The organism is Sphingomonas elodea ATCC 31461 (assembly GCF_000226955.1).
Taxonomy (GTDB): Bacteria; Pseudomonadota; Alphaproteobacteria; order Sphingomonadales; family Sphingomonadaceae; genus Sphingomonas; species Sphingomonas elodea.
Genome location: NZ_AGFU01000034.1, coordinates 1 through 57671, shown reverse-complemented (window position 1 = coordinate 57671; position 57671 = coordinate 1). Strand labels below are relative to the sequence as shown.

At 67.0% G+C, this 57671-nt stretch carries 45 protein-coding genes and 1 pseudogene (1 of these 46 running past the window's edge); 16 read left to right on the top strand and 30 right to left on the bottom strand.

The window, feature by feature from the left end; translation table 11 throughout:
- Positions 1 to 1421 carry the 3' portion of an alkaline phosphatase family protein gene (locus KK7_RS0110800; RefSeq protein ID WP_010544665.1) on the top strand. Its footprint begins 217 nt before the window's first position, so only the last 1421 of its 1638 coding nucleotides appear in the window; its start codon lies beyond the left edge, outside the window; its stop codon occupies positions 1419 to 1421.
- A 35-nt stretch (positions 1422 to 1456) separates the two neighbouring features.
- Here KK7_RS0110800 and KK7_RS0110795 read toward each other — a convergent pair whose 3' ends face one another.
- Positions 1457 to 2356, bottom strand: a complete 900-nt coding sequence (locus tag KK7_RS0110795) for a right-handed parallel beta-helix repeat-containing protein (RefSeq protein ID WP_010544664.1) — start codon at positions 2354 to 2356, stop codon at positions 1457 to 1459.
- A gap of 130 nt (positions 2357 to 2486) precedes the next feature.
- On the opposite strand from KK7_RS0110795, the gene KK7_RS0110790 reads away from it, so the two are divergent.
- The 3 genes from KK7_RS0110790 to KK7_RS0110780 are packed head-to-tail and all read left to right on the top strand — an operon-like array spanning position 2487 to position 5670.
- Positions 2487 to 3923, top strand: a complete 1437-nt coding sequence (locus tag KK7_RS0110790; protein WP_010544663.1) for a circularly permuted type 2 ATP-grasp protein — start codon at positions 2487 to 2489, stop codon at positions 3921 to 3923.
- 2 nt (positions 3924 to 3925) lie between these two features.
- Positions 3926 to 4861, top strand: coding sequence for an alpha-E domain-containing protein (locus KK7_RS0110785; RefSeq protein WP_029623179.1), 936 nt, complete (start codon positions 3926 to 3928; stop codon positions 4859 to 4861).
- Positions 4861 to 5670 (top strand): transglutaminase family protein, encoded by an 810-nt coding sequence (locus KK7_RS0110780; protein WP_010544661.1) that lies wholly within the window; start codon positions 4861 to 4863, stop codon positions 5668 to 5670. The genes KK7_RS0110785 and KK7_RS0110780 overlap by 1 nt, the downstream gene beginning before the upstream one ends.
- A gap of 141 nt (positions 5671 to 5811) precedes the next feature.
- Here KK7_RS0110780 and KK7_RS0110775 read toward each other — a convergent pair whose 3' ends face one another.
- The 9 genes from KK7_RS0110775 to nirB form a co-directional block, all read right to left on the bottom strand.
- On the bottom strand, positions 5812 to 6594 hold the full coding sequence (locus KK7_RS0110775) for an arginyltransferase (protein ID WP_010544660.1): 783 nt from the start codon (positions 6592 to 6594) through the stop codon (positions 5812 to 5814).
- 367 nt (positions 6595 to 6961) lie between these two features.
- Positions 6962 to 8494 (bottom strand): aminoacyl--tRNA ligase-related protein, encoded by a 1533-nt coding sequence (locus KK7_RS0110770; protein ID WP_010544659.1) that lies wholly within the window; start codon positions 8492 to 8494, stop codon positions 6962 to 6964.
- 179 nt (positions 8495 to 8673) lie between these two features.
- Entirely contained in the window at positions 8674 to 10236 is a 1563-nt protein-coding gene (locus KK7_RS0110765) for an O-antigen ligase family protein (protein WP_010544658.1), read from the bottom strand.
- A gap of 109 nt (positions 10237 to 10345) precedes the next feature.
- On the bottom strand, positions 10346 to 11626 hold the full coding sequence (locus KK7_RS0110760; RefSeq protein WP_237709186.1) for an oligosaccharide flippase family protein: 1281 nt from the start codon (positions 11624 to 11626) through the stop codon (positions 10346 to 10348).
- 76 nt (positions 11627 to 11702) lie between these two features.
- The gene (locus tag KK7_RS0110755) at positions 11703 to 13682 is read right to left on the bottom strand and encodes a LamG-like jellyroll fold domain-containing protein (RefSeq protein WP_100207565.1); all 1980 of its coding nucleotides are present in this window, start codon (positions 13680 to 13682) and stop codon (positions 11703 to 11705) included.
- Positions 13683 to 13932: 250 nt separating this feature from the next.
- Positions 13933 to 14706 carry a uroporphyrinogen-III C-methyltransferase gene (cobA, locus tag KK7_RS0110750; protein WP_010544655.1) on the bottom strand — a complete coding sequence of 258 codons (774 nt, stop codon included), beginning with the start codon at positions 14704 to 14706 and terminating at the stop codon, positions 13933 to 13935.
- A complete protein-coding gene (locus KK7_RS0110745) occupies positions 14699 to 17284 on the bottom strand; it encodes a nitrate reductase (protein WP_010544654.1) in 2586 nt (861 codons plus the stop codon). The genes cobA and KK7_RS0110745 overlap by 8 nt, the downstream gene beginning before the upstream one ends.
- Positions 17281 to 17607 carry a nitrite reductase small subunit NirD gene (gene nirD / locus KK7_RS0110740; RefSeq protein ID WP_010544653.1) on the bottom strand — a complete coding sequence of 109 codons (327 nt, stop codon included), beginning with the start codon at positions 17605 to 17607 and terminating at the stop codon, positions 17281 to 17283. The genes KK7_RS0110745 and nirD overlap by 4 nt, the downstream gene beginning before the upstream one ends.
- A 5-nt stretch (positions 17608 to 17612) precedes the next feature.
- Entirely contained in the window at positions 17613 to 20114 is a 2502-nt protein-coding gene (gene nirB / locus KK7_RS0110735; protein WP_010544652.1) for a nitrite reductase large subunit NirB, read from the bottom strand.
- 242 nt (positions 20115 to 20356) lie between these two features.
- On the opposite strand from nirB, the gene KK7_RS0110730 reads away from it, so the two are divergent.
- A complete protein-coding gene (locus KK7_RS0110730; protein WP_010544651.1) occupies positions 20357 to 20662 on the top strand; it encodes a hypothetical protein in 306 nt (101 codons plus the stop codon).
- An 18-nt stretch (positions 20663 to 20680) separates the two neighbouring features.
- Here the strand turns inward: KK7_RS0110730 and KK7_RS0110725 are convergent, their stop codons facing one another.
- From KK7_RS0110725 to KK7_RS0110675, 11 genes and pseudogenes are all read right to left on the bottom strand, one after another.
- On the bottom strand, positions 20681 to 21886 hold the full coding sequence (locus KK7_RS0110725) for an alginate export family protein (protein WP_010544650.1): 1206 nt from the start codon (positions 21884 to 21886) through the stop codon (positions 20681 to 20683).
- 68 nt (positions 21887 to 21954) lie between these two features.
- Positions 21955 to 23202, bottom strand: coding sequence for a nitrate/nitrite transporter (locus KK7_RS0110720; RefSeq protein WP_010544649.1), 1248 nt, complete (start codon positions 23200 to 23202; stop codon positions 21955 to 21957).
- 364 nt (positions 23203 to 23566) lie between these two features.
- Complete coding sequence (locus KK7_RS0110715; RefSeq protein ID WP_010544648.1) at positions 23567 to 24778, bottom strand: CmpA/NrtA family ABC transporter substrate-binding protein; 1212 nt, start codon at positions 24776 to 24778, stop codon at positions 23567 to 23569.
- A complete protein-coding gene (locus KK7_RS0110710; protein ID WP_010544647.1) occupies positions 24775 to 25359 on the bottom strand; it encodes an ANTAR domain-containing response regulator in 585 nt (194 codons plus the stop codon). Before KK7_RS0110710 ends, KK7_RS0110715 begins: the two co-directional genes overlap by 4 nt.
- A 68-nt stretch (positions 25360 to 25427) precedes the next feature.
- Entirely contained in the window at positions 25428 to 26516 is a 1089-nt protein-coding gene (locus KK7_RS0110705) for an arabinan endo-1,5-alpha-L-arabinosidase (RefSeq protein WP_010544646.1), read from the bottom strand.
- Between the two features lie 56 nt (positions 26517 to 26572).
- Positions 26573 to 29404 carry a TonB-dependent receptor gene (locus KK7_RS0110700; RefSeq protein ID WP_010544645.1) on the bottom strand — a complete coding sequence of 944 codons (2832 nt, stop codon included), beginning with the start codon at positions 29402 to 29404 and terminating at the stop codon, positions 26573 to 26575.
- Between the two features lie 293 nt (positions 29405 to 29697).
- Positions 29698 to 30720, bottom strand: a pseudogene (locus KK7_RS20515) (glycoside hydrolase family 43 protein); the annotation flags it as partial.
- Between the two features lie 162 nt (positions 30721 to 30882).
- Entirely contained in the window at positions 30883 to 31320 is a 438-nt protein-coding gene (locus KK7_RS0110690; RefSeq protein WP_010544643.1) for a molybdenum cofactor biosynthesis protein MoaE, read from the bottom strand.
- Positions 31317 to 31574 carry a molybdopterin converting factor subunit 1 gene (moaD, locus tag KK7_RS0110685; protein WP_010544642.1) on the bottom strand — a complete coding sequence of 86 codons (258 nt, stop codon included), beginning with the start codon at positions 31572 to 31574 and terminating at the stop codon, positions 31317 to 31319. The genes KK7_RS0110690 and moaD overlap by 4 nt, the downstream gene beginning before the upstream one ends.
- Positions 31574 to 32128 carry a CDP-diacylglycerol--glycerol-3-phosphate 3-phosphatidyltransferase gene (pgsA, locus tag KK7_RS0110680; protein ID WP_010544641.1) on the bottom strand — a complete coding sequence of 185 codons (555 nt, stop codon included), beginning with the start codon at positions 32126 to 32128 and terminating at the stop codon, positions 31574 to 31576. The genes moaD and pgsA overlap by 1 nt, the downstream gene beginning before the upstream one ends.
- A gap of 55 nt (positions 32129 to 32183) precedes the next feature.
- Positions 32184 to 32984, bottom strand: a complete 801-nt coding sequence (locus tag KK7_RS0110675; protein ID WP_086011762.1) for an APH(3') family aminoglycoside O-phosphotransferase — start codon at positions 32982 to 32984, stop codon at positions 32184 to 32186.
- Positions 32985 to 33094: 110 nt separating this feature from the next.
- Between KK7_RS0110675 and KK7_RS0110670 the strand changes: the two genes are divergently transcribed.
- The gene (locus KK7_RS0110670; protein WP_010544639.1) at positions 33095 to 34390 is read left to right on the top strand and encodes an MFS transporter; all 1296 of its coding nucleotides are present in this window, start codon (positions 33095 to 33097) and stop codon (positions 34388 to 34390) included.
- Positions 34391 to 34397: 7 nt separating this feature from the next.
- Here the strand turns inward: KK7_RS0110670 and KK7_RS23165 are convergent, their stop codons facing one another.
- The 6 genes from KK7_RS23165 to KK7_RS0110640 form a co-directional block, all read right to left on the bottom strand.
- On the bottom strand, positions 34398 to 34562 hold the full coding sequence (locus KK7_RS23165) for a hypothetical protein (RefSeq protein ID WP_193378014.1): 165 nt from the start codon (positions 34560 to 34562) through the stop codon (positions 34398 to 34400).
- A gap of 90 nt (positions 34563 to 34652) precedes the next feature.
- On the bottom strand, positions 34653 to 35663 hold the full coding sequence (locus KK7_RS0110660) for a LacI family DNA-binding transcriptional regulator (protein WP_010544638.1): 1011 nt from the start codon (positions 35661 to 35663) through the stop codon (positions 34653 to 34655).
- Positions 35664 to 35791: 128 nt separating this feature from the next.
- Entirely contained in the window at positions 35792 to 38134 is a 2343-nt protein-coding gene (locus tag KK7_RS0110655; protein WP_029623175.1) for a ribonuclease R family protein, read from the bottom strand.
- A 46-nt stretch (positions 38135 to 38180) separates the two neighbouring features.
- The gene (locus KK7_RS0110650) at positions 38181 to 38780 is read right to left on the bottom strand and encodes a TIGR02466 family protein (protein WP_029623174.1); all 600 of its coding nucleotides are present in this window, start codon (positions 38778 to 38780) and stop codon (positions 38181 to 38183) included.
- 127 nt (positions 38781 to 38907) lie between these two features.
- Entirely contained in the window at positions 38908 to 39564 is a 657-nt protein-coding gene (locus KK7_RS0110645; protein WP_010544635.1) for a PEPxxWA-CTERM sorting domain-containing protein, read from the bottom strand.
- A 383-nt stretch (positions 39565 to 39947) separates the two neighbouring features.
- Positions 39948 to 41192, bottom strand: coding sequence for a threonine ammonia-lyase (locus tag KK7_RS0110640; protein ID WP_010544634.1), 1245 nt, complete (start codon positions 41190 to 41192; stop codon positions 39948 to 39950).
- Positions 41193 to 41251: 59 nt separating this feature from the next.
- Here KK7_RS0110640 and KK7_RS0110635 point away from each other — a divergent pair, with 59 nt between their 5' ends.
- Positions 41252 to 42907, top strand: coding sequence for an amidohydrolase (locus tag KK7_RS0110635; RefSeq protein WP_010544633.1), 1656 nt, complete (start codon positions 41252 to 41254; stop codon positions 42905 to 42907).
- Between the two features lie 836 nt (positions 42908 to 43743).
- On the opposite strand, the gene ctrA is transcribed toward KK7_RS0110635, so the two are convergent.
- From ctrA to KK7_RS0110620, 3 genes are all read right to left on the bottom strand, one after another.
- Positions 43744 to 44451 (bottom strand): response regulator transcription factor CtrA, encoded by a 708-nt coding sequence (ctrA, locus tag KK7_RS0110630; RefSeq protein ID WP_010544632.1) that lies wholly within the window; start codon positions 44449 to 44451, stop codon positions 43744 to 43746.
- Between the two features lie 134 nt (positions 44452 to 44585).
- Positions 44586 to 45656, bottom strand: a complete 1071-nt coding sequence (locus tag KK7_RS0110625; protein ID WP_010544631.1) for an AI-2E family transporter — start codon at positions 45654 to 45656, stop codon at positions 44586 to 44588.
- Positions 45653 to 46564, bottom strand: coding sequence for a LysR family transcriptional regulator (locus tag KK7_RS0110620; RefSeq protein ID WP_010544630.1), 912 nt, complete (start codon positions 46562 to 46564; stop codon positions 45653 to 45655). Before KK7_RS0110620 ends, KK7_RS0110625 begins: the two co-directional genes overlap by 4 nt.
- Before the next feature lie 113 nt (positions 46565 to 46677).
- On the opposite strand from KK7_RS0110620, the gene KK7_RS0110615 reads away from it, so the two are divergent.
- From KK7_RS0110615 to KK7_RS0110575, 9 genes are all read left to right on the top strand, one after another.
- Complete coding sequence (locus tag KK7_RS0110615; RefSeq protein WP_010544629.1) at positions 46678 to 47376, top strand: pirin family protein; 699 nt, start codon at positions 46678 to 46680, stop codon at positions 47374 to 47376.
- Positions 47377 to 47433: 57 nt separating this feature from the next.
- The gene (gene wrbA, locus KK7_RS0110610; protein WP_010544628.1) at positions 47434 to 48036 is read left to right on the top strand and encodes an NAD(P)H:quinone oxidoreductase; all 603 of its coding nucleotides are present in this window, start codon (positions 47434 to 47436) and stop codon (positions 48034 to 48036) included.
- Positions 48037 to 48156: 120 nt separating this feature from the next.
- The gene (locus KK7_RS0110605; protein WP_029623173.1) at positions 48157 to 48816 is read left to right on the top strand and encodes an RluA family pseudouridine synthase; all 660 of its coding nucleotides are present in this window, start codon (positions 48157 to 48159) and stop codon (positions 48814 to 48816) included.
- Positions 48809 to 49210, top strand: a complete 402-nt coding sequence (gene arfB, locus KK7_RS0110600; RefSeq protein ID WP_010544626.1) for an alternative ribosome rescue aminoacyl-tRNA hydrolase ArfB — start codon at positions 48809 to 48811, stop codon at positions 49208 to 49210. Before KK7_RS0110605 ends, arfB begins: the two co-directional genes overlap by 8 nt.
- A gap of 83 nt (positions 49211 to 49293) precedes the next feature.
- The gene (locus tag KK7_RS0110595) at positions 49294 to 49779 is read left to right on the top strand and encodes a GAF domain-containing protein (RefSeq protein WP_010544625.1); all 486 of its coding nucleotides are present in this window, start codon (positions 49294 to 49296) and stop codon (positions 49777 to 49779) included.
- Between the two features lie 292 nt (positions 49780 to 50071).
- The gene (locus KK7_RS0110590; protein ID WP_010544624.1) at positions 50072 to 52783 is read left to right on the top strand and encodes a TonB-dependent receptor; all 2712 of its coding nucleotides are present in this window, start codon (positions 50072 to 50074) and stop codon (positions 52781 to 52783) included.
- A gap of 245 nt (positions 52784 to 53028) precedes the next feature.
- Positions 53029 to 55365 (top strand): alpha-N-acetylglucosaminidase, encoded by a 2337-nt coding sequence (locus tag KK7_RS0110585; protein WP_010544623.1) that lies wholly within the window; start codon positions 53029 to 53031, stop codon positions 55363 to 55365.
- Positions 55362 to 56510, top strand: a complete 1149-nt coding sequence (locus KK7_RS0110580) for an acyltransferase family protein (RefSeq protein ID WP_010544622.1) — start codon at positions 55362 to 55364, stop codon at positions 56508 to 56510. Before KK7_RS0110585 ends, KK7_RS0110580 begins: the two co-directional genes overlap by 4 nt.
- A 3-nt stretch (positions 56511 to 56513) precedes the next feature.
- On the top strand, positions 56514 to 57608 hold the full coding sequence (locus tag KK7_RS0110575) for an ATP-grasp domain-containing protein (protein ID WP_010544621.1): 1095 nt from the start codon (positions 56514 to 56516) through the stop codon (positions 57606 to 57608).
- Positions 57609 to 57671 lie beyond the last annotated feature (63 nt).

The window sequence follows — 57671 nt, the reverse complement described above, 5'->3', positions numbered from 1 at the left end:
ACCAGAGCCATGCCGCGACCGAGACCTGCCCGGGCCACTCGACGATCCTCACCGGCGACCACCCCGCCCGCACCGGCATCATCGCCAATGACTGGACCGATTTCGCCGTCCCGCGCGCCGACAAGACGGTCTATTGCGCCGAGGACGAGACCGTGCCGGGCACGGATTCGAACCACTACACCGTCTCCGACAAGCATCTGAAGGTGCCCACGCTGGGCGAGTGGATGAAGGCGGCCGATCCGCAGTCGCGCGTCGTCTCGGTCGCGGGCAAGGACCGCGCCGCGGTGATGATGGGCGGCCACAAGGTCGACGAGCTCTGGTGGTGGGACGGCAAGGCGTTCGTGTCCTACGCCGGCCGCACCGCGCCGGAGGCGGTGACCAGGATCAACGCCGCCACCACCGCGCGCATCGCCGAGGCGCAGACCCCGCTCGACCTGCCGGCCTTCTGCAAGGCCCGCAGCCGCGCGATCCCGGTGAGCGCGACGAAGACCGTCGGCGACGGCCGCTTCGCGCGCGCGGCGGGCGACGCCAGGGCGTTCCGTATCTCGCCCGAGTTCGACGATGCGGTGCTGGCGCTCGGCGCCAGGCTGGCGACCGACATGAAGCTCGGCCAGCAGGGCCATACCGATCTGCTGATCCTCGGCGCCTCGGTCACCGATTATGTCGGCCACACCTATGGCACCGAGGGCAGCGAGATGTGCCTGCAGCTCTTCTCGCTCGATCAGACGCTGGGCCGGCTGTTCGAGGCACTGGACCGCACGAACGTCGACTATCAGGTGGTGCTCACCGCCGATCATGGCGGCCACGACCTGCCCGAACGCCACCGCGAGCACGGCGCGCCGACCGAGCAGCGCATCACTGCCGACGTCACCACCACCGGCATCAGCCGCGCGCTGGCGGGCAAGCTGGCGCTGACCGGCCCGGTGCTGGTCGGCGGCCCGGGCGGCGACGTCTATGTCTCGCCGTCGGTCCCGCAGGCGAAGCGCGCCGCCGTGCTGGCCGAGGCCGCGAAGCTCTATGCCGCCAACAGCCAGGTCCAGGCGGTGTTCACCCGCGCGCAGATCGAGGCGACGCCGATCGTCCACACGCCCCCCGAAACCTGGAGCCTGCTGGAGCGCGCCCGCGCCTCCTATGATCCGCAGCGTTCGGGCGATCTGATCGTGGCGCTCAAGCCGCGCGTGACGCCGATCCTCGATCCCGCGATCGGCAATGTCGCCACGCATGGCAGCTTCTGGGACTATGACCGGCGCGTGCCGATCCTGTTCTGGCGCAAGGGCATGACCGGTTTCGAACAGCCGCTGTCGGTGGAGACGGTGGATATCGCGCCGACGCTGGCGGCGCTGATCAAGGTGCCGGTGCCGGTGGAGATCGACGGCCGCTGCCTCGATCTCGACGCGGGTGTTGGGGACAGCTGCAAGTAAGCAAAGATCCTCCCCGTTCCGGGGAGGATCTAAACTCATCGTTTCTCGAACGCGCGCATCCCCGTCAGCCGGTTGTTCGTGACCGTGATCCGCCCGCCGGACAGGTCCGCCACGAACGCCGGATCCGCCGGCGCACCGGGCGCGAGGGCGGCGATGTTGCCCTCCACCCGCAGCCCGTCGGTCGGATAGGTCCGCGCCTCGGCCGCCACTACGATCAGCCCCGAGCGGTTCTCCTTCGCGCGTCCCTGCACGAACATGTTCTGCGCGATCAGGCCCGTACCGCCCTCGGACAGGTCGATCATGTAGTTGGTCCTGGCCCCGGCGCTGTCGTCGAAGCTGTTGTCGGTGATCGCCACGCGGCGCGCGCGCAGCTTCACATAGTGGCCGCCGGTGCCGCGCTCGAAGCGGCTGCGGGTGATCGTCACCAGCCCGTCGACCGTCAGGTAGATCGAATGCGCGCAGCTCGGCGATTCGTCGCACTGGCCCAGCCCGGCGAAGCTCGATCGATCGATGGTGATGCTGCGCACGCTCGGATGCCCGCCGCCAAGGATGCCCTCCTGGCTGTCGAGGAAGGTCGAGCGCGTGACGGTCAGCTCGCCCATCTCGATGCGGATGCCCGCCCCGTTGCCGTCGCCCACGCGGAACCTGCGGAACACCACCCCGTCCACCGCCGATCCGCGCCCGCGCAGCACCAACGCCGCCTTGCCTTCGCACACGGTGCGCTCGAAGATCGCGGTGCCCGGCTGGGCCGCCTTGTAGGTGATGCGCCCGGCCGCCTGCACCACGCACTGGTGGTAGGTGCCGGGAGCGATCAGGATCGTCGCGGTGCCGTCGCGCACCGATTCCACCGCGGCGGCGAGGGTGGCAAAGCCCTGCCCGGTCTCGGCGATGGTGAACGGCTGGGCGGCGGCGACAAGCGCGAGCAGGATCGTCATGCGCGCACCCTGCACCAGCCGCCGTTAAAAATCCGGGTCGCCGCGAAGGCGCGCACAATCCCCGCTTGTGCGGCGCAACGAAGCATTGCAGCATGCACCCAATTGGCCACTCGGGCGTTTGGGAGCATCGATGGGATCACGGGGGGCGTTCGACGAAATCTGGGGGCATGGCGGGCCGGACGCACCGCGCGCCGAGTTCTCCACCCTGTCGCAATGGATCGCGGATACACCCGCCGATGAACTGCAACGGCGGCAGCAATCGGCAGAGGCGGCCTTCCGCCAGCTCGGCATCACTTTCGCCGTCTATGGCGACAGCGACGCCGCCGAACGGATCATTCCCTTCGACATCGTGCCGCGCATCTTCCTCCAGCGCGAATGGCAGAAGCTGAGCGAAGGCCTCGTCCAGCGGGTCGAGGCGATCAACGCCTTTCTCGAAGACATCTACGGCGCCCGCCGGATCCTGGACGAGGGCATCATCCCCCCCGAACTGATCCTTCGCAACGAACAGTTCCGCCCCGAAGTCGCCGGCATCCGGCCGCCGCACGGGGTCTGGGCGCATATCTGCGGGATCGATCTGGTCCGCACCGGGCCGGACGAATTCTACGTGCTGGAGGATAATGCCCGCACGCCCTCCGGGGTCTCCTACATGCTGGAAAATCGCGAGGCGATGATCCGCCTGTGCCCGGAGCTGTTCCGCGATTTCCGCGTGGCCCCGGTCGACAGCTATCCGGACATGCTGCTGGAGACGATGCGCTCGGTCGCCCCCTCCGGGCGGGCACGGCCGGTGTGCGTCGTGCTGACCCCGGGCCATTTCAACTCGGCCTATTACGAGCACAGCTTCCTCGCCGATTCGATGGGCGTCGAGCTGGTCGAGGCGGCCGACCTCGTGGTCGATGACGACATCGTCTATATGGAGACGATCGCCGGCCGCGTGCGGGTGGACGTGATCTATCGCCGCATCGACGATGATTTTCTCGATCCGCTGGTGTTCAAGCCGGATTCGCTGCTCGGCGTGCCCGGTCTGATCGCGGCGTACCGCGCGGGCAATGTCGCGCTGCTCAACGCGCCGGGCAACGGCATCGCCGACGACAAGGCGATCTACAGCTACATGCCGGAGATCGTCCGCTTCTATTCCGGCGGCGAGGCCAGGCTGCCCAATGTAGAGACCTGGCGCTGCCGCGAACCGCAGGCGCTGAAATATGTGCTCGATCACCTGCCCGAGCTGGTGGTGAAGCTGGTCGACGGATCCGGCGGCTATGGCATGCTGGTCGGCCCGACGGCGAGCAGCGAGCAGATCGAGACGTTCCGCGCCGCGCTGATCGCCGAGCCGCACCGCTATATCGCGCAGCCGACGCTGGCCCTCTCCACCGTGCCGACGCTGACCGAGAAGGGGCTGGCGCCGCGCCATGTCGATTTCCGCCCGTTCGTGCTGACCGGCAGCGACAAGGTGCGCGTGGTGCCCGGCGGGCTCACCCGCGTGGCGCTGCGCGAGGGATCGCTGGTGGTCAATTCCAGCCAGGGCGGCGGCACCAAGGACAGCTTCGTCCTGCTGGGAGACGCGGCATGATGATGCTCTCCCGCACCGCCGCCGCGCTCTACTGGCTCGGCCGCTATGTCGAACGCGCGGACTTCATCGCCCGGCTGGTCGAGGCGACGATCCGCCTCGATGCGCTCTCCGCCCGCCCCGCCGGCGAGGCGGCATGGCAGAGCGCGCTCGCCGTCAGCTATACCGACGAGGCCTTTGCCGCGACCGGCCACCCGGCCGTGCAGGCGCATGTCGCGCGCTTCCTCACGCTGGATGCCAGCCATCCCGGCTCGATCATCCGCTGCCTGGAAATGGCGCGCAACAACGCCCGCGCCGTGCGCACCGCGCTCACCCGCGAGGCCTGGACCGCGATCAACCGCGCCTGGTGGCTGTTCGCCAACCGCGCCTCCACCGGCGGCGCCACCGAAACGCTGAACCTGGTCGAGCAGATCAAGGGCGAGACGCGCGGCTTCGAGGGCGCGACGCACCGGATGATGCGCAACGAGGCGACGCTGCTGATCCAGCTCGGCGCCGCGGTGGAGCGGGCCGACAACACCGCGCGGCTGGTCGACGTGAAATATCATCTGCTGCTGCCGGCGGGCGAAAGCGTCGGCGGCGCGGTGGATCGCGACCAGTGGACGACGATCCTCCAGACCGTGTCCGCCGTCACCGCCTATCGCTGGCTCTATTCCGAAGGGCTGCGGCCGGACAATGTGATCGATCTGCTGGTCAGCCGTTCGGAACTGCCGCGCAGCCTGGCCGCCTGCGTCGAGGAAACGGTGACGCTGCTCAGCCAGCTCGCCAAGCGCACCGGGCTCCAGGGCGAGGCCGATCGCATGGCCCGCGCCCGCCTCGCCCGCTGCCAGAAGGCGCGCACCCCCGACATCATCGTCGGCGGGCTGCACGAATATCTGGAAACCTTCATCACCGAGAACGCGCTGCTCGACAGCGCGATCGCTCGCCAGTTCCGGTTCCTCTGATGCGCATCGCCGTCGAACACCGCTCGGTCTACCGCTTCACCCAGCCCCAGGCGCGGATCGTCCAGATGCTGCGCCTCACGCCGTGCGACACCCAGCACCAGACGGTGGTGAGCTGGATGGTCGGCGTCGATTGCGATGCGCGGCTGCGCGACGCGACGGACGGCTATGGCAACGCGGTGACGATGCTCTACGCCGAGGGTCCGATCGAGGCGATCGAGGTCGTCGTCACCGGCGAGGTGCTGACCACCGACAATGCCGGCGTACTGCGCGGCACGCCCGAGCCGCTGCCCCCCGCCCTGTTCCTGCGCTCGACCCCGCGCACCGCGCCCAGCGCCGCGCTGGCGGCGTTCGCGGCCGATGTGAGCGCCGGCACCACCGATCCGATCGAGCGGCTCCACCGGCTCAACCAGGCGCTGCACGCCCGCTTCCGCTGCGTGCCCGATGTGCCGGACAACGGCCTCACCGCGGCGCAGGCCTTTGCCGGCAAGGCAGAGGCCTCGCGCGACGTGGCGCAGATGTTCGTCTCCGCCGCGCGCACGCTGGAGGCACCCGCGCGCTACGTCTCGGGCTATCATCTCGACGGCACGCAGCAATGCGCGCCGCATGCCTGGTGCGAGGCGTGGATCGACGGGCTTGGCTGGGTGGCGTTCGATCCGGTTACCGGGCTGTCGCCCGCCGACGGCTATGTACGGGTAGCGGTCGGCCTCGATTCCGAAGGGGCCGCCGCCGTGGCGGGCCACCGCATCGGGCATGGCGAGGAGCAGCTGGCCGTCGACCTGCATGTCGACCGGCTGGGGAACGAGGAATAGCGGTCAGCCGCAGCTCTCCCAGGCGAGTCATCCCGGCCAAAGCCGGGATCCATTGGGGGCTCCGTCTGGACTCTCGCTATCACCGAGAGGCGACTACATCCCGGCTTTCGCCGGGATGACGGCGTTGCTCAAGCGGCGCCCTCAGGCCAGCGCCGCCGCCACCGCGCTCGGCATCGCGCCGACCATGTCCTCGTCCTCGAGCAACGCCCAGCCGGTCGGGCCCAGCACCTCGATCGGACGATAGCGGGTCTTGTACGCCATGCGCGCGCTGCCCTTCACCCAATAGCCGAGATACACATAAGGCAACCCCGCTGCCCGCGCGCGGAGGATATGATCCATGATGATGAAATTGCCCATGCCGGGCCGCGCCTCGTCGTCGGTGACGAAGTAGCTGTAGATCATCGACAGCCCGTCGCCCTGCTGATCGGTGATGCACGCACCGACCAGCCGGCCGCGCTCGCCGTTCACCGAGGGCTCGCGATATTCGATCACATAGGAACTGACCGGCGACTGCTCTACCATGTCGGCATAATCGCTCTCGTCCATTGCCGCCATGCCGCCGCCGGGGTGGCGCGAGTCGAGGTAGCGCTTCAGCAGCTCATATTGCTCGCCGGTCGCCCAGGGCTTGCAGGCGGTGACCTCCAGATCGCCATAGCGCTTGAGCAGCTTGCGCTGGGTGGCATTGGGCTGGAAGCCTTCGGTCACCACGCGGACCGACACACAGGCGGTGCAGCCCGCGCAGCTTGGCCGATACGCGACCGACTGGCTGCGGCGGAAGCCGATCCGGCTCAGCGCATCGTTGAGTTCGCCGGCTTGCTGGCCGGAGAGTTCCGTGAAGATCTTCCGTTCCTGGCGACCGGGAAGGTACGGGCACGGTGACGGACTGGTAACGAAGAAACGCGGAAAACGAGATAATGCGGTCACCGCTCAGTCGTCCTCTTCTCCATCGGGCCGTCCCGACCGGCCCCTCTTATGGGGACTATGGGGACGGAAAGGGATGATGAAAAGCGCGTTTACCATCAATCAGGACCATTCCTGGCGCCACAGCTTTCCCGACTGACGCGGAACGGGACGATTTGAAGCGCCGCTAACCATCCATTGCGCTAGGCGGGCGGAAATCGGGCGGTCCGTCACGGCCGTGGCCTGTCCGTGCCCGAATCGATTCGCCGGGCCGCATGCAATGCCGTGGCGATTGGCCGCACCGCTTCCGCCCCGACGAACGCATACAGATCGCAGGGGGCGGAAGGCAGGTCCGTCAGGATCCTCCCCGGCCAGAGGAAGATCTGAACCGTCAATAGGCGCGCGCGACCAGGATCCGTTCCACCGCCGGCTTGCCAGTGAACAGGCAGGTGCCTTCGGCCGGCGCGGCAGTGCCCGGCACGTTGCGGAAGGTGAGCTTGAGCGCCTTGAGCCGCTCGACCACCGCGTCCAGCTCGGCGCCGGTCGGCTTGGCCCAGCTGACCTCGGCCCAGCCGGGGAACTTCACCGAATCGGCGAACATCGCCGCGAGGCCGTCGAAATCGGTCACGTCGCGGCGGATGTTGCTGTCCAGCCGCTCGCGCGCGTCGAGATACAGGCCCTGCTGGATGCTCTCCAGGATCGCGGCGGCTTCCGCCACGAAATCGCCGCGCGGCATGATCCGCGAATCGAGCTTGCCGTCTTCGCGGTAGAGCTTGTTGCGCTGGATCACCGAGACGTTGCCGCCCGCCACGTCGCGCCCGCCGACCTCGATCACGATCGGCGCGCCCTTCTTCACCCAGCCCCAGCGCTTGGTCTGCGCCTTCACTGCCTTCAGGTCTAGCAGCGCGCGCACCGGCTCGCCCAGCGCGGTCAGCTTGGCGAGTTCCGCCTGGAGCGACTTGCAATAGTCGATCGTCGCCGCATCCTCGGGCTGGTCGCGCAGCATCGGCACGATCACGATCTGCCACGGCGCCACCATCGGCGGCACGCGCAGGCCGTCGTCATCGCCATGCACCATGATCAGCCCGCCGATCATGCGGGTGGAAACGCCCCAGCTGGTCGTCTGCGCCAGCTCGAACTGGCCTTCGGAGTTCTGGAACTTGATGTCCTGCGCCGAGGAGAAGGTGGTGCCCAGGAAGTGCGAGGTGCCCGCCTGCAGCGCCTTGCCGTCCTGCATCATCGCCTCGATCGAGAAGGTCGAGACCGCGCCGGGGAAGCGCTCATTCTCCGGCTTCTCGCCCGCGACCACCGGCATCGCCAGGCAAGTCTCGGCGAAGTCGCGATAGACCTCGAGCATCTTGCGCGTCTCTTCCTGCGCCTCTTCCACCGTGGCGTGGGCGGTATGCCCTTCCTGCCACAGGAATTCGGCGGTGCGCAGGAACATGCGGGTGCGCATTTCCCAGCGGACGACATTGGCCCACTGGTTGATCAGCACCGGCAGGTCGCGCCAGCTCTGCACCCAGCGCGACATCGCCGCACCGATCACCGTCTCCGAGGTGGGGCGGACGACCAGCGGCTCTTCCAGCTTGGCCTCGGGATCGGGCACCAGCCGGCCGTCCTTCTGGATCAGGCGGTGGTGCGTGACGACCGCCATTTCCTTGGCGAAGCCGTCGACATGCTCGGCTTCCTTCTCGAAATAGGAAAGCGGGATGAACAGCGGGAAATAGCAGTTCTCGTGCCCGGTCGCCTTGATGCGATCGTCGAGCAGGCGCTGGATGCGCTCCCAGATGCCATAGCCCCAGGGCCGGATGACCATGCAGCCGCGCACGCCCGAATCCTCGGCCATGTCGGCTTCGCTGATGACGGTCTGGTACCATTGCGCGAAATCGCCGTCGCGCGTGACGGAAAGGGCGTGCTTGATCATGGCCCAAGCGCTTAGCGCAGAAGCGCGCCGACGCAAGGGCCGGCGCGCCGCTTGAGTGACCGAATGCAGCGCTCAGCCTAAGCTTTTGCTCGGTGCCGACCAAAAACACAGCGGGCTGTACCGATATACGTCCGCGGTTTCTGCCGCAGCCCCTGTACAACCGCCTCCTTCGTTGAACCCTATTTGCTCGGGGCCACATTCCAAAAGTGCGCACTGCCGTGAGCAACTTTATCTTTGACTACATTGAGGCGCGCTCGCCACAACTGCCCCAGCGCCATCCCGAACAAGATGTTGAAGAGGGGATCATTATCCGGCTGCGCCAATACCAGCCTCGTTGTGATAAGAACAATTAACGACAGAGCAATCGCGAACTCTGGTGGATAAGTGAAGGCCGGAGAACGAAGCCCTCGCCGAACTAACTCAAAAATAGAGAAAACAATAAAACTTGAATATGCAAAAAGTCCGACTAGGCCGATATCAGCAGCCATCGCCACAAACCCAAGGTCTATCGAAAGAAATCCGTCTACCGTTCTCCAATTGATCGCTCCAGCCCCCTCTCCTATACCATAGCCGAAAACAGGTCGTTTGGCGATAACGGGGATCGCCGCATGGAACTGCTCGCTACGAGCGTCCGTACTCGATTGTGCGGCCCCTCCACCTAGTACGCGCACATGCACTGCCGGAACAAAGGTAACCGCTAGTACCAGCGCTACAAGCAGCGCTGGATACACCATCGTTAACGACACGCCGGTCATATCGCCACGCACCTTGCGCCACCGATGCACGCTCCAAAGCAGGGCGGCACCGGCATGTGCCACCAAATAGCCAACCGTCGCTAGACGGGCAGTCGAAAGAATGGCGGAATACAGAATGAAGCCATCAAAGGCAGCAAACGCGACACGCTCTTTCCAAGTCTTCGCGTTTAACAACTTAAATATTACAAAGGGAGTAACAAGCGCCAACAACTCGCCGTACGCCAGGGGTGTACTATAAGTTGCAACGACTCGATACCATTTTCTAAAGTGCGGAGCCAGAGCCTCCATGACAAGCGGATCCATATGCAAAAAGCTAATATAGTTCAGCCAAAGAACATGATGTATCCGGGCCTCTAGGGCACCTATGATCATGACAACAGAAACGGCGATGAAGATACGCCGGCAAAACCATTCCACGGATTTTCCAGCCGGCCCGAAGAGCCAGACCGCGGTGAAGCACACCGCCGTGGATGTAAACGTGACGTTTACCCATCGGCCGATAGCCTCGGCCGGTGAGACCGAAAGCACGCAGGCGATGAACTGGAGCAGGAAATATGCGAATAGCAGCTTGGCGAGTCGCGACGACGCACGCAGCGTTGCCGCCACCTCGGCGCGAAATAATTTAGAAGTCGACAAGCAGACAAGAAGCAGTCCCGACAATATCAAGCCAACCAAGCGACGCACTGATATGTAAGGCAGGCCAGGAAGAGCTATGGCGAGATAGTTCGGCCAAATGATCATGCAAAATAGGAAGAAGACGAAACTGCTTGCCAACGCTCGCGTCGGCACGCTTCGCGCGTCCGGGAGCGCCCATATCACGAGCAGCGCGATGATACCCAGAGGCGCAGCCGCCCCGACGAGCATCGACGGCGGCAGGATCGCTACCATCGCGCCATACATGAACGCCACGACAACGATCACTAGGAGCAGCGCGGATTTACGGGCAGCAACAGACCAGCCGGAGCGTTCAGGATGGTAGATAGACAAAACATCCCTGCTCGGCCGTAACAGCGACCGAATTCCCGGAATCTTTCGCAAAACCTCGGACCTCGAGCCCAGCGTCGATCCTCGCATCGCTTCTGCCACAAAAGCCTCCTTAGAAGATCGGAACACCCAGGCGCATGACCGCGGTCATCGACGCCACCCGCAGGAACAGCACAGGGGCACCGATCGCGATTGCCGCGCCCAAGGCTCCATACGGCGGTATCAACAAAACCGAAAGCACGCCGCCGAGTATCGCGGACACCGAGGTCAACGCGACGGTCAGACGCTCGCGTCCCGCCATGGTCAGCACACTGCCCGAGGCCGCGAAGAGTAGACTGATCAGCTGGCCGAACACCATGACTTGCATGGCCAGCGCACCCGACGCGAACTGCGATCCGAAAATGTGCATGATCCAGTGGGGTGCGACAAGCACGGCAATACCGAGCGGTACTGAGGCGAGCGTCAGCCCGAGAATGGTAAGGCGCAACACTCGGCCGATCCTAGCGAGGTCGCCATGCTTGTAGGCAACCGCGAAGACCGGTTGCAGGATGGTCTCCGCCGTCGCCGAGAAAAGCTTGAGTGTTGAGGCGATCTGGTAGCCGACGCGGAACACACCCGCTTCGGCAGGCCCATGCGTCGCCGCCAGCAGGATCGTAGCAAACCAATCGGTGAACAGGTTGTTGGCGTTGGCGACAAGGATTAGGAAGCCGGAACGGAGCATGCGCTCGGACAAGGCTTCCCGGGGATCCCAGGATCGGATGGCCCGCCGGTACAAAATAGTGGCGACGACGCCGCAGAGGATCCAGCCAATCACATAAAGTTGCGACGGAAAATACAGGCTGATCGGAATGCCGGACAAGAGCACGAAAATCATCACCGAGCTGGCGAAGGAGGTGGTGATCGGCCCGTCGATTGACTGAGAGATCCCGATCCAGCCCACGCCGCGCAGCACGGTCGAGACCAGTCGGCAATAGACCATGATCGGGATCGCGAGTGAAAGGACCATAAGGCTAGTCCCCACAAGGGCGCTGCCGATGACATGCGTGGCAATTTGCGAGTGGAAAAGTACGATCGCGCTCATCAGGGTGAGACCCGCCGCCGCTCCCATCCGAATTGCGTGCACGGCAGCCGACCTTGCCTGCCCAGTGCGTTTCAGCGACAGATTCACCGACACCGAGCGCACGAGGATCGCATCGAGGCCTAGCAACGACAAGATCACGCACATCTGGACCGTCGTCAACGACGTACCGAACGTGCCAACGCCCACAGGACCGGCGGCACGGGCCAGAAGCCAGGTGAAGAGAAAGCTGGTAACGGCGCCGAGACCCTTAACCCCGAAGCCAACCACCATCTGGCCGCGCACGCCGCGCAGATGCAATACTTCTCTCTTCACCCAGCCCCCCCAACGATAGCACCGCTCGCTTAGGCCATGGCACTAGCCTGAGCAAGCGCGGCAACCGGCGCGCCCGTCAGGCGTGGAACGCATCGAGCATCTGCATCCAAGAACCTGAAAGAAAGCTTGTCGGCTTGGAAAGCGAGCCAGTCGTCTGCGCGTTGACGGCTTTTGCGATAGCGCTTGCGAGCGGGGATTGCACGCTACCGGCACCGACCGACCCGCCGAGCAGCGTCAACGTCGGCAGCGAGGTGGTGGCCCCGTCGACAGTCGTCCCGCTCATTAACGCCGCCGCGGTGCTCGCCGCCCCATTTACCACCGTCGCCCTCACAGCGTCCGCCGCCTGCACCCCTGTGGCGGTCACGCTGCTGTTGGCATTTAGAGCGACGATTTGCGCCGCACTCAATGCGGCGTCTCGAACCTCGATGTCACCAAGCGAGCCGCTGAAAGCGTTCGTGAACTGGCCGCCGAGATACACGCCCCAGAACTCTTGAGCGCGCGTACTGCCGGACATCGCCGCCGTGCCCCGCACCACGCCGTCGACATAGATCGCGGCCGTTCCACGTGCACTGTCATAGGTAAGGGCGATCCTATGCAGGTTCGCGTCGGTGATCTTGGCCCCCTTGGTTGTAAGGGTCGAGGTCTTGCCCGCGGCATTGGTCATCGTGAAGGTCAGTTCACCGTTCGCCCCCAGATTGATCGCCCAGCTCTTGAAGACGCCCATGATCTGGCCGACCGCCGCATTGGGTGCGTCGCGCTTCAGATTGAAGTTCAGAGTGAAAGCCGATAGGCTAAATAGCTGCCGCGACGTGTCACGCCCCAGTTCGACACCAGAGCCGGTCTGGACGCGCACCATGCCATCGCTTACGGCCCCGGCGGCAAGGGGGGAGACTGTTTCGTCCGAGCTCCAGATCGACGAATCAATTGCACCTGTCGACGCGAAGTTGAGGTCAAGCAGCAGCTTGGGCGGCTGAAGGGTCGACGCGGTCCCGGAACTGCTGGTGCCAGGATTATAGCCCACGCCAGGCAGGACGAGCCCGGCCACGCGCGCCGCCGCTCCGAGGTGTAGGTCCGGGATCTTGCGAAGCGCGACCGAGTCCTTGACTAGGCTGACATTCTTGGAAAGCGTGACACCTGCACTGTTCGCTGCAATGATCTCATCCGCGACGTTATTGACGATTGACCCGCTCGTCACGTTTTCGACACGAATCCAGGTCGATCGTTCATCGGCCACAGACAGCGTGCTGTTGTTGGTGATATTTACATTGCTGCCGTTCACGACGTTGATGCCATGATACAGGCCGCTGAGATAGATCAGATTGTTGTTGATAGTCACGTCCTTGTAGGGAAGGTTGCCGGTCTCCTCGCCCAGGAAGACCCCTTGGGTGCCCAGCCCATCCCCTTGCATGATGACGTTATTCGAGATGGTGATCCCGGTATTTGCCTTGGCGCGGCCAGCGGTCATGAACTGAATCGCGTCGGGATGCTCTCCATCCTGCGGGTACAGCCCGACGAAATTGTTCCGGTCGATCAGGACCTGAGTCATTTCCGAAAAATTGGTATGGTCTCGCCGGTTGTCACGAAAGGTGCTTCCCTGCACCGTCATTTTGTTGATGTCTTGTACGCTCAGTCCTAGCCCAAAATGGTCGACGGAGGAGTTGAGAAACTTGATGTTCGTGCCCGAGCGTATGCTGAGCCCGACGCCGGTTGATAATGCAGGATCGCCGCTGCCGCCGCTGAACCGGACGTTGTCCACTGTGATATTGTTCGAATTCAGGATCCGACTAGCAGTTTCCCAGTCGTTCGCGGGCCTGTAATCCCGCTTCACGTCCAGGTCCTTGAAAGTGATGTTGTTCGAAGACGAGATCCACAGCGACTGCACGACCGCCGGGTTCTTCGTATCGAGCGACTGGATCGTCAGCACGGTTGCCGGCTTGATATTCGTCATCGTCACCGACGAATAGGTACCAGGAGCAAGCAGGATCGTGTCGCCGCCCTTGGCCGTCTTGATAGCCGCGTCTAACTCAGCCTGATTTTTAACGGTAATCGCCGGCATGTTAATCACCTTGTTACTGGTCGACCCCAATCGACGCGTGATTCCCTCATGCGGAAACTTCACACAAGGCCATGAAATATCGTTGAAACTCCATGGTTTCGGATCGTTTAATGCTTATTATCGGGCGCAGGTTTTCAGCAACTTGAGAGGCAATGGGGCCAACCGCGGGCGCGCTCGACAAGGCGGCTGCGCCCACCGCCGGGCGTACAGGTCTCGCACGACCAGCCCCGCCTTCCGCGGGACATAGGATTCAGGGGAGGACCGATTCTCGGACCGCGGCCGGTCTGTCCGCGCCGCCGGCCACCGCATCGCCGACCAGGATCAGCGTCGGCTGGTCCTCGGTAATGGCGCGCGCGGCGAGCGGCAGCAGGTCCAGCCGGGTGCGGAGCAGGCGCTCGGTCCCGAGGCTGATGTCGCTCGCCACCAGCACCGGCGTCGCGCCGGACAGGCCGGCGGCGAGGAGGTTGCGGCTGATCTCGTCCGCCGCGCTTCGCCCCATGTAGAAGACGGTGGTGCAGCCGGGATCGGCCAGTGCCGCCCAGTCGAGGTCCAGCGGCGCGTCGCCGCGCCTGTGTGCGGTCGCGAACTGCACGCGGCGGGCCAGCCCGCGCAGGGACAGCGACACGCCCGCCGAGGCCGCCGCAGCACTCGCCGCGGTGATCCCCGGGCAGATCCGCACCGCGATCCCGGCACCCGCCAGCGCGGTCAGCTCTTCCATCGAACGGCCGAAGATCGAGGGATCGCCGCCCTTCAGCCGGACCACCCGCTCGCCGGCCAGCGCGGCGGCGACGAGCAGGTCGTTGATCGAGCCCTGTTCCTTCGAATGCCGCCCGGCCCGCTTGCCCACCGGCACCAACCGCACGTCCGCGGGGATCATGTCGAGCACCCCCTGCCCGACCAGCGCGTCGTAGAAGACGACGCTCGCCGCGCGAAGCAGCCGCTCCGCCTTGCGGGTGAGCAGCTCCGGGTCGCCGGGTCCGGCGCCGACCAGCCAGACGCTGCCTGCGGAAAAATCTTCAACCATGCGCGGCATCCTTTGGCATGTCGGTGAGAATACGGGCAAGCGCCGGCCGGCACGATCCGCAGTTGGAGCCCGCCCCCAGCGCGGTGCCGATCGCGGCGACGTCCAGCAGGCGCTGATCGCGGATGGCCGCGGTGATGGTGTGCAGCCCGACATCGAAACAGGCGCAGACCACCGGCCCCCGATCCGCCGCCCGGCCCGGCGCGCGGCCGGCAAGCACTTGCGGGCCCTGGGGCTGGTCGAGCTGGCCGATCAGCCAGTCGCGGCTCGGCAGTGCGCCGGCGCGGGTGACGAACAGCACCGCCGCGAGCCGCCCGTCACGCAGCACCGCCACGCGCCGGGTCCCGCGCGCCGGGTCGATCGCCTCGATACGCTCGCCTGCGGGCAGGGCACGGTCGAGCGGCGCAGCATCGCCCGTCCCGGCAAGTTCGTAGAGCACGCCGCCGGGCACCGTCACCCGCGTGGCCCACAAACAGTCTGGCGCCGCCCCCTCACCCCGCACGATCAGAAAGCCGCGCCAATCGACCGCGACCGGGGTGATCCGCGCAGGCGACAGCTTGAAGCCGGGCTGGCCCGAATGCGGATCGGCAAGATCGCGCGCCAGCAGTCCCGTGCGGCCGCCGCGCGACTGGCGATCGGTCCAGTGGATCGGGGTGAACAGTTCTCCCCGGCGCTGCCCGGCATGATGCGCGACGCGAAAAAGGCTGTTCCCTTGCGGCGTCGCCACCCGCGCCAGCGCGCCGTCGGCCAGCGCCAGCGCGGCGGCATCGTCCGGGTGGATCTCGACCAGCGGCTCCTCGCGGTGGCGGGCCAGCCTGGGCGACAGGCCGGTACGGGTCATTGTATGCCACTGGTCGCGGTAGCGGCCGGTGTTGAGCGTCATCGGCCAGTCGCGCAGCGGCGCGTCGAGCGGTCGCTGCGCCACCGGGACCAGCCGGGCGCGACCGCTGGGGGTCGGGTAGCGGCCGTCCGCAAAGGGCTGGGGATGCCAGGAGAACGGCGCCATCTCGTCATAGGCCTGATTGCCGATCGCCGCCTTCGCCTGGAGGTCGAGCATTCGGGCGCCGCCATTGCGATAGGCAGTCAGCCGCGCGTGTTCGCGCCAGACCTCGGCCGGGCGATCAAAGGGGAAGGCGGTGCGGAACCCCATCCGGCGCGCCACCTGGCTGACGATCCACCAGTCCGGCTTGGCCTCGCCGGGCAGCGGCAGAAAGGCACGCTGGCGGCTGATCGTGCGTTCGGAATTGGTGACGGTGCCGTCCTTCTCGCCCCAGGCGGCGGCCGGCAGGCGGACATGGGCATGCACGCTGGTATCGGTCTGTGCGATCACATCCGAGACGACGACGAAAGGACATGCGGCCAACGCCTCGCGGACGCGGCCGGCATCGGGCATCGAGACGGCGGGATTGGTCGCCATGATCCATAGCGCCTTGATCCGCCCCTCGCCGACCGCACGGAACAGGTCGACCGCCTTGAGGCCCGGTCTGGTCGCCATGCGCTCGGCTGCCCAGAAGCGACCGACATCGGCAATGTCCTGCGCGCCGAAGCCGCGATGCGCCGCGAGGGTGGAGGCGAGCCCGCCCACCTCGCGACCACCCATGGCATTGGGCTGCCCCGTGATCGAAAAGGGCGCCGCGCCGGGGGTGCCGATCCGCCCGGTGGCGAGGTGCAGGTTGAGGATCGCGTTGACCTGATCGGTGCCGCGGATCGACTGGTTGATGCCCTGGCTGAACAGTGTGACGGTGCGCGGGTGCGCGGCGAACAGCTGGTAGAAGCGCTGGAGATCGGCGGGGACGAGGTCGCAGGTCTGGGCGGTGGACCAGAGATCGTGCCCCTCGCCCAGTGCCTCCCAGAACCCTGCCGGCACGTCGAGATTGGCGGCATCGGCCAGCCCTTCCGCGCGGCAATGCGCGAGCAGGCCGTTGAACAGCGCCACGTCGCTGCCGGGCCGGACGGCCAAATGCAGGTCCGCCTCCTCGGCCGTTTCGGTGCGCCGCGGGTCGATCACCACCAGCTTCGTGCCGCGCTCGGCGCGCGCGGCCATGATGCGCTGGTAGACCACCGGGTGGCACCAGGCGGTGTTCGAGCCGACCAGCACGATCAGATCGGCCGCGTCGAGATCGGCATAGCTGCCCGACACCACGTCCTCGCCGAACGCGCGCATGTGCCCGGCCACCGCGCTGGACATGCAAAGCCGCGAATTGGTGTCGATGTTCGCCGATCCGATGAAGCCCTTCATCAGCTTGTTGGCGACGTAGTAATCCTCGGTCAGCAGCTGGCCCGAGACGTAGAAGGCGACGCTGTCGGGTCCATGCTCGGCGATCGCTTCCCGGAAGCGCCGGGCGACGAGATCGAGCGCCTTGTCCCAGCTGGCGCGGCGATCGCCGATCATCGGATGGAGCAGCCGACCCTCCAGCCCGATCGTCTCGCCGAGATGCGTGCCCTTGGAGCAGAGCCGCCCATGGTTGGCCGGATGGTCGGGATCGCCCTCGATGCGGACGGCGCGCTCGCCGGTAACGGTCGCGCGGATGCCGCAGCCGACGCCGCAATAGGCGCAGGTGGTGCGGACGGCGTCGCTCACGCCGCCGCCCGCACCGGCATGGCGAGCAGGATACGCTCGCCTTCCACCCGCACCGGCACCACCGGCGTGCAGCCGGCATCCTCTCCCAGGGCAGCCCCGGTCGCGAGCGAAATGCGCATGTTGTGGAGCGGACACGCCACCGCATGGCCATGCACGATCCCCGCGCTGAGCGGGCCGCCCTTGTGCGGGCAGCGGTCGATCAGCGCGAAGACCCGGTCGTCATGGGTGCGGAACACCGCGATGGGCTCGCCGCCCAGCGTCAGGGTGCGGCTGCCCCGCAGCGGCAGGTCGGCAAGCGCGCCGATATCGAACCAGTCGGTCATGGACATTACTCCGCTGCGGCGAGAAGGGGCTGGTGGAGGCCGGCATCGGCACCGGCGACACGCTCGGCCCAGGGGTCGTCCTGGCTGAAGGACTGCGAATGCCAGAAGCGCGCGGCGAGCGCGTCGCGACCCGGCTCGTCCTCGACGACACGGGCCTTCACCGAAGCGAGTCCTACTCGCTCGATCCACGGCGCGGTCCGCTCCAGATAGCGCGCTTCCTCGCGGTAGAGCTGCACGAAGGCGGCGGCATAGTGCATCGCCTCCTCTTCGGTCGCCACCTTCACGAGGAGGTCGGTCGCGCGGACATGGATGCCGCCATTGCCGCCGACATGCAGCTCGTAGCCGGAGTCCACGCACACCACGCCGAAATCCTTGATCGTCGCCTCGGCGCAGTTCCGCGGGCAGCCGGAGACTGCCATCTTGAACTTGTGCGGCATCCAGCTGCCCCAGAAGCCCCGCTCCAGCTTGATCCCCAGCCCGGTCGAATCCTGGGTGCCGAAGCGGCACCATTCGGAGCCGACACAGGTCTTCACCGTGCGCAGCGCCTTGGCATAGGCATGGCCCGAGACCATCCCGGCCGCGTTCAGATCGGCCCAGACGGCGGGGAGATCCTCCTTGCGGATGCCGAAGATGTCGAGCCGCTGGCCGCCGGTGACCTTCACCATCGGCGCGTTGAACTTCTCCACCACATCGGCGATCGCGCGCAGCTCGGCGGGGGTGGTCACCCCGCCCCACATGCGCGGCACCACCGAATAGGTGCCGTCCTTCTGGATGTTGGCATGCAGCCGCTCGTTGACGAACCGGCTCTGCTGGTCGTCGACATACTCCCCGGGCCAGGCGCAGAGCAGATAGTAATTGAGCGCCGGCCGGCAGGAGGAACAGCCATCGGGCGTCGACCAGTGCAGCCGCTGCATCACTTCCGGGATGCTCTTCATGGCGCCCTCGACGATCGCGCGGCGCACCTCGTCATGACTATAGGTCGTGCATTTGCACATCGTCTTGGGGCCGGACTGCACGCCGTCCTCGCCCAGCGTCAGCGCCAGCAGGGTCTCGACGATGCCGGTGCACGACCCGCAGCTGGCCGAGGCCTTGCACCCGGCCCGCACCGCATCGAGGCTGCACGCCCCGCCGTTGATCGTGGCAACGACCTGGCCCTTGGAAACGCCGTTGCAGCCGCAGATCTCGGCATCGTCCGAGAGCGCCGCAACGGCCGCCTTAGGGTCCGGCTGCCCCCCTCCCGAGGCGAAGGCCTGGCCGTAGATCAGCATGTCGCGGATGGGTGCGACATCCTCGCCCTTCTTGAGCAGATCGAAATACCAGCTGCCGTCGCTCGTGTCGCCGAACAGCACCGCGCCGATCACGCGATCGTCCTTCAGCACCACCCGCTTGTAGATACCGCGCGCCGCATCGCGCAGGACGATGTCCTCACAGCCTTCGCCGCCGGAGAAGTCGCCCGCCGAGAACACGTCGAGCCCGGCGACCTTGAGCTTGGTCGAGGTCACCGATCCGCGATAGGGATTGGTGCGCGCGACCAGCCCGTCGGCCAGGCTGCGGCACATGTCCCACAAGGGCGCGACCAGGCCGTAGCATTGCCCGTCATGCTCGACGCATTCGCCGACGGCGAGCACCTTCGCGTCGCTGGTCACCATGTGATCGTCGACCTGGATGCCGCGGCCGACCGCCAGCCCCGCCTCGCGCGCGAGCTTGACCGAGGGGCGGATACCGACCGCCATCACCACCAGTTTGGCAGGAAGGATGCGCCCGTCCTTCAGCTGCACGCCCTCGACCTTGCCGTCGCCCAAAATCGCGGCGGTATCCGCGCCGGTCAGGATGGTCTGCCCGCGCGCCTCGAGCGCCGACTTGAGCAGCCAGCCCGCCGCCTCGTCGAGCTGGCGCTCCATCAGCGTCGGCATCAGGTGCAGCACCGTGACCTTCATGCCGCGCAGGGTGAGGCCATGCGCCGCCTCCAGCCCGAGCAGCCCGCCGCCGATCACCACCGCGTCGCCGCCCTCGCTCGCCGCCGCGAGCATCACATTTACATCGGCCATGTCGCGGAAGCTGATCACCCCGGGCAGGTCATGCCCCGGCACCGGGATGATGAACGGGTCGGAGCCGGTGGCGATCAGCAGCTTGTCATAGCCGGTGATGCGGCCCGACTTCGCCGTGACGGTGCAGGCGGCGCGGTCGATCGCCACCACCGGATCGCCGGCGACCAGCTCGATGCCGTGCTGGGCATACCAGTCGGAATCGTTGATCACGATCTCCTGGAACGTCTTCTCGCCCGCCAGCACCGGCGACAGCATGATCCGGTTGTAGTTCACATGCGGTTCGGCACCGAAGATGGTGACGCGGAATCCCGTGCCGTCGCGCGCCAGCAGTTCCTCCACGGCGCGGCATCCGGCCATGCCGTTGCCGATCACCACCAGATGCTGGCGCGTCTCGGCAGACCGTACCGCTTCGGCGGAACTTGCATCGGCGAGGATCGCCGTGGCTTCGAGAAACTCCATCCGCTTCGCTCCAAACGAAAAAAGCCGCCATCCGGCGCCCGGTCTTGCGAACCGAGCGCTGGATGGCGGCTTTGCCATCGACAGGACCATGAAGCGCCCGACAGCGGGGCAACATGGCGATGTGGTGAAGGACAGCCTTGCCCTTCTGCAGTGCAGCGTACCCCGATTCGCCGGCATGCTCAAGCGATTCCGGTGGCGGCACATACTGGCGCCGACGGTCGCCGCGATCTACTGCCCGCAGAATGAAGCTCGATCCGCCGCGCTGGACACGATCGCTTGCTCGCGGGCGCGCCCCCCGGCCCGAACGGCAGCCAGCGCCGTTCCGCTCGGACCAGGACCTGCAGCTATGGCTCTCCTGGGGCCGCGTCGCCGTGCCGCTCACGGCGATGATGGTGGGGCTGTTGCACCAGTTCGGCGTGCCGTTCGACTATACGCCGCTCGCCACCATCCCCGCCTTCGCCCTCTACCTGTTCCTGCACCTGCGCGCCCGGCACCGGCGCAGGACCGGCCGGCGCTTCATCGACTATGACGCGCGCGATCTGGAGTGAGGCGCCGGTGCGGCGCGTTCAGTAGGTCCAGTCCAGCTGGAGCCACATCTTGGTGGTATCGGTGGCGAACCGGTCCGCTTCGTAGCGGGCATAGCGGGCCGAGAAGGCGGTCTTCTTCACCTTCACCGTGGCGAGCAGGTTCACCACGTCGCCATAATGCTGGTTCAACCGGTCGCTCTGGAAGCGATGGTACAGCGCCTGGAACGAGATCAGGTCGATCCGGCCGATCTTCTTCCAGCTATGGCTGCCGCCCACATACATGTCGTGCAGTCCGTTGGGCGGGGTGGTGGTGAACTTGTCCGCCCAGCCCTGGAACTTGAACACGCTGCCGAGCGGCGTCTGGAAGCTGGTGAGTGCCGTGCCGGTCCCCGCGCCGAGCACCTCATATCCGGCATTGAGCGTCCAGTTGCCCACGTCCAGCGCCCCGTCGGCCAGCCAGTAATCGGCCTGGTAGCGGTTCGGGTTACGGTGATAGTCGGACTGGCGGGCATAGCTCAGCTGATAGTTGAGCTTCACCCCCGGCCCGAGCGGCCTGGCGCCGGCGAGCCGCGCACCGTAGTTCTGGTTGGACAGGCGATAGCCCTGCACCGCCGCCTCGTCCTGGTCCACCAGATAGGCGAAGCCGGTTACCGTGCCGATCGGCGTCGCGGCGGAAAGGTTGGCGAAGACATTGTCGCCGGAAACCCCGCGCTGGCGGAAACCGCGCCCGTCGCTGCCCCAGATGGTGCGCACGTTCCAGGCATAGGTCACGTCCAGCTTCACCCCCTTCAGCGGCACGATCTCGGTGCGCACCGCGTCATAGGTCTGGCCGTTGTTGCGAAAGCCGGCGGCGCCGACGAAGCGTTCGTCGTCGAGCATGATGCGCTGGCGCCCGGCGGTGACGGTGAGAGGATGCGAGCGATAGCGGATCTGCGCGCGGTAAATGGCGGCATTTTGCGGATCGCCGATCACCGGGCGGTCGGCGATCCCGTGCAGCCCGTCATAATAGTTGTCGACGATCGCCAGGTTGCCCTGCGCCTCGCCCAGTATCGACCAGGCACCACGCGTCGCTTCCGCGCCCACCCGCACGCGGATCGTCACCGCGTCGGAAGCCGCGGCGAGCCCGTCCTGGTCGACATGCTCGTAGCGCGTCCGCCCCTCGATCAGCGGTTTGAGTGTGATGTCTTGCGCGCACGCCGGCAGCGCACCGACCAGGGCGGCTGCCGTGGTGATCCAGAAACGCATGGCACTCCTTCCCGTGGATCGCAAAGCGGCGGCGCTACCGACCGTAGCGCCGCCCTCCCAGTTACGAATTATATCCGCGCCGCTGTGCGCCAGGTTGCGCGCCAGCGAGATTTTACGAGGCCGAGCCCTATCAGCGCGGCCAGCGACAGTCCTGCAAAGATCAGGAAGCCGGGTGCAAAGCTGCCCGCCATCTGCTTGGCGAGGCCCAGTGACGAGGCAAGGTAGAAGCCGCCGATGCCGCCGGCCATGCCAACCAGCCCGGTCATCACGCCGATCTCCGCCTGGAAACGCTGCGGCACCAGCTGGAAAACCGATCCGTTACCGGTGCCCAGCGCCAGCATCGCCACAACGAAGCAGGCAAGCGCAATCGGGAGGGTCGGCGCGACGCTCACCCCCGCCAGCGCGGTGGCGGCGAGCAGGAATACGCCGGTCAGCGCCTTCACGCCGCCGATCCTGTCCGCAAGCGCGCCACCCAGCGGCCGCACCAGCGATCCGGCGAAGACGCACGCGGCGGTGCAATAGCCCGCCACCACCGTAGTCAGCTCGAACTGGTCGGTGAAGTAGATGGGCAGCGAGGCGGCGAGGCCGACGAACCCGCCGAACGTGACCGCATAAAAACCCATCAGCCACCAGGCGTCGGCCGACTTCAGCGGATGAAGATACGCCACCAATGTCTTCGGTGCCGGCGCATCGGGTGCATCCTTCGCCAGCGCCAGGTACAGCAGGAAGACGATGCCCAGCGGGATGCAGGCCAGCCCCAGCACGGCATTCCAGCCGAACAGCTTGGCCAGCCCCGGCGCGAACAGCGCGGCGAGCACGGTGCCCGAATTGCCCATGCCCGCGAGGCCCATCGCCTTGCCCTGGTGCTCGGCCGGATACCAGCGGCTGGCCAGCGGCAGCGCGATCGCGAAGCTCGCGCCCGCAAAGCCGAGGATGACGCCAAGTGCCAGCGTTCCGCCGAAGCTGGTCACCCCCATCGCCCATGCCGCCAGGAGCCCGCCGATCACGATCATCTGGCTGATCGCGCCCGAGCGCTTCGGCCCGATGCGATCGACCAGCAACCCGTTGACGACGCGCAGAAACGCCCCGGCCAGCGTGGGCGTGGCGACCATCAGCCCCTTCTGCGCCGCGGTGAGATGCAGCGTCTTCGCAATCTCGGGCGCCAGCGGCCCGAGCAATACCCATACCATGAACGCAAGGTCGAAATAGAGAAACGCCGCGACCAGCGTCGGCGTGTGCCCGCTGCGCCAGAAGCTGCTGGCTTGTGTCGTCCGATCCGGTGCCTTCACCGTTCCATCCAGAAATGCCGTTGCCATGATGACGTCCCCAATGCCGATCTGAAAAGGACAAGAAAAAAGCCGCATGCCGGACGTTCGCGAAGGCGAAATCCGGTCAGCGGCTTTGCTGCGTTCAGAGGGAGAGGGATGCCCCGGCCTTGGGGTGCCCTCCCGATGGGCGCGCTTCCTTGCGCGACTCGCGAATAATTGCGCGGATTGGCTTTTGCTGCAAGCGCGAAGTTGCGGGTTGTTCCCGACGTAAGGCCCCTCCCCTTCAGGCGCATCAGGTGAACGCCGCGGGGCGCTGTTCACCTGATGCGGAGTCGGGGTTGGGCAGGTCTCACCGAGACCAACGGGCGTTCTGGCTGGAATCCCTCCTCCGACGAGGAAGGACTAAAGATGTTCAACGCGGTCCGGAGAACCCTGCAAGATAGTCCTCCAGCCGATCCGGATCGAAGACGCGGCCGTCAAAGAATCGGTCCGGCCCCAGCGTCAGCGCGCCGCGATGGGCACCGACGCCGGTAGGCGTGCCCACCGCGCCTTCCAGCTTCATGCTGGCGCCCGGCATCGGCTCGCCCGCGGCGCCGAGCGCGCGGCGGTAGATGTCGGGCCGGAACACCGCGCCGGCGGCCGCTTCCGCCGCGGCGCTCGGCTCGGCCTGGCGCCAGCGGACGAGCTGGGAATAGATCCACAGCGCCTGGCTGCGCCACGGAAAGGCGGTCGCCTCGCGGTGGAACAGTAGGAAATCGGGCTGCTCGATCGCCGAGGCCTCCAGCCGGGGAAGCAGTTCCCCGACGAGCCCCGCCTCGATCAGCTCGGCCGGTTCGCCGACATACGTCTCACGCGCCAGCAACGCGGCCAGGTCGCCGCGGTTCGCCGGATCGTCGCACCAGCGCGCGGCCCGGGCCAGCGCCACCAGCAGCCGATCGACCGTGTCGGGGTTCGACTCCATCCAGTCGGTGCGCATCGCCAGCACCTTTTCCACCCCGCGCTGCCAGATGCGCGCGCCGATCGCCACCGCCTCGGCCAGCCCGTGCGCGATCGCAGCCGCCGGCCAGGGATCGCCGGCGATGAACCCGTCGATCTCGCCCAGCCGCATCGCCTCCACCGTCAACGAGGGCGGCAGCACCCGCAGCACCACGTCGCGATCGGGATCGACGCCGACGCTGCCCAGCCAATAGCGCAGCATCAGCGCGTGGCCCGAAAAGCGATGCACGATCCCGATGATCGGCTTGCGCCTGAACAGCCCGATCGCGGCGGCGAAGTCATGCCCCGTGCCCAGCGGATCGGCGAGCCGGGCCGGCAGGTCCTGCTCCAGCGCGGCCGCGAACTCGCCCGACATCACCAGCATGTTGCCGTTGCTGTTGAGCTTGAACGGCGCGGAGAGCGCCGCCGGCTGCTGGCTCAGCCCCAGCGTCACCGCCACGGCAAGCGGGGCCAGCATCTGCGCCGCCTGCACCTGGCCATAGACCAGCCGGTCGCGCAGCGTCGCCCAGCTGGTGGTGCGGACCAGGTCCAGATCGATGCCCTGCGCCTCGGCAAAGCCCTGCTCGCGCGCGGCAACCAGCACCGCGCTGTCGGTGAGCGGCAGAAAGGCGGCACGCACGGTGATCATGCCGCACCTCCGCCGAGCAGGCTGCTCGCGGTGATCAGCGCCTCGGCCACGTCGACCAGCCGCCGCCCCTGGTTCATCGCCGTCGAGCGCAGCAGCGCATAGGCATCGGGCTCGTTCAATCCGCGCTGCGCCATCAATATCGCCTTGGCCTTGTCGATCGTCTTGCGGTTGGCGAGCGCGGTGCGCGCCTCGTCCAGTTCGCTCTGCATTCGGGAAAAGGCGGTGAACCGCCGCACCGCCAGTTCAAGGATCGGCTTCACCCGGTCCTTGCGCAGGCCGTCCACGACATAGGCGGAAACGCCCGCATCGATCGCCGCGCCGATCATCGAATCGTCGGACTGGTCGACGAACATCGCGATCGGCTTGGCCAGTGCGCGGCTGACCAGCAGCATCTCCTCCAGCGTGTCGCGGCTGGGGCTGCCCAGGTCCATCAGTACGACGTCGGGGGCCATGCGCTCGATCCGCGCGACGAACGCCCCGCGCGGCGGCACGAAATGGATGTCGTCATAGCCCGCCTCGCGCAGGCCCTCTTCGAGGACCGACGCGCGCGCTCCGCTGTCATCGACAATGACGATCCGCACCCACCCGCCTTTCGCAGTCGCGAAAAGAGGTGGCAGCAATGGCGCGGATCGTCAAATGCGCCGCCGGCCTAGCTTGCCACCGGCCAGCCGTCCGCGGTCCAGCTGAGCGGCTGGATCTGCAGGGTCGGCGCGCCGTTCTGCTGCCGGTCATAGGCGTGGTAGACGATATAGTCGCCGTCGCTCTGCTGCAGGATCGATGCGCCGCCGCGCCCGACGAACCGGCTGCCGTCGCCCTGCCCGTTGCTGAGAACCGCGGTGCCGCCGCCCTGAAGCATCGCCCTGCCGTCGCGGTCGACATAGGGCCCGTCCGGCGCCGGGGCGCGGCCGACCACCGTGTTGTAGGTGCTCGCCGCCCCCTGGCAGCAGGAGTCGAACGACACGAACAGATAATAGAATCCCCCGCGCCGGAGGATGAACGGCGCCTCCACCGCGCCGGGGAACGGCCGCTGCGCCAGGGCGCGCGGCGCCGCATCGCCGGCAAGCCGCAGGCCGGTGGCGGGATCGATGCGGATCAGCTTGATCCCGGTCCAGAAACTGCCGAACACCAGCCAGGATCGCCCGTCGGCATCGCCGAACGCCATGGGATCGATCGCGTTGAAATCGTCGCTGCTCTGCGACTGGATCACCGGCCCCTGGTCCACCCAGTTCGCCGCCGGTGCCGCGGGATCGATCACCGTCGCGGTGGCGAGCCCGATCGCCGAGCGGTTCGATCCGAAGGTCGAGACGGAATAATAGAGCCGGTACTGGCTGCCCGCCTTCGAGATGTCCGGCGCCCACATGCCGTTGGCCCCCGGCACGGCGGTGCGCGCCCATGCCGGCAGCGCGAGATAACTGCCGCCGCGCAGGGTCCAGCTGCGCAGGTCGGTCGAGGTCCGGAGCGCCAGCAGGCCTTCGGGGTCGCCGGCATTGCCGGTGGTGAACAGATAATAGGTGCTGCCGTCCTTCAGCACGGAAGGATCATGGACCGGGCTCACCGCGCCGCTCAGCGCGATCGAGACGGGCGTCGGACTGGCGGTGGGCGACGGGCTGGGCGTTGGGGTCGGGCTGGGCGTCGGCGTCGGCGTCGGCACGACGACAAGCGAGGCAGCGGGCGGGCTGTCGTTGCCGCCACAGGCGGAGGCGAGCAGCAGCAACGCGAGCGACGGGATGCGCTTCACGGGCAATTCCTTCCGAATGCGAAGCGGGCGGACCCTTGGGCCCGCCCGCGAAGAGGTCAGTTGAAGCTGTAGCGCGCGCCGATCGCGAAGGTTCGCGGGATCAGCACCGTGCCGAGGTTGAAGCGATCCTTGTCGCCGACACTGCCGAACCGGTAATATTCCTGCTGCTTGGTGCGGGTGAGGTTCACCGCATCGAAGGTCAGGCCCAGGCGATCGGTGATCCGCGCGGTCAGCTGGAGGTCGAGGCTCGCCTCCGCCCGGCGCCATACGCCCAGCGGGTTGGCGAACAGGCGCGCCTCGTTCCGCACCTGCCAGGCGTTGCGGTACACATAGGAAAGCCGCGCGCCGATCGGCCCGTGGTCATAGGCCAGCGTGGCGTTGTACGAGAAGTCCGATACGCCGAAGAAGCTCGATTGCTGCTCGCCGATCTGCTTGCCGGCATTGTCGTAGATCGGGACGTTCTGGCTCGAGTCCAGCACCGTCAGGCTGCCCTGGAAGCCCAGGCCGTCGAGGAAGGACGGCAGATAGGTCGGGAAGTAGGTGAGCCCCACTTCCAGGCCCTTCAGCACGCCGTTCGAGGCATTGGCCGGGCGGCTGATCACGAAATTGTTGGTCGCGCCCGCGACGATGCCGTTGTTCGGAATGAACTCCAGCTGGCTCACCGGCACAACCAGGCCCTGGATGTCGCGGCGGAACCCGGTGACGGTGATCGCGCTGTTGCGGCCGAAATACCATTCCAGCGCCGCGTCATAGTTCTTCGACGTGGTCGGCTGGAGATTGGCGGTGCCGGCCGAGCCGCTGCCATAGCCGACATTGGTCAGGTCGCCGGTGAGCGAGAAGTTCGGGTTGATGTCCCCGAAGTTCGGGCGCCGCAGCGTCTCGCCATAGTTGAACCGCGCGCGCAGCTTGGGGGTGATCTCGTAGCGTGCGGTGAAGCTGGCGAGGAACCGGTCCGAACCCGGCGATGCGCGCGAGACGGCGCCGTTGTTGAACCGGTCGACGAACACCGCATCGGTATCCACCGCCACATAGCGCACCCCGCCCTGCAGGTTCAGCGCGCGGCCCAGGATCATCAGCTGCCCGTCGGCCTGGACATAGGCCGCCGTGGTCTTTTCCTCGACGTCGAACACGCGGGTCAGCGTCAGCTGTTCCGAGGTCTTGAGGCCGTAGAGCCGGCGAATCTCGTCGGCATGGGCATAGTTGTAATAGCCGTTCGCCGTCACCCAGCTGGTCGGCACGTCGCCGCGGCCTTCGAAGAAGTCCGAATTGGTGAAGCTCGCCCCTGCCGGCAGGCTGGACAGCGGCCGGCCCAGCGGCGCCGCATCGGCGGTGCGCACGTCGCTGGAAGCCTTGCGCGCATCGAAGCGGAAGCCCGCCTTGATCTGGCGAAGGAAGCCCTCGTCCCAGCCATAATGGCCGTCGAGCATCGCCGTGACGGCGCTGCCCTTGTCGCGATTCTCGTTGTCGTACAGCTGGGCGACGTTCCACACGCTCGGATCGGCAAGGGCTGCGTCATTGTCGAAATGGTAGGAGGGGATGCCGCCGCCGGCGTTGAAGTCCGTCGTGATCTGGTTCGCCACCCGGTCGGTGCGCATCGCGAAGAAGGCGGTCTTGTACTTGCTCGTCTGGTAGGCGACGTCGGCGACGATGCCGCCGCGGCTGCCCAGATCCCATTTGCCGTTCAGCGCATAGACGAAGCTGTCGGTCTGGCTGCGGGTATAGTCGCCGCTGTTGAAGCCGTAGACGCTGTTGGCGACCCGGGACTTCACGATGTTGGTGCCGTCGTACAGCGACGGCGCCTGCGGGTTCGCCCAGAAATCGACGAAGCTGAACTGCAGGCTGTTATAGGTTTCGCCCCGGAAGCCCGCATAGAAGACTTCCGCCGTATAGACCGAGCTGCTGTTCGGCGCCCATTGGAAGGCCGCGTTCACCGAGGGGCGCTCGCGCTTGCCGTACAGGTCGGAGCTGAACACCGCATCGCGCGACAGCCAGTAGGGCGTGGCGATGCCGTTCACCGGCAGGGTCGAACCCGGCGCGGTCGGCAGCCCCGTCTCGGCCCCGACCTTCCAGTCGCCCACGCCGGGGCCGGAAAGGAATGCCCCCGTCCTCGGATCGGTCGCCGCGGGAAAGATGCGCTGGAAGCCGGCAAGGCCGGTGCCCGCCGGCGGCGTGAGCGTCGCGAAGGGCACGAACGCGCCCGCCGTGGTCGACATGGTGCGGAATTTCGAGCGGGTATAGCTGCCGTTCACCAGCAGGCCGACATCGCCGATCCCGGTTTCCCAGCGATCGCTGAGCAGCAGCGCCGCGTTCGGATTGATCTTGTCGGCTTCCTGGTCGTAGATCCCGCGAACCAGCGCCGACACGGCGAACCCCTTGAAATCGAACGGGCGCCGCGTCACCACATCGACCTGGCCGGCAAGCCCGGTCTCGATCTGGTCGGCGGCGCGGGTCTTGTACACGTCCACCCGCTTGATCAGGTTGGCGGAAACGTCCTGCAGGGTGAACGCCTGGCCGGCGGCGGTGAACACGTTGCGGCCGTTGAGCGTGGTCAGCGCATCGGGCAGGCCGCGGATCTGGATGCCCGCCGCCTCGCCCTGCCCGCGATCGGTCACCTGGACGCCGGTGACGCGCTGGAGCGCCTCGACCACGTTGTTGTCGGGCAATTTGCCGACATCCTCGGCCACGATCGAATCGACGATCTGGGTCGATTCGCGGCGACGGTTGATCGCGCCGACGATCGAGGCGCGAACGCCGGTGACGACGATCTCGTCGGCGACCGCATCCTGCGCACCATCGGAAACGGCAGGATTGGTCTGGGCTTCGGCCTGTCCGCCGACCGCGATCGACGCTACGGAAACCGACGCCAGAAACAGCAATTTCGATACCATCCGGTATCCTCCCCACGACTGAAGGTTTGGTGAGACGGCGCTCTCTCGGCGCTCATTACTCTGACTTTTACCTATCAGGAAATGGGCCGGCCGCAAGCGGATGCGGAAGCGCCGGCCGGATTAGTCAGGCATATTTCCGGAATAGCGTTGCAAAACGGTCACATTCAGAGAGCGACTCGACTGGGCAGCCGCGCGCCTTCCCAAAGTGCCGTCTCTATTTATCCGACTAATATGCGCAAACACCCCGCACGGCGACCGTGCCGGGGTGCACCTCGGGCGCATCAGATCCGGCGGAGCGGACCGTTCGCCACCGGCGGACCGAAGATCGGCGTGCCGTCGGCAGCGTAGCGGAAATACTGCATGCGGGTGTGGCGGTTGGGATCGAACAGCGGATCGCCCTTGATCTCGGCATAGTCGCGGGCGTGGTAGACCAGCACGTCGCGGCCGCGCTCGTCGACCGTGAAGCTGTTGTGCCCCGGGCCGAAAATCCGGTGCTCGGCCGAGGTCTGGAATACCGGCACCGGCGATTTCGACCAGTTTGCCGCCTCCATCAGATCGGCATCCGCGCGGCAGCTGAGCATCCCCATGCAGTAGCGCGCATCGGTGGCGCTCGCCGAATAGGTCATGAACAGCCTGCCGTTGCGGGCAAGCACCGCCGGCGCCTCGTTCACCTTGTACCCCTGGATCTCCCAGTCCAGCGTCGGCACGGACAGGCGCACCGGCGGCGCCGCCAGCGTCAGCGGCGTGGCGAGCGGCGCGAGATACAGGTTCGAGTTGGTCTCGATCCCCGGCTCGCGCTGCGCCCAGGCGAGATAGCGCCGGCCCTTGTGGACGAAGCTGGTCGAATCGAGGTTGAACGAATCCCACGGCGTCTGCAGCTGGCCGAGCACCGACCAGCTGCCGGTCATCGGATCGGGCCCGTCGCACACCACCGCATAGGTGCGGATGCGGAACACGTCCTCGCCGCCCCCGCTGGGGCCTGCGGCGAAATACATCACCCATTTGCCGTCGATCCGATGCAGCTCCGGCGCCCAGAGGAAGCCGGACATCGGCCCGCTCGCCTGGTGCCGCCACAGCACCCGCTCCTGCGCGGTGGCGAGCCCGGCGAGCGTCTTCGACCGGCGCAGGACGAGCCGGTCATATTCGGGCACCGATCCGGTCAGGTAATACCAGCCATCGGTGTGGCGGAACACCTGCGCGTCGGCGCGCTGGCGCACCACCGGGTTGACGATCGTCGGCACGGCGGAGACCCGGGCCAGCGCGGGCGTCGCCGAAGCGGCCGCGGCACCGGCCAGGAAAAAGCGTCGAGTAAGCATCAGGTCCTCCGCCTTGGTTCGGCCACCGGCGGGGCGCAGGGGGTGCATTGCGGCGCGCGCATGCCCTTGCCCCGTCCCGCCAGGCCGGTTGTTTCGCGGATTACTCTGACATATTTTGCCGAGCGTCAACTGCCTGCGGCGCGCGCCCGGTGGTTCGCCCGGCTAGGACCAGACCGCCGCCGCCTCTTCGTCGCCCGCGCGCGGCTCTACCCAGCGCGTGCCGCCGGCCAGCCATTCGCGCTTCCAGAACGGCGCGTCGGTCTTCAGCCGGTCGATCAGATAGGCGCAGGAATCCAGCGCCTCGCGCCGATGCGCGGCGGCGGTGCCGACGAACACGATCCGTTCGCCCGCCGTCATCCGCCCGACGCGGTGGACGATGGAAACGCCGAGCAGGTTCCAGCGCGCCACCGCCGCCTCGGCCAGCGCACACAACGCCGCCTCGGTCATGCCGGGATAATGCTCCAGCTCCAGCGCCTCGACGCCGTCGTCGGTCCGCACCACGCCGGTGAAGGTGGCGACGCCGCCCGCCCCGCCCTCTTCCAGCGCGGCGACTTCAACGCCCAGCGCGATCGGCGCGGGATCGACCGAGACGCGGATCATCCGCCGGTCACCGGGGGAAAGATCGCGACCTCGCGGGCGCCGTTCAGCGCCGCATCCAGCGGCACGAAGCGCTGGTCGATCGCCGCGCGCAGCCTGGACGGCGCGGCGAAGGCGGCGGCGTGGCCGTCGCTGCGCGCCGAAAGCCACTCGATCAGCCCGGCCACGGTCTGCACGCCTTCGGGCGGATCGACCCGCTCCTCGCCGGCCCCCACCCGTTCGCGCACCCAGGCGAAATAGAGCATGGTCAGCCCCATCAGCTGTCCATGTGGCTCAGGCCGACGCGCAGATAGTCCCAGCCCGTGATCGCGGTCAGCACCGCCGCGCCCCACAGGGTCACCAGCCCCACCAGTAGCACCCAGTCCCAGTGCGGCAGCGCGCCGGACAGGATCAGCGCGCCGAGCGATACCAGTTGCAGCGTGGTCTTCCACTTGGCGAGACGCGACACCGGCACCGAGACCTGGATCCCGCCCAGGAACTCGCGCAGGCCCGACACCGCGATCTCGCGCAGCAGGATCACCAGCGCGGCGATGATGTGCCAATCGGCGATCACCCCCTTGCCCGCCAGGATCAGAATGACGGCCGCGACCATGATCTTGTCGGCGATGGGATCGAGGAAGACGCCCAGCTTCGACACGGTTCCCTGCGCACGGGCAAGATAGCCGTCGAAATAATCGGTAATGCCCATCAGGACGTAGAGCGCGAAGGCGATCGCATATCCCGGCGCCCATTGCGGCCACCACAGGAACCCCACCAGCAGCGGCACGGTGAAGATGCGCGACAGGGTCAGGATGTTCGGCAACGTCAGCATCCCCAATGCCCTAGCACCAGGAAAGGCCACACGGGAGGCCCAAAGGGCGGCCGCGTCAGAAGAATTCGTCCAGCCGCAGATGAAAGTCGAGCCGCGCGGGATCCAGCGCGACGCCATAGGCCGCCAGCATCGCCGGCGGCAGATCCTCCCCGAATTCCTCGAGCGAATTCCAAAGAATGGCGAGATCCTGCCAGGGATCGGCGATGCCGACCCGCCCGAGATCGATACAGCCGGTCACTGCCCCGTCGACGACGAACAGATTGTCGAGCGAGAAGTCGCCGTGCGTCACCACCCGCTCGAACTGCGGGGGGAGCGCATCCAGCATCTCGTCCCAGACCGCCTGCGCCGACATGCCGATCCGCGCCTCGTCGAACTCGTCTTCCTCAACCAGCCCAGCCTCCAGCCGGACCTTAGCCGCCGCCAGTCGCAGGCGATGATCGGCGTTGAACGGGCAGCATTCGGCCGGAATCGCATGCAGCCGCCGCAGGAACGCCCCGAGCGATGCCGCCAGCACCGGCGCGGCCTTGGGATCCGACTCCAGCACCTGATACGCCGTCCGCCCGGGCAAGCGGCCGGTGAGCATCCAGCCGGTGCCGCCCTCCAGCACGAAGCCATGAAGTCGCGGCACCGGCAGATGCGGTGTCAGCCAGCGCAGCCGCACCATCTCGTCCACCAGGTCGTCGAGCTGTGCGCCGCTGCCGGTCTTGAGATACAAGTCGTCCCCGGCAACGCCCGCGAGCCGATAGACAGTGCAGCCGGATTCGCCGACCCGGTCGCGAAACCAGGTCCGGTTTCCCACCATGGCTGCCAGTCCGGTCGGCACCGCCGGCGACGTGATACGCGTTTCCCGCGCCATGTTCTCCACCCGTTCCCCTCCTCGCCGATTAATCCGTTGAAGCTGCGCCCGCCCCCCGGTATGCCGCGCCTTCACCATGCGGAAAACCGCGGCAGGGGAGCTTTTATCGAATGATCGGTGCGCTCGGGCTCATGAAGGAGCGCCGGTTCCTGCCCCTTTTCGTCACGCAGTTCCTGGGAGCGTTCAACGACAACCTCTTCAAGAACGCGATGATCTTCTTCGCGACCTACCAGATCTTCAACTCGGTGGAGCAGGAGACGCGGTTCAGCGCCATCGCCACCGGCATCTTCATCCTGCCCTTCTTCCTGTTCTCCGCGCTGGCCGGACAGCTTGCCGATACGCATGACAAGGCCAAGATCATGCGGATCATCAAGGCGGCCGAAGTGGGCATCATGCTGGTGGGCGCCACCGGCATCTTCGTGAAGAGCCTGCCGCTGATGCTGGTCGCGCTGGTCGGCATGGGCGTGCATTCCACCTTCTTCGGCCCGATCAAATACGCGATCCTGCCGCAGCATCTCGCTGAAGACGACGTGCTGGGCGGCACCGGCATGATCGAGGCGGGCACCTATATCGCGATCCTGTTCGGCACCATCGCCGGCGGTCTGATCAGCGCCCATGCCGCCGCCTTCGCGGTGATCGGCGTCGCGGTGATCGGCTGGCTGGCCTCGCTGCAGATCCCGCCGGCGCCGCCGATGACGCATCTCGAGATAGACCTCAACATCTTCCGCGCCTCGGCCCGGCTGATCTCCGCCACCCTGCACATCCGGCGGCTGTTCCTGGCGATCCTTTCGATCAGCGTGTTCTGGTCGATCGCCGCGGTGCTGGGCGTATTGTTCCCGCCGCTCGTCAAGAACGTGTTCCACGCCCAGAAGGACGTGGCGAGCGTGTTCCTCGGGATCTTCTCGGTGGGCATCGCGATCGGATCGGTGATCATCAACAAGCTGCTGAAAGGCAATGTCTCGGCGCGCTACTGCGTGCCCTCGGTGCTGGCGATGAGCGCGATCGTGGTCGATTTCCACTTCACCGCCAAATACTGGCCCACCCATGACGGCCCCCTGCTCGCGACGCTGGAATTCGTGCGGATGCCGGCGGCGTGGCACGCGCTGGGCGACCTGATCCTGATCGCGATAACCGGCGGCATGTTCGTGGTGCCGCTCTATGCCTTCCTTACCACAACGGTGGAAAAGTCGCAGACGGCGCGGACGGTGGCGGCAAACAACGTCGTCAATTCCGGCGCGATGGTGCTCGGCTCGGTCGGCATCTTCGGCTTCACCCGGATTCCCGGCGTGAATGTCGAGGATTCGCTGTGGGTGGTGGTGGTGCTGGCACTGATCTCCGCCTGGTGCGCCCGCAAGCTGCACCAGGAGGGCGACGTGCCGCGCGGTCGCGACATCTGCCCGCGCTGAGGCGCCCCTAGAGCAGGAAGGTGTAGAAGCAGACGAAGAAGGCGGTGAAGCTGAGCACGAACAGCTTCACGTCGCCGTCCTCGCTCGCCTTGCGCTGGCGCGCAACCACCTGCCGCACATGGCGGCGGAACGGGTGGCGACGGGCGCCTCGAACGACTAGCGGCAATGGCATGGCGGGAGGTTAACGCGCCGTTTACCACTTCGCCCAGCGACAAGCATGGTTAACGCTGTGCCAGGATGGGATGGCACGGGCGAGGTTGGATCAGCCCTTGGGCGCCGGCCCCGTGGTCGCCCGGACCTTGAGTTCGTGCTCAAGCGTCACCTGCGGCGTAATCGCATTGCCCGCCAGCATCAGGTCCGCCGCCGCATAGGCGAGTTCGCGCACCGGCTGGCGGATGGTGGTGAGCGGCGGCCAAACCGCGCGGGCCAGATCGGAATCGTCAAAGCCGGCGATCGACAGCGCCTCGGGCACCGCAACGTCGGCCTCGTGTGCCGCCGCCAGCGCGCCGGCGGCCATGTCGTCATTGCCGGCGAAGATCGCCGTCGGCCGCGGCGCCCGGGCGAACAGCGCGCGTGCCGCAGCCCCCCCGGACTGGAAGCTGTAGTCGCCCGCGATCACCAGCGCCGGATCGAACGCGATGCCGTGCGCCTCCAGCTCCTGCCGATAGCCGGCGAGGCGATCCGCCGAGGACACATGGCTTTCCGGGCCGCGGACGAAAGCGATCGCGCGGTGACCGAGATGGATCAGATGGCGGGTGATCTCGCGCGCGGCGGCCACGTCGTCCATCGTCGTGGCGAGGCCGTGATCCTTGCGCAGGCCCGGCGCGATGCGGACATAGGGCAGCTTGCGCTTGTCCAGCGCCTCGATCAGCTCCGGCATCTCGGTCAGCGGCGGCGAGAGGATCAGCCCGTCGAGATGCGCCTCGTCGACCAGCGCCATCACTTCCGGCACCAGATCGGGCGCCGCGCTTTCCAGCGGCTGCATCAGCAGGCGGTAGCCGAGCTCATGGCACCGCTCCAGTGCGCCGGCCTGGATGTGGAAGACGTAATAGGGGCTGGGATTGTCGTATAGCAGCGCGACCTGGAACGAGCGTCGCCCGGCGAGCGTCCGCGCGGCGTGGCTGGGCCGGAAGTTCAGCTGCGCCACCACCTCCTCTACACGCCGCCGAGTCTCCTCGCTTACATGCTTCTCGTTGTTCAGCACCCGGGAGACGGTCTTGAACGACACGCCCGCGATCTTCGATACTTCCTTGATCGTCGGGCGACTCGACATCTGCACTCCTCATTCCCAGACTTTACGGCACTGCAACATGCTCTGTGGGGCACTTGTAGCGCGGCTGTTTCGCCTTTGCACTGATTTTAGACAGCGCTGCCAGCGACGGGTCCCGGCAGGCCCCCGGCTCAGCGCTTCCGACCGTTGTGGCGGATGTTGCCGGGGCGCCCTCGGCGGTGGATCACCCGCTTCGGCGCCCCCTTGCCCGGCCGCCCGGTCCGCTGCAGCCCGCCGGCCGATCCCTTGCCGTCGGGCAGCTCGAAGCGGAGCGCGCCCGAGACCGGGTTCGCTTCCACCAGCCGCAGCTCGATCCGCTGGCCGAGGGTGAACTCCTCGCCGCTATGCTCGCCGACCAGCCTTTTACCGGCCTCGTCATAGTGGAAATACTCGGCGCCCAGGTCGCGCGCGGCGACCAGCCCGTCGCCGCCCACGCCTTCGACTGTCGCGAAGAAGCCGAAATTCTGTACGCCGGTGATCCGCGCCTCCATCACCTCGCCGACATGCGCGGCGAGATAGGCGGCGACATAGCGGTCGATCGTCTCGCGCTCGGCCTCCATCGCGCGGCGCTCGAGCTGGCTGATCGACTCGCCGATCCGGTCCATGCTGCCCGACTCTTCCGGCGTCAGCCCGCCCGGCCCCAGCCGATAGGCCTCGACCAGCGCGCGGTGCACCACGAGATCGGCATAGCGGCGGATCGGCGAGGTGAAGTGCGCATAGGAGCCCAGCGCCAGGCCGAAATGGCCGACATTCTCCGGGCCGTAATAGGCCTGGGTCTGGGTGCGCAGCACCTGTTCCATCACCTGCGGGCGGAAATCCTCCTCGCCGATGCGATCGAGGATGCGGTTGAACGTCGCCGGGCGGATCACCTGGCCGAGCGCGAACTCGACCTCGAAGGTCTTGAGATATTCCTTGAGCGCGGTCAGCTTCTCGCGCGCCGGCGGCTCGTGGATGCGGTACATCACCGGTGTCTTCTTCGCCTCCAGCGCCTTGGCGGCGGCGACGTTGGCGGCGATCATGTAATCCTCGATCAGCTTGTGCGCATCGAGCCGCTCGCGCGGCGCGACCGAGAGGATACGCCCCTTCTCGTCGAGCACGATGCGCCGCTCGGGCAGGTCGAGGTCCAGCGGCTCGCGCTTCTCGCGCGCGGCGTAGAGCGCGTGCCAGCAATCCCAGAGCGGGCGGAGTACTTCAAAAAGCCCCTCCCCTTCAGGGGAGGGGTTGGGGTGGGGCAGTGCGCCCCCAGCGTCGGATTCGCTCCCAGCTCGGGCCCCACCCCCAACCCCTCCCCTGAAGGGGAGGGGCTTATCGAGCGTCCCGTCGATCGCGGCCTGCGCATCCTCATAGGCGATGTTCGCCGCCAGCCGCACCACCGCGCGCGTAAACCGCCAGCTCTTGAGCGCGCCGCCTTTGGTGACCTGCAGATGGCAGGCGAGCGCGGCGCGATCCACGCCTTCCTTCAGCGAGCAGACGTCCGCCGACAGCACCTCCGGCAGCATCGGCACGACGCGGTCGGGGAAATAGACCGAATTGCCCCGCTTGCGCGCCTCGCGATCCAGCTGCGAGCCGGGGCGCACGTAGAAGGACACGTCCGCGATCGCGACGATCGCCTTCCAGCCGCCCTCGTTGGCGGGGTCGTCGTCGGGCGTCGCCCAGACGGCATCGTCATGGTCGCGCGCATCGGCGGGGTCGATCGCGACGATCGGCAGGTGGCGCAAATCCTCGCGGTCCGTCCCCAGCGGCTGCTGCGCGACGCGCTCGGCCTCTTCGAGCAGTTCCTCCGAAAACACGTTGGGGATGCCGTGGCGGTGGATCGCGATCAGCGAGAAGCTGCGCGGCGCGAACGGATCGCCCAGCCGCTCCACCACCTTGGCGGTGATCCGCGGCGGCCGCCCGGTCTTCTCGGCGAGCACCAGGTCGCCGATCTCGGCGCCGCCGGCGTCGGAGACCGGCCAGCTGCGCCGCTCCTTCTTCTCCACCCCCTGCAGCCACAGCCTGCCGCCCTCTTCGTGGAGCACGCCCAGCATCAGTTCCTCGCCGCGGGCGAGGGTCTTCATCGGATGCGCGATCCAGCCGTTGCCGGCCTCTTCGGTGCGGGCCAGGATGCGGTCGCCTACGCCCAGCGCGGACCGCTTGCCGCGCATCTCGCGCACGCGCAGCCGGGGGGCGGGCACATGCTCGGCTTCCCAGCGCTCGGGCACCGCCCAGGTGGTGTCGCCGTCGGCATCGGTGATGCGCAGCACGGTCACCTTGGGCAGCCCGCCCATCTTGTGGAAGGCACGGCCCGGAGCGACGTCGATCAGTCCCTCGTCGCTCATGTCCTTGAGCAGCGCCTTCAAGAGGATCTTGTCCTGCGCGCTCAGCCCGAACGCCTTGGCGATCTCGCGCTTGCCGGCGGGCGTGTTCGACGATGCGATGAAATCGAGAATCTGCTGCCGCGTGGGCAACCCCGCGCTGGTTCTGTGCTTAGCCATTGGCCCGCAACATAGGCGCTGGGGGCGCACAAACCAATCGCAATCCCTACCAGCGATAGTTGAAGCTGACGCTGATCCGCTTGTCCTTGCCATTGCCCGGCGGAACCTCGTGGCGCAGCCAGCTTTCCCAGAGCAGCACCGTGCCCACCTCCGGCACCACTTCGATGAAGGGCTGGAGCGATTCCGGCGCGTCGGGCAGCCGCGTAGGAGCGGCCATCATCATTGCGAGGCGCGGATCCTCCAGCTTCAGCCCGCGCGCGCCCGCCGGCAGCGCGACATAGACGGTGCCCGAGACGACGCTGTGCGGATGGATGTGCGCGCTGTGCCCGCCCTTGCCGTCGAGCACGTTCACCCAAAGGCTGTCCAGCTTGAGCCTGCGCCCGCCCAGATTGAACGCGCATGCCTCCGCGAACCTCGCGACATGCTTGTCGAGCAGCCGCTTCAGATCGGCGAACGCCGGGTCGCGGATCGGCAGATCGTCGAGCGAGGCATAGCTGGTATAGCCGCGATAATGGTTCTCGCGGCACCAGCGCCGCCCGGCCACGTCGTCCTCCGCCAGCTGCAGGCACGAGGTTTCCAGCTCCGCGATCAGGGCGTCGTCGCCCAGCGGCTGCTGGTAGAGCAAAGTGGAGAAGAGCGTGCGCACCACCGCGCTATTGCGGGAATGGCGCGTCGACGCAATGCCCCGACGCCCCGCCCCGCCATGTTCCTGCTCGGATCGCGGAGCCCAACGATGCGCCTGGACGCATCGCCGGGCCTGTCGCGCCTTCCGCTTACGCGGCCAGCCGCACTGCCGCCTTGCGGCGACGGAGCAGGCCGCCCACCATGCCGAAGCCGGTGATCATCAAGCCCCAGCTGGCCGGTTCGGGCACCGCGCTGAGCGAGACGTTGGCGATCGCGTTGCCGTAGGAGGCGCGGCCGCTGGTCGCGATCGACTTGAACTCGATCGGCGTCAAACCGCCCTTGGCGATGAAGCTGAACGACTGGCTGGTCCAGCTGCCATAGCTGCCGGTCAGCGGCGTGGCGGTGAGCAGGTCGTTGCCGGCATAGACGTTCAGCTTCTGCTCGCCGCCGCCCGGGCGCCCGCCATAGAGGAAGGTCAGCACATAGCGCTGGCCGGCCGTGAGGTTGACGTTCTGATAGACGTCGCCAAAGCCTTTGCCGTTCACTTCCAGGTTCTGGCCGCCGGCATTGATCGACGGCAGGCCATACCAGCCCGACGCGCCGATCTCGACGCCGGCGCCGTTGCGGCTGACCCAGCTGCCGATTGCGTTCTGGATCGTGTAGCCGCCCTTGAGATTCCGGCTGGAGAAATCACCATCGGAAATAAGGTTGGTTGCGGCGCTCGCCGAGCCCGCAGCACCACATGCAACCAGTGCAGCGACTGCGAGAAGCTTCTTCATCTTTGCCGAACGGGTACCGATCTTCATAGTCAACTCCGCGTGTAGCTTGGGGCTCTTGCTGAACCCGGATTTACGCGGAGGAGGACCGGAAGAGAACTTGATCCTATAGTTAAGAAAGAGTTACTTGGATCATTTCAGCACAACGCCGCGTGCCCGCCCCTGTCATGAACCGACGACAGGAGATTGCTTCCACGAGGGAAGTTGGCCGCGAGCGACATGCTTCGCTTCGCGCCACGCCGCGTCAATGCCTCAAGATCGCCGGGGAGGCTGTTTCGAAATGCGCCGCGGCGCATTTCGCGGCCCCGGCCCGCTCGGACGCAGCATGGCCTTGAGACGGTTGAATAACGTTTCAGCCCGAGGAGGGACTGCGCCCTATGCGGCCGCAGCGCCACCTGCCGGTGCACGCGCTTTCAGGCGAGCTCGACCATGCTCACTTCATACTGCGCCCGGCGCAGCGCGGTCATCAGCCGGTCGAGATGGTTGCGGTCGCGCGTCTCGCACTCGATGTCGGTGATCAGGCCCTTGGCGGGGAGCGAGGTGAACACCCGCTGGTGATACACCTCGATGATGTTCACGCCCTGCTCGTGGAAGATCCGCGCGACGTGGAACAGCGCGCCCGGCCGGTCCTGCAACCGGATGCGCAGCCGCGCGAGCCGGCCCGATCGGGCAAGGTCGCGCAGCAGCACGTTGGCGAGCAGCCGGGTGTCGATATTGCCGCCGCACAGGATGGTGCCCACGGCCTTGCCCTTGAAGCGCTCCGGTTCGGAGAGCAGCGCGGCGAGGCCGGCGGCCCCTGCCCCCTCCACCACCGTCTTCTCGATCTGCAGCAGCAGGCTCACCGCCTCCTCCAGCCGCCGCTCGCCCACCAGCACGATGTCGTCTACCAGCGCCTCGACGATCTTCCCGGTCAGGTTGCCGGGGTACTTCACCGCGATGCCTTCGGCGAGCGTGTCGCCCGCGCACGGCATCTCGGTATGGTGCACGCGGTTGTACATCGAGGGATAGAGCTCGGCCTGCACACCCAGCACCTCGATCGGCCGGTCCTGCGCCTTGGCGACCACCGCCGCGCCCGAGATCAGCCCGCCGCCGCCGATCGGCACCACCAGCGTGTCGATGCCCGGCACATCCTCGAGCAGTTCCAGCGTCGCGGTGCCCTGGCCCGCGATCACCCGCGGATCGTCGAAGGGATGGATGAAGGTATAGCCCTTCTCCGCCTCGAGTTCGCGCGAATGGGCATAGGCGGCATCGAACGTCTCGCCGAACAGCACCACATTGGCGCCGTGGCCCTCGGTCTGGGTGACCTTCACGATCGGGGTGTTGTTGGGCATCACGATCGTGCTGGGGATGCCCAGCCGGGTGGCGTGATAGGCCAGGCCCTGGGCATGGTTGCCGGCGGAGGCGGCGATCACGCCCTTGGCACGCTGCTCGGCATCCAGCTGGAGCAGCGTGTTGAGCGCGCCGCGTTCCTTGTACGCCGCGGTGAACTGCAGATTCTCGAACTTGAGGTACACGTTCGCGCCGGTCAGCTGCGAGAGCGTGCGGCTGTGCAGCGTCGGCGTGCGCACCACGGCGCCGCTAATCCGCGCCGCGGCCGCCCGGACATCGTCGATCGACACGGGTAGCGAGGCGGGCGCGGGTGCTGCTTTGGTAGCCATGATCCTGTCCGCCTAGACCATCTGGCGCGGCAGGGGAACAGGCCCTATGCCTTGCGCCCATGTTCACGCGCCTCAAGCGGCTTGCCGCCGCCACTGCCCTGCTGCTCGCGCCCGCTGCGCAGGCCGATGGAATCATTGACAATGTCAACGGCATCACGCTCGACGCCCAAGGCGCGGTCGTGCGGTTCGAGGCACTGCAGATCGATCCCTGGGGCAAGGTCGTGGCGCTGATCGCCAAGGGGCAGAAGCGCCCGAAGAAGCCGGTCTGGCGGATCGACCTGAAGGGCGCCACGCTGGTGCCCGGCATGGTCGACGCGCACGGCCATTTCATGGGCCTCGGCTTCCAGCAGCTCCAGCTCGACTTGACCGCGACGTCCAGCCTCGACGACGCTCTCGCCCGCATCCGCGACCATGCCGGCAAGAGCCCGGCCAAATGGATCCTCGGCCGCGGCTGGAACCAGGAAAGCTGGAAGCTCGGCCGCTTCCCCACCGCCGCCGATCTCGATCGCGCCGTAAACGACCGCCCCGCCTGGCTGGAGCGCGTCGACGGCCATGCCGGCTGGGCGAACAGCCGCGCGCTCGAACTCGCCGGCATCACCGCCGCCACCAGGGATCCCGCCGGCGGCCGGATCGAGCGCGATGCGCAAGGCCGCCCCACCGGCGTGCTGGTCGATGCCGCGACCGAGCTGGTCGCCAAGGTCGTGCCCCAGCCGACCCCGCGCGAGCGCAACGCGGCCTTTCTGGCGGCGCAGGAAAAGCTGCTCTCGCTCGGCATCACCGCCACCGCCGACATGGGCACCACGGTCGACGACTGGGAAACGATGCGCGGCATGGCCGATATCGGCCAGCTCCGCGTGCGGATCATGAGCTACGCCCACGGCGTCGATACCGCGCTGCGCGTCGCAGGTGCCGGCCCCACGCCGTGGCTCTACAATGATCGGCTGCGGATGGGCGGCATCAAGCTCTACGCCGATGGCGCGCTGGGGTCGCGCGGCGCGTGGCTCAAGGCCGACTATGCCGATGCGCCCGGCAACAAGGGGCTGGGCTTCCTCAGCGACGACCAGCTGCTCAACCTGATGGCGCGCGGCGCGATGGACAATTTCCAGCTCGCCGTCCACGCGATCGGCGATCGCGCCAATGCCCAGGTCCTCGACGCGATCGAGACGCTGTCGGAAACCTACAAGGGCGATCGGCGCTGGCGGATCGAGCACGCCCAGATCATCGATCCCAAGGACCTGCCGCGCTTCGCCAGGTTCGGCACGATCGCGTCGATGCAGCCGGTCCACCAGACCAGCGACCGGACGATGGCGGAGGCGCGGCTGGGGCCGGACCGGCTGGCCGGCGCCTATGCCTGGCAGACGATGCTGCGCGATGGATCACGGCTGGCCTTCGGCTCCGACTATCCGGTCGAGAGCCCCGATCCCTGGGCCGGCTGGGCGGCGAGCGTCACCCGCCAGGATGCGCAGGGCATGCCGCCGGGCGGCTGGCGGCCGGAGGAGAAGCTCAGCCGCGAGCAGGGTTGGGCCGGCTTCACCATCGGCGGCGCCTATGCCGGGTTCGCCGAGGACAAGTTCGGGCGGCTTGCCCCCGGCCTCTGGGCCGATTTCCTGATCCTCGACCGCGATCCGCTGGCCGTGTCGCCGGCGGAACTGAGGGGGGTGAAGGTGGTGGAGACCTGGGTAGCCGGCCAGCGCGCCTGGGTGGCGAAGAAGTAAGCCGCGCATGGTCCGGCTGGCGATGGCCGCCGCGCGGTGGCGCGGGCGGATCGGCGGCGCGGCGCAGGCGAAGCGACCTTAAAACGCCCTCCTCTTCAGGGGAGGGATTGGGGTTAGGCCTGTGCAGGGGCATCGTTTTGACCGGAACCGCCCCATTTGCTGCCATGGCAATGCCGTGCAATGTTTGGTGGATGAGTCACCTTAACGATGGCACGCCGACGGGACGGCAATATCTCAAGGCATTGCGCATCAAGCACCGTCAATCGTCCGGATTGTGGGTGCCGGTGATGTGGCATCTGGCTTTGCGAGGACACACAGATGCTATGATTGATCTGGCAGACTGGTTATCAGAAGGAGATAGCCTGCAGGCTTTCGGCTCTCCGCAGGACCGGTTCAGCGCCGCCGGACTTTATCTTCGAGCATACCGTCACGGTGATGCACGTGCGGCAAGAAACGCTGCAATCTCCAGTTTCAACCGGAATGATCTGGGTGGATACCGCACTTGGCTCAGGCGTGCAGCGAAGGCTGGCGATGAGATGTCGGGCAGAGAGCTAAAATACTTCGAGACGCGCTTGTGGCACTCGGCCGCGCGAAAAGTGCGACGACATAGACCAGAGCAGAGACGAGACGATTGGTAGTATTCGTCCGCTTCCCACCACTCCCGGACATCTAAGCAGATTACCATCAGCCCGCATGAACGGGTTTGCCGCCAAGAAGTGCGTCGCTTGCCGATCGGTCATCCCCCACCCCTCCCCTGAAGGGGAGGGGCTGTAGGCACAAAAAAGCCGCCGTCATCGGGGTGACGGCGGCTCTTGCCCCTGCGGGAAATCGGGTAATCAGGCGACCTGGGTATCCGCCTGGATCGCTTCGTCCGGCTCGCGCAGCACATAGCCGCGGCCCCAGACGGTCTCGATGTAATTGTCACCTTCGCAGGCCATGCTCAGCTTCTTGCGCAGCTTGCAGATGAACACGTCGATGATCTTGAGTTCGGGCTCGTCCATCCCGCCATAGAGATGGTTGAGGAACATCTCCTTGGTCAGCGTGGTGCCCTTGCGGAGCGAGAGCAGCTCCAGCATCGCATATTCCTTGCCGGTCAGGTGGACGCGGGCGCCGTCGACCTCGACGGTCTTGGCGTCCAGGTTCACCGCCAGCTTGCCGGTGCGGATCACCGACTGCGAATGGCCCTTGGAGCGGCGCACCACGGCGTGGATGCGGGCGACCAGCTCCTCGCGGTGGAACGGCTTGGTGACATAGTCGTCGGCGCCGAAGCCGAACGAGCGCACCTTCGAATCCATTTCGTTGATGCCGGAGAGGATCAGCACCGGGGTCTGCACCCGCGCGGTGCGCACCTTCTTCAGCACGTCATAGCCGTGCATGTCCGGCAGGTTCAGATCGAGCAGGATGATGTCGTAATCATACAGCTTGGCGAGGTCCAGGCCTTCTTCGCCCAGGTCGGTCGTGTAGACATTGAACCCTTCGCCCGAAAGGATCAGTTCGATCGCCTTGGCTGTGCTAGGCTCGTCTTCGATCAGCAGCACGCGCATTGCCGGTTCCCCTGTCCACACCACCCGCCGTAGCCCCGATGCCCGACGCGCTTGGACGTTCATTAACCTAAGCGTCAATGAAGCCGAAAGGTTAATTTCTCGTAAGCCGGCGGGTTCCGCAAGCCCCGTGGAATCTACGCATCGGGCCGAAACGGAGGTTCCCTATCGTGCGGGCGGACCTCGATATTCTCGCCCAGAACCTCGCGAAGATACAGGCTTCGCACCAAAGTGAATATAACCACGAGCAGCGCGGCGGAGAAGAACAGGCCGAACAATCCGAAGACGAAGCCGATGCCGATGATCGCGAACAGCGTGACGGCGGGCGGGATGGCGATCACCCGGCTCTGCACGAAGGGCGTGAGGAAATTGGTCTGCACGATTCGCACGCCGGCGAAGACGAGCAGGCACCCGATCAGCGAGCCCGGCCCGCCGGTCGCGGCCAGCCCCAGCGCGGGCAGCATCGCCGCGGTGGGCCCCACATAGGGGATGAATTCGCTGAGCCCGGCCAGCAGCCCCAGCGCGGCGGGCGACGGCACGCCTGCGATCCACAGCCCCACGCCCACCAGCAGGCCCATGCTGGTCATCAGGATCAGCTGGCTGCGCAGCCACAGCCGCAGCGTGGTCCCCACATCGGCGAGCGCGTCCGCAACCGCGTCGCGCTGATTGCCCTTCGGCACCAGCAGCAGCACGCCGCGCAGATACACCCCCGGATCGGCGGCGATGAACAGCGCGCCGACCAGCAGCAGCAGCGAATTCAGGAACAGCTCGAACGAACCCAGGGCGAAGCCGCTGGCGTCGCGCGCCACGCGCGATCCGGCGAACGCCGCCTCGGCCGCGTCGTACAGCTTGGCGGCCACCGGGCTGCCCTGCGCCCATTGCTCCAGCCGCGCGATCAGCTGCGGGATCGAACGCACCAGCGCTTCCACCTGCGGCCCGAACTGCACCGCGAACAGCCAGACGAGGAAGGCGATCGCCGCCACCACGCTCGCCATCGCCGCCACCACCGACCAGCGCCGGGGCACGCCCAGCTGCGCATAGCGATCGGCGATCGCGCGGATCACCACCGCGCCGAGCACCGCGCCGAAGGTCAGGATCAGCAGGTCGGCGGCGCGCACCAGCGCCACCACCACCCCACCGACGGTGAGGAGGATCAGGACGCGGCGGACGAACCGCGCATCGGCTTCATCGGGGACGAGGCGCTTCACGCCGCTCGAACGCAGAGCGTGCGCAACCGCTCCGTCAGGAAGTCGATCAATGCCTCGACCCGCACCGGCCGGCGCGATCCGGGGGGCGTGACGAGGTGCAGCCCCACCGATCCGGCCACCCAGTCGGCCAGCACCGCTTCCAGCCGCCCGGCGGCAAGCTCGGCATCGACGAGGAAGCCCGGCAGCCGGGCGATGCCCAGCCCGGCGCGCAGCGCCGGCAGCATCGCCTCGCCATTATCGGTGCGCAGCGGCCCGTCCACCCGCACCGCCGCTTCCTCGCCGCCCGCCTTCTTGAAGCGCCACACGCCCGGCGTCGCGGTGTTGGTATAGACGAAGCAGGCATGGCGGGCGAGATCGGCGGGATGCTGCGGCCGCCCCTCGCGCTCGAAATAGCCCGGCGCTGCCACGACATGGATGGTCACGGGCCCCAGCCGCCGCGCGCGCAGCGAGCTGTCGGGCAGCTCGGCGATGCGCAGCGCCACGTCTATCCCCTCGCCGACGATGTCGATGAACGCATCGGAGAGCGTCAGTTCCACCTTGATCTGCGGGTGCAGCGCCATGAACTCGGCAATCAGGCCCGACAGGTGCCGCGCGCCGAAGGTGAGCGGCGCCGCCAGCCGCACCACGCCGGAGGGCGCGCTGGCGCTTTCGAACGCCGCCTCCTCCGCCGACTGACCGTCTTCCAGGATACGCTGGGCATGTTCGGCGAGCTGCTGGCCACTGTCGGTCAGCGTCAGCCGCCGCGAGGTGCGGTGGAACAAGGCGGTGCCGAGCCGCTCTTCCAGCCGGGTGATCGCCTTCGAAACTGTCGCCTTGGAGACCCCCAGCGCCAGTGCCGCGCCGCTGAACGAACGGTGCTCCACTACGCTGGCGAACACCGCCCAGGCCTCGAAATCCGGTAGCTTCATCCCGCACCTCCTGCTGCATCGGAAGCCATATCACGAAACGATCAGTTTCCAACGTTTCCGTTTACGCGCCGATCGGGCTGCCTATCTTGGCGGCGACACATGGGAGATCAGCGATGATCGACAAACGCAGTTTCGAAAGCCTGGGCGGCGCCGATCACGGCTGGCTCAAGGCCAGACACCACTTCAGCTTCGCCGACTATTACGAGCCGTCCCGGATGGGCTGGGGCGCGCTGCGGGTGTGGAATGACGACGAGATCGCCCCCAATTCGGGCTTCCCGCCGCATGCCCACCAGAACATGGAAATCATCACCTATGTCCGCTCGGGTGCGATCACCCACCAGGACTCGATGGGCAACAAGGGCCGCACCGAGGCGGGCGACGTGCAGGTGATGAGCGCCGGCAGCGGCGTGCGCCACGCGGAGTACAACCTGGAGCCGGAGACCACCCGGATCTTCCAGATCTGGATCCTCCCGCGCGAGGCCGGCGGCCAGCCGAGCTGGGGCGCCAAGCCCTTCCCAAAGGGCGATCGCACTGGCCGCTTCGTCACGCTGGCCTCGGGCTTTGCCGACGACAAGGACGCGCTGCCGATCCGTGCCAATGCCCGCGTGCTGGGCGCCACGCTGAAGGCGGGCGAGAGCGTCCCCTATACCGTGGGTGAGGGTCGGCACGCCTATCTTGTACCGGCGGTGGGGTCGATCAGCCTTGCGGATGATCGCATCGACGCCCGCGATGGTGCAGCGCTCAGCGGTGGCCAGACCGTGACGATCACCGCGCTCGAAGACGCCGAGATCGTCCTCGTCGACACCGAGTGAGCTTTCCCGGGGGCGGCCCGCCCGCCCCTTTTCCTTCCTGCCGAAAGGACCGCAACCATGACCAAGATCCTCGTTCTGTATTACTCCTCCTACGGCCATCTCGCGACGATGGCCGATGCCGTCGCCGAGGGTGCCCGCAGCGCCGGCGCCACCGTCGACGTCCGCCGCGTCGCCGAGACCGCGCCGTTCGAAGTGGCGAAGGCCGCCGGCTTCCGCGTCGACGAGAGCCACCCGGTGCTGGACGACGTGAACCAGCTTGCCCAGTATGACGGCATCATCGTGGGCAGCCCCACCCGCTTCGGCCGCATGGCCAGCCAGATGGCGGCGTTCTGGGACAAGGCCGGCGGCGTGTGGTTCCAGGGGCAGCTGAACGGCAAGGTCGGCGCGGCCTTCACCTCCACCGCGTCGCAGCATGGCGGCCAGGAAACCACCCTGTTCTCGATCCTCACCAACCTGCTCCACTTCGGCATGACGATCGTCGGCCTCGACTATGGCTTCCAGGGTCAGGGCGGCGTTGACGAGGTGAAGGGCGGCGCGCCCTATGGTGCGACCACGATCGCCGATGGCGACGGCAGCCGCCAGCCGAGCGCGGTCGAGCTCGACGGTGCCCGCTATCTCGGCGCCCGCGTCGCGACCACCGCCACCAAGCTGAAGGCGTAACCCCCGAAGCGCGCGCCCGTAGCGTATCGCGCCGCGCACAACGACGGCCGGAGCTCCCCCTGCTCCGGCCGTTTTCGTTTCGGGGCTCGCGAATTGGACGCGGATCGCTATATCCCGCGCATGTTCAAGGACCGGGTACTCTTCATCGACGGCGAAGCGCTGATCATCGACAAGCCGGCGGGCCTCCCCGTCGATCGCCCGCGCGATCGCAGCGAGAGCCTGGAGGATCTGCTCGACCAGCTGACCTTCGGTTTCGAGCGCCTGCCCGTCCCCGTCCACCGGCTCGACCGCGATACCAGCGGCTGCCTGCTGCTCGCGCGCAATCCCAAGGCGATGAAGCGCTTCGGCCAGGCATTCGAAGCGGGCCAGGTCACCAAGCGCTATGTCGCGATCCTCGACGGCGTGCCCGAGCAGGAGAGCGGCGAGATCGACCTGCCGCTCGGCAAGGTCTCGACAATCGAGGAAGGCTGGCGGATGACGCACGACCCCAAGGGCAAGTCTGCGCGCACCCGCTGGAAGCGGATGGAGGTGCAGGACGGCCGCGCGCTGGTCGCCTTCTATCCCGAAACCGGCCGCACCCACCAGATCCGCGTCCATGCGCTGGAAGGCATCGGCATTCCGATCGTCGGCGATCCGGTCTATGGCCGCGGCGGCCCGGCGATGATGCTCCACGCCCAGTCCATCACCCTGCCCCGCCCCGGCAAGCCCGACGTGCACGGCGACGCCCCCCTGCCCGCGCGATTCCACCATATCGGCTTCGGCCGTCCGACCCATGGCTGAAATCCCCGACGCGGCGATTATCGAGGAGAAGTTTCTCGCCGCGACGGGGCCCGGCGGCCAGAACGTCAACAAGGTGGCGACGGCAGTGCAGCTGCGGGTGGACGTGTTCCGGCTCGGCCTGTCGCCCTATGCCTATGCGCGGCTCAAGGAACTCGCCGGCACGCGAATGACCTCGGCCGGCGAATTGCTGATCACCGCCCGGCAATATCGCACCCAGGACGCCAACCGCACCGACGCCCGCCAGCGCCTGTCCGACCTGATCGACAAGGCCCATGAACGACAGGCCAAGCGCATCAAGACCAAGCCGAGCAAGGCCGCCAAGGCCCGCCGCGTGGATGCGAAGAAGGGGCGATCGGCGGTAAAGGCGGGACGGGGCAAGGTCAGTTTCGACTGAGAATTGCAGCAAGCGCGTGCCGTCATCCCGGGGTAGCGCCCTGCCCCCTCGCACCCCGCCCCGCGATCCCCTACATCGCGCCCATGTACAGCTTCGACATCACCGCCGGCACCAAGGCCGAGCTCTACCGCGATCTCGCCGCCGCCCTCGATTCGCTGACCGCGAACGAGCCCGATCCGATCGCCAACATGGCGAACGTCTCCGCGCTGATCGGCCAGTATCTGCCCGATCTCAACTGGGCCGGCTTCTACCGCAACGTCGCCGACGAGCTGGTGCTGGGCCCCTTCCAGGGCAAGGCTGCCTGCATCCGCATCCCGTTCGGCAAGGGCGTGTGCGGCGCCGCCGCCGCGACTCGTGAGACGCAGTTGGTCGAGGACGTCCACGCCTTTCCCGGCCACATCGCCTGCGACGCCGCCAGCCGATCGGAGCTGGTGGTGCCGATCGTTCACCAGGGCGCGCTGCTCGGCGTGCTCGACCTCGACAGCCCCTTGCCGGCCCGCTTCGATGCCGGCGACGCGGCAGGGTGCGAGGCGCTGATGCGGATCCTGGCACCGCGTCTGACCGGTTGACCGGTTAGACACCACAATACCTCTGCAAGTCCAATTCACGCCGAGTGTGACCATTCGGCGACACCCTTTCGCTGCCCCTGTTAGATCAGTGACTTACCCCCGACACCTCTCTTTCCAAGTCGGTTCGGTCTTACAAAGAGGTAATACCAACACTTGTTTTTGTATTGAACTGGCCTTGACAACATAAGACCGATAGCAACCAATATGGCATTGCAGCGGCCCGATAAGATGCAACGGGAGGAACGGGGGCGCCGCGACACCGAGGGTCCGACGACAGCTACGGGGGTATAAAATGAAGACCGGGAAGATCGGCGCACAGGCTCGTGCGCTCACCAAGAGCATTTGGCTCGCGTCCGGCTGCGTGGCAGCGCTGGGCGCGGCAACCGCCGCACAGGCACAGACGACCGACAGCGCCGCGGCAGGCCAGGACGGCGGCGAGATCGTCGTCACCGGCATCCGCGCCGCCATCGACAACGCGATCGACGCCAAGCGCAAGGACACGCGCGTCACCGACGGCATCTCCGCCGAGGACCTGGGCAAGTTCCCCAGCGAGAACATCACCGAGGCGATCCAGCGCATCTCGGGCGTGCAGATGTCGAACATCAACGGGCGTGGTGCCACGATCAGCATCCGTGGCCTGGGCCCGCAATATGCGATGACCACGGTCAACGGCCAGACCTTCAAGAGCGCCGACTTCACCGACGGCTTCCGCTACGACATCATCCAGACCGAACTGGCCAACGCGATCCAGGTGATCAAGTCGCCCACCGCGGACATGGATGCCGGCGGCCTGTCGGGCACGGTCAACATCCAGACCACCAAGCCGCTCGACTATAAGGAGCGCCAGCTGGTCCTCTCGGTCAAGGGCCAGAACTCCGAATATGCCGGCGGCAAGATCACGCCGAAGATCAGCGGCAGCTATGTCGACCAGTTCGCCGACGGCACGCTGGGCGTTTACGTCAACCTCGGCTACCAGAAGCTGAAGGACCGCGCCGACTATTTCTGGATGGACCGCTGGGCGACCCAGACGATCAACGGCGCCTCGGCCTTCGTGCCCCGCCGCCCGCGCTACCGCCGCATCGACCGCGATACCGAGCGGCTGATGGGCAGCGGCGGCGTCCAGTGGCGCCCCAGCGACCGGATCGAGATCGATGCCAGCGCGATCTACGCCAAGGACATCACCGATTATGACGTGAACCAGCAGGTCTTTCTGTTCAACACGTCGCGCATCGCGGCGAGCAACGTGGTGGGCGGCGTCGCCACCAAGGCAACCGCCACCAACTTCACCATGGAGAACAACCGCCAGCACGAGGACCGCGACCTCGTCAGCCAGGGCTACACCCTGTCGGGCAAGTGGACCGGCGACAATGGCTGGTCGGCGCGCTCGGTGTTCAACTATACCAAGGGCAGCACCTACCAGAACGAGGCCGCGGCGATCCTTGGCGTCACCATCCCGACCGCGACGATCGACTTCACCGACTGGAAGTCGGTCAAGTACAGCGTCGGCACCAGCCTGACCAACACCGCGCTGTACGCCCCCACGGCGCTGAGCCGGAACGAGTATCCGAACGGCGCGACCCGCAAGATGGCGTCGACGGAAACCTCCGGCCAGGCGGATCTGTACAAGGAAGTGGCGCTCGGCCCGATCACCAAGCTGAACGTCGGCGCCAAGTACCGCCACGAAACCTTCGACCGCGACGTCAGCCGCCACGACATGATCGCGCTGCTTTCCAGGCAGCCAGCGCCGTCCAGCCCGATCTTCCCGGCGATGGCGACGACCAACTATCCGGTCAGCGGCTTCCTCAACGGCGATTCGGGCATTCCGGGCGCCTGGGTCGGTCCCGATCTCCAGGCCTATGACAAGGCGCTCGCGGCCGCCGGCATCGTGGTGCCGGACATCCCCGCACCCGAGGGCAGCTACAAGGTCGATCGCTTCATGCCGGCGGCCTATGTCATGGCCGACATCGACACCCGGCTCGGCGACATGACGCTGCGCGGCAATCTCGGCGTGCGCTACGAGCATACCAAGCAGAAGGTTCGCGGCAACGTCACCGCGCCGCGCACCGACGGCTATACCGAAGTGCAGCGCAAGATCGGCGACTATGCGATCGAGCAGAGCTACGACAATGTCCTGCCCAGCCTGAACCTGGTGCTGGAGCCGACGCGTACCGTGCAGGTCCGCTTCGCCGCCGCGAAGGTGCTGGTGCGCCCGATCATGGATTCGGGCACGTCGATGGCGCAGACCACCAGCAGCTCGCCCAACACCTCGCCGCCGGGCACCAGCACGATCACGGTTGATCTCGGCCAGGCGTCGCTGAAGCCGCTGACCGCGAACCAGCTCGACCTGGGCGTGGAATGGTACTTCACCCGCTCCAGCGCGATCGCGATCAACGGCTTCTACAAGTGGATCAAGAACGGCACCTTCTCGTCGCTGATCTGCCCGTCCTCGTTCAACGGCACCGCGCTCACCGCCACGGCCAATGACTGCGTCGACGCCAGCGGCAACAGCTACGACATCACCCAGACCCGCAACGATCCCAGCACCATCAAGGTGAAGGGCTTCGAGGTGAGCTGGAACCAGTCGTTCGACGATCTGCTGCCGGTGGACGGCTTCGGCATCCTCGCCAACCTGACGCGGGTCTATCCGCAGAAGGTGGCGATCGGCACCGGCTTCACGATCCGCAACCTGTCGAAGGTGACGTGGAACGTCTCGCCCTATTGGGAGAACGACCATTTCAACATCCGCCTGTCGGTGAACCATCGCAGCAGCTATGAGCAGAACGCCGCGGACAGCTTCTTCGCGCGGGAAGGCCACACCGTGCGCGGTCGCACCCAGTTCGATCTGAGCGGCGGCTATTCGCCGAACAGCTGGCTCAGCTTCGCGGCCGGGGTGATCAACCTCAACAACAGCCGCGAACAGGCCTATTTCCGCGATCCCGCCGTCTGGCAGGAAAGCAGCTTCTACGGCCGCAGCTTCTATCTGTCGGCAACGCTGAAGATGTAAGACCGACCATGTCGAGGAACTCCGTTCTCCCCTTACACCGTCATCCCGGCGAAAGCCGGGATCCATTCGCCGCTCGGCAGCGGCATGAATGGCAGCGGACGTGCCAATGGATTCCGGCTTTCGCCGGAATGACGGACGGGGTTGGTGCGCCGGGATCTCCCCGACACGCTTGACCGAATCTTTCACGGGGTGGGGACGCAACGGCGCACCCACCCCGCTTCCTTGTTGAGTGGAGTATTTCAGACGTGGCCGACACCGCCGCCCGCCGTCTCCGTTTCCTCGGCCCGGTCGCTGCCGGCCTTGTCCTGGCCGCGCCCGTCGCGGCGAATCCGGCCCGCCCGGCAGCACCCGCCGTCCACGCGTCCGCGGAGACCGCCGCCGCCCGCGCGGTGCTGACGCGCCTCGGCGTCGACACACGCCGGATCGACTTCCGCCTTATCCCTGCCGCCACCCCGCAATTCCGCGCCCGCACCGCCGCCGGCCGGCTGCGCATCGAAGGCACCTCGCCGGTCGCGCTGGTCCGCGGCGCCGCGCGCACGCTGGGCCGGCAGGGCAGCCTGTTCGTTTCCTGGGAAGGCGTACGCAGCCGCCCGCTGGCGCTCCGCGACGGCTATGACAGCGGCACCGTCGCCTCGCCCTTCTCGCTGCGCACCTATCTCAACACCTGCACCTATGGCTACACCACCCCCTGGTGGACCTGGAGCCGCTGGGAGCGCGAGATCGACTGGATGGCCGCGCACGGCGTCGATACGCCGCTGGCGATGGAGGGGCAGGAACATGTCTGGCGCGCGCTGTGGCGCGAGCAGGGCATGACCGACACCCAGATCGCCGCCAGCCTCTCCGCCGCGCCCTTCCTGCCCTGGCAGCGCATGGGCAACATCGCGGGATACCGCGCGCCGCTCTCGGCCAACTGGATCGAGAAGAAGCGCGTCCTGCAACGCCAGATCCTGGCGCGGATGCGCTCGCTCGGCATGAAGCCGATCCTGCCCGCCTTCTCCGGCTATGTGCCCGAGGCGTTCGCCAAGGCGCATCCGGAAGCGAAGATCTACCAGATGCGCCAGTGGGAGGGCTTCCCCGGGACCTATTGGCTCGACCCGTCCGACCCGCTGTTCGCCAGGCTCGCCGCGCGCTTCCTCCAGCTCTACACCGCGACCTACGGCCCCGGCGAATACTATCTCGCCGATGCCTTCAACGAGATGGTGCCGCCGATCGCCGAGGACGGCAGCGACGCCCGCGCCGCGACGTACGGCGACGCGATCGCCAACACCGCCGCCACCCGCGCCGCCGCGCTGCCCAAGGAGGTGCGCGACGCCCGGCTCGCGGCCTATGGCGAGCGGCTCTATCGCTCGATCACCGCCGCCGCGCCGAACGCGACCTGGGTGATGCAGGGATGGCTGTTCGGCGCCGACAAGGCGTTCTGGACGCCCGACGCGATCGCCGCCTTCCTCTCCAAGGTGCCTGACGAGCGCATGCTGATCCTTGATATCGGCAATGACCGCTATCCCGGCATCTGGAACGCGACCAGGGCCTTTTACGGCAAGGGCTGGGCCTATGGCTATGTCCACAATTACGGCGGCAGCAACCCGGTCTATGGCGATCTTGCCTTCTACCGCAGCGACATCACCGCCGCGCTGGCGAACCCGGGGCATGGCCGGATGCGCGGCTTCGGGCTGTTCCCGGAAGGGCTGCACAGCAACGGCATCGCCTATGCCTATGCGTACGACCTCGCCTGGGGCGAGATCGACGCGACCGGCAAGGCCCGCCCGCTCGATGCCTGGATCGGCGACTATACCCGCGCGCGCTACGGCAAGACCTCGCCCGCGCTGGTCGCCGCCTGGGACAAGGCGATCGCCGGCGCCTACACCACCCGCTACTGGACCCCGCGCTGGTGGCACGAACAGGCCGGTGGCTATCTATTCTTCAAGTTCCCCAGCCTCGACGGCGCAGACTATCCCGCCGCGCCGGGCGATCCCGCCGCGTTGCGGGCGGGTATCGAGGCGCTGCTCGCCCAGGCGCCGCAGCATGGCGGCGAGCCGCTCTACACCTATGACGTGGTCGATCTGGTCCGCCATTATGCCAGCGTGCAGCTGGACGACCGGCTGAAGACGGCCGTCGCCGCCTACAAGGCGGGCGACCTCGCCGCCGGCGACCGCGCCACCGCTGCCGCCGAACGGCTCGCCCGGCACATCGACGCGCTCGCCGGCAACCAGCAGGAAACGCTGGGCAGCTGGCTCGCCGACGCGGCCGCGTACGGCGACACGCCTGCCGAAAAGGCGGCGTTCGTCGAACAGGCCAAGGCGGTGGTCACCGTCTGGGGCGGCACCGGCCACCTTTCCGACTATGCCTCGCGCGCCTGGCAGGGCCTTTATGCCGGCTATTACTGGCCGCGCTGGCAGCGTTTCCTCGCGGCACAACGTGCCGCCGCCGCCGCGCACACGCCCTTCGACGCCAAGGCGACGAGCGACGCCATCCGCACCTGGCAGGCCGCCTGGCTGAAGGACGGCCGGATGTGGCCTCGCCAGCGCCCCGCCGCACCGCTAACGCTGGCCCGCACCCTTCTCGCCGAAAGCGACGCCCGATGACCGAGACCCAGGCCAACACTGTCGCCGCGCTCGCCGGCAAGCCGCGCTTCCTCGCGCTCGACGTCTTCCGCGGCGCCACCATTTTCCTGATGATCCTGGTCAACACCTCGGGCCCCGGTGCCGAGCCCTACCCGCAGCTGGTGCATGCGAAATGGATCGGCTTCACCCTTGCCGATCTGGTGTTCCCCACCTTCCTGTTCGCGATGGGCAATGCGATGAGCTTCGCCTTCCGCAAGCCGGTGGCGACCGGGCCCTTCCTCGCCCGACTGTTCCGGCGCGGCGCGATCATCTTCGTGCTCGGCTACCTGATGTACTGGTTCCCCTTCGTCGAGCAGGGACCCGATGGCTGGGCGCTGAAGCCCTTCGCGCTCACCCGCGTGCCCGGCGTGCTCCAGCGGCTGGCGCTCTGCTACGTACTGGCCGGGCTGATGATCCGCTGGCTCAAGCCCCGCCAGCTGCTGCTCGCGGGCATCGCCATGCTGCTCGGCTACTGGACCATCCTCCTCGTCTTCAGCCCGGCGGGCATGGCGTTCGACAAATACGCCAATATCGGCACCCAGATCGACCTGTGGCTGCTGGGGCCGGGCCATCTCTACAAGAAGGATGCGGGCTTCGATCCCGAAGGGCTGCTCGGCACCCTGCCCGCCACCGTCAACGTGATCGCCGGCTATCTGGCGGGCCTCGCCATCGTGCAGGGCGGCGACCTGCGCCGCACGGTGGGGCGGATGGCGCTGGTCGGCGCGGCGCTGGTGCTGGCCGGGCTTGCCTGGTCGCCCTGGTTCCCGATCGCCAAGAAGCTGTGGACCGGCTCCTATGTGCTGCTCACCGTCGGGATCGACCTGGTGCTGCTGGCCGGCGTGATCGGACTGATCGAGATCGCCGGCTTCAAGCGCGGAACCCGCTTCTTCACCATCCTCGGCCACAATCCGCTGGCGATCTACCTGTTCTCCGAGCTGTTCGTGACCGTGCTCAACATGATCCCGGCGGGCGGCGAGAGCGGCACCTACGAGGCGGCGGGTGTCGACGTGTTCCAGGCGATCGCGCCGGGACCGCTGGGGTCGCTGCTCTGCGCCTTCGCCTACACCATGCTGTGCTGGGCGGTGGGCTGGTGGATGGACCGCAAGGGGCTGATCCTCAAGGCCTGAACTTTGCGCCCCACCCGCGCGCTGGTCGAGGCCGCGGTGCCGCGCGGCGTGGTGGTTCGCGGCGTCGAGGAGGCGCTGACCGAGGCCAAGCGCCTGCGCTGGCCGCTGGTGGTGAAGCCGCTCGACGGCAATCACGGTCGCGGCGTTACCACCGGCATCGCCGACGCGGAAGCGCTGCACACCGCCTTTACGCTCGCCGCGCAGCACAGCCGCCGGGTGATCGTCGAGCAGCAGGTGCCGGGCAAGGACCACCGCATCCTGGTGGTGAACGGCAAGGTCGTCGCGGTCGCCGAGCGGGTGCCCGCCCAGGTGATTGGCGACGGCTTCCACTCGATCGCCCAGCTGATCGACGACCTCAACCAGGATCCCCGGCGCGGCACCGGGCATGAGAATGTCCTCACCCGCATCGTCATCGACCCGGCGATGCTGGCGCTGCTGGACAAGTCCGGCCGCACCCCCGCGACCATCCCGATGGCCGAGGAACGGGTGGTCCTGCGGGATACCGCCAATCTCTCGACCGGCGGCACCGCGTTCGATCGCACCGATGCGATCCACCCCGCCAATCGCGCCATCGCCGAGCAGGCGGCGGCGGTGGTCGGGCTGGACGTGTGCGGGATCGACTTGCTCTCGCCCGACATTCGCCGCCCGGTGCGCGAGACCGGCGGCGGCATCGTCGAGGTGAACGCCGCGCCGGGCTCCCGCATGCATCTGGAACCCTCCAGCGGCACGCCCCGCGACGTCGCCACGCCGGTGATCGACATGCTCTACCCGCGCGGCAGCCGTGCCCGCATCCCGATCTTCGCGATCACCGGCACCAACGGCAAGTCGACCACGGCGCGGATGGTGTCCCGGATCCTCTGCCAGGCCGGCAAGAATGTCGGGATGACGACGACCAGCGGCATCTATTTCAACGGCCATCTGATGACCGAGGCCGATGCCAGCGGCCCCAAAAGAGCGCGCGCACCGTCCTGCGCAATCCGGCGGTCGACGTGGCGGTGCTGGAGACGGCACGCGGCGGCATCCTCCGCGAGGGATTCGGCTTCGACGGAGCGGATGTCGGCGCGGTGCTCAACGTCACCGCCGATCATCTGGGGCTGAAGGGCATCGACACGGTCGAGGATCTCAGATCGGAAGAGCGGTTCAGCAGGAATGCCGAGACCG

What these genes read in the sequence shown, in the direction of transcription:
- KK7_RS0110690 (WP_010544643.1), bottom strand. Translation starts at nt 31,320, where the DNA reads ATGATCCGCGTCTCGGTCGATCCCGCGCCGATCGCGCTGGGCGTTGAA.
- KK7_RS0110675 (WP_086011762.1), bottom strand. Translation starts at nt 32,984, where the DNA reads ATGGCGCGGGAAACGCGTATCACGTCGCCGGCGGTGCCGACCGGACTG.
- KK7_RS0110730 (WP_010544651.1), top strand. Translation starts at nt 20,357, where the DNA reads ATGAAGCTCGATCCGCCGCGCTGGACACGATCGCTTGCTCGCGGGCGC.
- KK7_RS0110635 (WP_010544633.1), top strand. Translation starts at nt 41,252, where the DNA reads ATGTTCACGCGCCTCAAGCGGCTTGCCGCCGCCACTGCCCTGCTGCTC.
- KK7_RS0110700 (WP_010544645.1), bottom strand. Translation starts at nt 29,404, where the DNA reads ATGGTATCGAAATTGCTGTTTCTGGCGTCGGTTTCCGTAGCGTCGATC.
- wrbA (WP_010544628.1), top strand. Translation starts at nt 47,434, where the DNA reads ATGACCAAGATCCTCGTTCTGTATTACTCCTCCTACGGCCATCTCGCG.
- KK7_RS0110785 (WP_029623179.1), top strand. Translation starts at nt 3,926, where the DNA reads ATGCTCTCCCGCACCGCCGCCGCGCTCTACTGGCTCGGCCGCTATGTC.
- KK7_RS0110605 (WP_029623173.1), top strand. Translation starts at nt 48,157, where the DNA reads ATGTTCAAGGACCGGGTACTCTTCATCGACGGCGAAGCGCTGATCATC.
- KK7_RS0110595 (WP_010544625.1), top strand. Translation starts at nt 49,294, where the DNA reads ATGTACAGCTTCGACATCACCGCCGGCACCAAGGCCGAGCTCTACCGC.
- KK7_RS0110655 (WP_029623175.1), bottom strand. Translation starts at nt 38,134, where the DNA reads ATGGCTAAGCACAGAACCAGCGCGGGGTTGCCCACGCGGCAGCAGATT.
- KK7_RS0110780 (WP_010544661.1), top strand. Translation starts at nt 4,861, where the DNA reads ATGCGCATCGCCGTCGAACACCGCTCGGTCTACCGCTTCACCCAGCCC.
- pgsA (WP_010544641.1), bottom strand. Translation starts at nt 32,128, where the DNA reads ATGCTGACGTTGCCGAACATCCTGACCCTGTCGCGCATCTTCACCGTG.
- KK7_RS0110640 (WP_010544634.1), bottom strand. Translation starts at nt 41,192, where the DNA reads ATGGCTACCAAAGCAGCACCCGCGCCCGCCTCGCTACCCGTGTCGATC.
- KK7_RS23165 (WP_193378014.1), bottom strand. Translation starts at nt 34,562, where the DNA reads ATGCCATTGCCGCTAGTCGTTCGAGGCGCCCGTCGCCACCCGTTCCGC.
- KK7_RS0110725 (WP_010544650.1), bottom strand. Translation starts at nt 21,886, where the DNA reads ATGCGTTTCTGGATCACCACGGCAGCCGCCCTGGTCGGTGCGCTGCCG.
- KK7_RS0110645 (WP_010544635.1), bottom strand. Translation starts at nt 39,564, where the DNA reads ATGAAGATCGGTACCCGTTCGGCAAAGATGAAGAAGCTTCTCGCAGTC.
- KK7_RS0110615 (WP_010544629.1), top strand. Translation starts at nt 46,678, where the DNA reads ATGATCGACAAACGCAGTTTCGAAAGCCTGGGCGGCGCCGATCACGGC.
- KK7_RS0110720 (WP_010544649.1), bottom strand. Translation starts at nt 23,202, where the DNA reads ATGGCAACGGCATTTCTGGATGGAACGGTGAAGGCACCGGATCGGACG.
- KK7_RS0110590 (WP_010544624.1), top strand. Translation starts at nt 50,072, where the DNA reads ATGAAGACCGGGAAGATCGGCGCACAGGCTCGTGCGCTCACCAAGAGC.
- KK7_RS0110620 (WP_010544630.1), bottom strand. Translation starts at nt 46,564, where the DNA reads ATGAAGCTACCGGATTTCGAGGCCTGGGCGGTGTTCGCCAGCGTAGTG.
- moaD (WP_010544642.1), bottom strand. Translation starts at nt 31,574, where the DNA reads ATGGGGCTGACCATGCTCTATTTCGCCTGGGTGCGCGAACGGGTGGGG.
- cobA (WP_010544655.1), bottom strand. Translation starts at nt 14,706, where the DNA reads ATGGTTGAAGATTTTTCCGCAGGCAGCGTCTGGCTGGTCGGCGCCGGA.
- KK7_RS0110790 (WP_010544663.1), top strand. Translation starts at nt 2,487, where the DNA reads ATGGGATCACGGGGGGCGTTCGACGAAATCTGGGGGCATGGCGGGCCG.
- arfB (WP_010544626.1), top strand. Translation starts at nt 48,809, where the DNA reads ATGGCTGAAATCCCCGACGCGGCGATTATCGAGGAGAAGTTTCTCGCC.
- nirD (WP_010544653.1), bottom strand. Translation starts at nt 17,607, where the DNA reads ATGACCGACTGGTTCGATATCGGCGCGCTTGCCGACCTGCCGCTGCGG.
- KK7_RS0110580 (WP_010544622.1), top strand. Translation starts at nt 55,362, where the DNA reads ATGACCGAGACCCAGGCCAACACTGTCGCCGCGCTCGCCGGCAAGCCG.
- KK7_RS0110715 (WP_010544648.1), bottom strand. Translation starts at nt 24,778, where the DNA reads ATGATCACCGTGCGTGCCGCCTTTCTGCCGCTCACCGACAGCGCGGTG.
- KK7_RS0110660 (WP_010544638.1), bottom strand. Translation starts at nt 35,663, where the DNA reads ATGTCGAGTCGCCCGACGATCAAGGAAGTATCGAAGATCGCGGGCGTG.
- ctrA (WP_010544632.1), bottom strand. Translation starts at nt 44,451, where the DNA reads ATGCGCGTGCTGCTGATCGAAGACGAGCCTAGCACAGCCAAGGCGATC.
- KK7_RS0110670 (WP_010544639.1), top strand. Translation starts at nt 33,095, where the DNA reads ATGATCGGTGCGCTCGGGCTCATGAAGGAGCGCCGGTTCCTGCCCCTT.
- KK7_RS0110795 (WP_010544664.1), bottom strand. Translation starts at nt 2,356, where the DNA reads ATGACGATCCTGCTCGCGCTTGTCGCCGCCGCCCAGCCGTTCACCATC.
- KK7_RS0110755 (WP_100207565.1), bottom strand. Translation starts at nt 13,682, where the DNA reads ATGCCGGCGATTACCGTTAAAAATCAGGCTGAGTTAGACGCGGCTATC.
- nirB (WP_010544652.1), bottom strand. Translation starts at nt 20,114, where the DNA reads ATGGAGTTTCTCGAAGCCACGGCGATCCTCGCCGATGCAAGTTCCGCC.
- KK7_RS0110770 (WP_010544659.1), bottom strand. Translation starts at nt 8,494, where the DNA reads ATGATCAAGCACGCCCTTTCCGTCACGCGCGACGGCGATTTCGCGCAA.